Source organism: Clostridium sp. (assembly GCF_036642255.1).
Taxonomy (GTDB): domain Bacteria; phylum Bacillota; class Clostridia; order Clostridiales; family Clostridiaceae; genus Clostridium_J.
In genome coordinates this window covers 1-47,136 of sequence record NZ_JAVWDJ010000030.1, presented here as the reverse complement: position 1 = coordinate 47,136, position 47,136 = coordinate 1, and the positions used below count along the sequence as shown (strand labels likewise).

Sequence of the window (47,136 nt, the reverse complement as noted above, 5' to 3'; positions counted from 1 at the left end):
TCCCATTAGTTGTGGGCATTAATCCATCATTATAAATGTAGAGATTAGTATCGAGCATTAACAGCCATACATCTTCCGAGGGTGTTGCAAGATAACTTAAAGTAGACTTATCTTTGGAAATGGCCTCATCATATCCAAAGTTATTATAGATTTTTTCAAAATCACCTTGATCTATGGTATCAGCTCTATACTGCTTATCACCTTTAAATTTTCTAGCCCAGGGATTTTCAATATCGTGGTTTCCAGGGATAACAAAAACACGTGTCCCTGCTTTCTCTTCGATGCCTTCTAGCTTCTCTGCTAGTTTTAAGTGACTTTCTTTTTCTCCGTTATAAGTTAAATCACCACTTATTATAAGGATATCCGGTTTATTTTTAGTAACATCGTATTCAAAGGCATCTGTAATCTCATCAATATAATTAAGTTGTCGCCCATCACCGGATGCTAATATTTTTTTAAAGGCCTCCCCATTATCATTTAAACTTTTCGCTAGATAGTGTATATCAGTGGCAACAACCATTGAAAGTTCCTTGCCGGACTCAATTTTATTAGGTTCCTTGGAGCTGCAACCAGTAAGAACTGATAAGGTTAGTACCATAGATAAAACTAAAGAACAATTTCTACTTTTAAACATAAACATCCTCGCAAAATACATATTTTCATAAGTTTACCAAATTTCTATAGATTTTTCTATCCAAATCTATAAATACACTAAATATAACACTATTTATTTTCTCACACTACTTACTTAGAGATTGTATTGCGGGTTCAAGGGCAATTTCCGCAGCTCTGTGCTTAGGAAAATGAAATTAATCAATAGATATACATCAAAAGGCTATTGTCTCTCTTCATTTAGAGCCGCATATTCCAAGGATAAAAGGTAAAAGGAACTTAATCACGTTGTTTCTCTTGATTTTTATTAAAAAAAATGTTATCTCTTTTGAGATAACATTAATTCATTATTTTCCTTAATGAGATTTTGCATTGGACAAATTGACCAACGCAAAATTGCACTGGATAGAACATAAGTTGTATTCATAATGTGTGAATTGCTCCAGGGATGATTTTTTTCATTCCAACTGCCATGAGAGCTAAATTTCCTTCTAAAATCGTCAAATAAAATGAGCTTATTCATTATTTAACAAATATCAGTTTATAGATTTGTACTATTATTAATGGCATGAAGGATAATCCATACATAAACGAATATTGATTTAAGTTAAGTGAAGTTACTTCAAAAATACTCATTATTGGCTGGAAGGTTAAAACTGCTTTTAATAATAGGTACCCTATTATTGCAGCAATCCATAAATATTTGTTCGAGAAGACACCTATCTTAAATATGGATTCCTTTGATCTTGAGTTAAAACCATGAAGTAATCTTGATAAACATAGAGTTGCAAATGCCATGGTACTTGCAATAGTAGTATCTCCACTTGATAACCCCACATGGAAGGCAATCATTGTAGCTAAAGCTATTAAAAATCCTTCTAAAATAACTTCTATAGTAAAGGCTTTGCCTAGTATAGGTTCATTTATTCCTCTTGGTTTTTCCTTCATAATATTTTTATTGTGAGGTTCTAGACCAATAGCAATTGCTGGTAGACTATCTGTAACTAAATTTATAAATAATAGATGTACTGGGGCGAAAGGCACAGGCAATGCTAGTATTGAAGCATAAAGCACCGATAAAATCCCTGCAGTGTTCCCTGATAATAAAAACTTTATTGCATTTCTAATGTTAGCATATACGCTTCTACCGTTAGAAATAGACTTTACAATGGTGGAGAAGTTATCGTCAGTAAGCACCATAGAGGCAGCATCCTTTGCAACTTCAGTTCCTGTGATTCCCATGGCGATACCTATATCTGCTTGCTTTAGGGCAGGAGCATCATTTACTCCATCTCCTGTCATGGCAACTACATTTCCTTTATCCTGCCAAGCTCTTACTATCCTTATTTTGTGTTCTGGTGAAACCCTAGCATAAACTGAAATATTCTCTACTGTATTTTTTAACTCTTCATCACTAAGATTGTCTAGTTCATAACCTTCCATGGCTTCTGATTCATTTTTCAAAATTCCTATTTCCTTTGCAATGGCTGAAGCAGTGATTATGTGGTCCCCAGTTATCATTACAGGCTTGATTCCAGCATTAATACAATCCTCCACTGCCTTTGCAGATTCCACTCTTGGCGGGTCAATCATGGCAATAAGTCCTACGAATGTAAGGTAATGTTCATCCGCTAAGGTTAATTCCTTATCCTCATTAACTTCTTTAAAGGCAAATGCCAGAACTCTTAGTCCATTTTGGGAAAAAGACCTATTTGTGTTTTCTATAGTGTTCTTCATTTCTTCAGTAATTGGCGCAATTCCCTGTGAAGTTTCTATACTTACAGTTCTAGGTAAAACCACATCCAAAGCACCTTTAGTAATCATGATTGTTTTTCCTTGAATTTTATGCACTGTACTCATAAGCTTTCTATCAGAATCGAAGGGAAGTTCTTTAAGCCTTCCAATTTCTTTTCTTAGGTGAAGTTCATCTAGATTATAAATTTCTCCCAGGTTTACCAGAGCAATTTCAGTTGGGTCACCAATTTCCCTATCTTCTACGGTTACTGCATCGTTACACAGTAAAGACATAAACACAAGCTGTTTTTCTATTTCTCTATCATGATTTAATTCATCATGATTTACTACTTTTCCATCTACAAACACCTTTTGTACCGTCATTTTATTTTGAGTAAGAGTTCCTGTTTTATCAGAACAAATTACAGATATACTCCCAAGGCTCTCCACTGCATGAAGCTTTCTTACAATGGCATTTTCCTTAGCCATCTTTTGAGTGCCCAGTGCAAGAACTACAGTAACTATGGAACTTAAAGCTTCTGGTATAGCTGCCACTGCAAGAGATACTGCAAACATAAAGGCATCGATAATTGGTTCCCCTCTAAAGATGCTTAAAGCAAAAATCACAGTAGAGATAGCAAGTATTACAATAGCTAGTTTTTTTCCGAAGTTATCGAGTCCTATTTGCAATGGCGTTTTTCTTTCCTTTGCACTTTCCAAAAGGTTTGCTATTTTACCTATTTCCGTACACATTCCAATGGCAGTGACTAAAACGGTACCTCTACCATAGGTTACAAAGCTTCCAGAGGACACCATATTTTTTCTATCCCCAATGGCTACATTTTCTCCCTTAATGATTTCGGTTACCTTATTAACACTTTCTGATTCTCCTGTAAGAGAACTTTCATTAACTTGAAGGCTGTAACTTTCAATTATTTTTCCATCAGCACTAATGTAATCTCCTGCATCTAGATGCATTATATCTCCAACCACTAATTCCCTAGATGGAATTTCAATTTTTTCTCCATTTCTTAAAACCTTTGCATTAGGAGAGGATAGTGCTTTAAGGCTATTTAAGGATTGTTCTGCTTTAATATGCTGCACAGTTCCTAATATGGAATTCACAATAACAACTACTAAGATTACAACGGTACTTTCAAACTTCCCAAGAAAAGCTGAAATTATTGCTGCAGCAATTAGGATTATTACTAGAAAGTCCTTGAACTGCGCAAGAAATACCGCGAGTGCTGTTTTCTTTTTCCCCTCTGTTAGTTCATTATATCCATACTGCCCTCTTCTTTTATCAACTTCTCCCGTACTTAGTCCCTGGGAAGTTACTCCCACAGTACTCATCACCACATCAATGGTTTTATTATAAAAATTATCCATACGTTTATTTCATCCTTTCATAGTTTAATGCAATGTTGAAACTGCATCTACTTTTTTTATATAATTACAGTTGTATTTTTCGCGACTAAAATTCTTAGGGAGCATATGAAGGTTTAGTTATTCCTTCATAAAAGCCTAAGGAAACTAAGGTACCTTCATGTAATAGTTAATTATAAAATAAGTTGCTATAAAAAATATGAATTGTACTTAATAACCACCACCTTTAAATTATGAACAAGTTCATTTTGAGCAACTTCACTTTGAACTGCCATCTTGGAAGGAAATCTAAATCCCATAAACCTTTAATTTTATACAAGGACATCCCTCTAGGAAAATGAGATAATTCTTCTTCAAAATGTTGTTAAATAATGGACTAATTTGTTCCCAACATATTTTTAGAGAAAAACAAAAAGACCCTACAGCTAGGACAATTCTAGCTGCAGAGTCTTACAAAACTATATTAGTTACCAAAGCCGGGATATTCTCCGAAGTGACGACTTTGATTTCTGTTAAGTTAATCAACAAGTTGATTTCCACTAAAATGATTTTCATGAAGTTGGTTTTATACAACTTCCTATTGATAACTAACAGATAGTTACTCCCTCTACAAGGATTTATTAAATTTATTAATTTACAATTTAAATGATCTTGGGTTTCAGCAGTGTTGTAAAATTATAATGTGAAGGTTCTGCACCCTCTTGTGACTATATTATTGTACTTTGCATGCCTTGTCAATGAAGTTAACAAGGACTTAAACTGCTCTTAACATTGTTTAACCATGTTAATCTCCTCAAAGTGATTTTTATGTAAAGGAATTTTGAGAACGGAAATCTCCGTTTTCTAACTGAGCATCATTTATGTCAAATCTTTGCTGCTAAATCCCTTAAGTCTTTCTCTACGTATAACAATATCTTTTGCCTGTTCTAGGCTAATACCCTCAATTGACATGAAATCAATTTCTGTTGCAGTGTTAATATCAATTTTATACTTCACTAGGTGATTTGGGTTCCAAGGCACTGGTGTTATCTTTGAATCAGTTTCTATCCATATATCCTTATATATGGCAAAGTCAAGAGGTATTTCCTTTGATAAAACCTGGGTGATCCAGTGTTCCTTTTTTCTTCTCACTTTTGAAAGATATGCTTTAAACTTTTCCATTTCTCCCTGTCTTCCTATTCTATATAGATTACCAAATATATTGGGAGCCTCATGATTAACTGTAGCAAAATGAGTTGCAGCTAAAAATAATTTTATTAGTTCCTCCCTTTCAGAGGGAAACAGACTACCATACTCCACTATGAAATTAATCATGGGATTTGGAACGTTTAAGTTGATATTTGTTAGGGTATATAGAACCTTTAGGTATAGGTTTGTAACTGGGTGAATATCCTTTGAAGCTTTGAACTTCTCATAAAAAGACTTTTCAACATAGGTTAATTTAAAAACTTCACTTTTATATATTCCATAAAATATTGATGCTATAACTCCCTCAGAACACATCATTTGTGCTCCATTCTTAACCTTTTCAGGAGTGAAAGCTGATGATGTTATATGTGCCATATGAAGATGATTGTAATCTTTAAAATCTTCCTCATAAGGATAAGCAGTGTGATAAATAAACCGATTGTTCTTTATTGCATGAATTCTCATTTTGCTATCTCTTATCAAACCCAGGAGTTTACATCTTAACCATCATCCCATATTTCCTCTGATGGATTTCCTCTGAGTTCACTGGCTACAATTTCTAAGTGTTCTGCAAAGCCTTCGCTAAAGGTCATATAAGGATCTGTAATTGCAGAACATGTGTGAAACTTATTGGATTTGGAACTCCGCATAACAAGTCCTAATCTATGAAGCCAAAGGTGAGAAAACTCATGACCAAAGATTTCTTCTATACCTGAACCTTCAATGTTATCCCAGTTAGTGTAAAAGGCAAGACAACTAAGTTCTGGATAATCTGTAACCCCATTGGAATCCTCTAGCCGAACTCCTATAATCTCTGTGGGGTCTGTCCAATCTGTTATGAAAACTAATGGCGTTTCTATGTCCAAATAACTATTAAGATAAACACCTAAACTTAGAAAATACTTTATTCTAATATCCTGAAATAATTTGTTTATAGTGATAGATTTATGAGAACTTTCTTCTAACACTTTTCCATGTATAAGCTTCCTACCTTCTTCATTCTTTATAACCTGCGGCTTTAATGCTTCCGCAAAAATAATTTTCATATCTCTTCCCCTTTGCCGTTTGGCATTACCCTAGTAAGTCCAATATATTACAATCTATAATTCTTACTGTTTTTGTAGGCCAAATATACCAGGGACTTCAAAGATTTTTCTTCAAGATATATTTAAGGTTAAGGTTAATTTAAATTAATAAGATACCTATAGTTGATACCACTGACTTAATACGACTCAATGGCAATTCATTAGATAACTTATACATAAGTGTACCTAGGTTTCTTCCACCTTCAATCACTCCCAAGTATTATTTTTCTCAATACTTTTCAACTATTTCATTGGAATTTACCATTTAAATTGAAATACTCCTTTCTCAGTGTTATTATTTTATGGGACAAGGATTAGGGGGTTTTATCATGTTAAAGAAAAAATCTAAACTTATGGCTTTAATTACAGCCATTTCAATATCAACAACACTAATCGCTGGATGTGCAAATAACGCAAGTACACAAACTGGCACTTCCTCTGAAGCTAAAAGCTCAACTGAGGCAAAAACTGAAGTTGCTTCAGTTAAAACAATCACAGGTGAGGATCTTGTTAAACAAAATTCAGGAAAAGAGAAAGATAAAGTACTAATTATTGATGTACGTTCACCTGAAGAATATAAAGCAGGTCATATTCCACATGCTATTAATATAAATATAGAAGGTTTTGAAACAAGACTTAATGAACTTGAAGGCTTAAAGGACTTCCCAATTATTCTTTATTGTAATTCTGGAAATAAAAGTGGACAAGTTGCAGAAATTTTAGCGAATAAGGGTTTCACAAATGTTAGTAATGCTGATGGTGTGAAAAAATTCCAATATGACTTAGTTCATTATGAAGATGTAAGAGGTGCTGCATTCCAAAAGCTTATTGATACAAATAAAGACATTGTATTAGTAGATGCTAGAGAAGAAGCTCAAGTTAAAGAAGAAGGAATGATTCAGGGAGCTATAAATGTGCCTTTTAATGCAGTTGAAGCAAATCTAGACAAGCTACCTAAAGATAAGACTATTGCTCTATACTGTAATACTGGAACTAAAAGTGCTGAGGTTGCTAAACAATTAGAAGGCCTTGGTTATGATAAAGTTGTAAATTCTACTGAAGGTGTAAAAGAATTTAGTTTTCCCTTAGTAAAATAATAGAAAACATGGCTGAACAATAATTTGTTCAGCCATGTACTTTTTTGTTAATCCTTCTTGAGGGAAAAATCTATAAGTGCAAACTTTTTAATGTAACTGACAAAAGTTATGTGCTAAAATATTAACAATCTATTTCTCATGGCAAAACAAGTTGTATTCACAATTTTTTATCGCCCCTGTGACGGTTTTTATAGAAATGTTTCACTACCTGCATCTTATGATTTTACAATTAAAACATTTCAGTATTACACCCGGGAGTCTTCTTTGATGTGTCATATCCCAATTCATAATATTGGTTATTATTGAACTCAAAAGTTTTAATTACATCAAGTTCAATTTTTTTAGTATGTGCTTTAAAAGATCTGTTATTAATTTGATTAATAAATGTAATTAAGATAGGATACCTTTTTCTCATTTGAAGCCTTGATAACTCAAATATATTAGAGAGAACATCGGATCCACGATAATCCTTATGAATGCAAACTGGGCCATATTGATAGGAATTTTCCATGGAAAGAGTTTGTCCTAAATATTCAGTATGTGGTAAATCCTTTATCATATGTTGAAATAACGGCCATGCTGACCAATATTGCCAAGATGCTGCCATGGCATATGCCACAACTTTTTCACCATCACAAGCAATAACAAGTCCATTTTCTTTTTCAATTAGTTCCTTAAATTGGTGTTCAGTAAATAAAGTTGTAACAAATCCATCGATTTTATCTTCTTCGCTTATAGTTGATATATGGTATTTTTGTTGTAACTTTAAAATATTAGGGATGTCTTTTAATGTGGCAGTTCTATATTTCACTTTATTACCTCCTATCTCTTTTAACCCTTAATCTTATTTATGTTGTGTATACTTACATATTTTAACATATTATAACATTAAAAAGAAGTGGTACAGTTCATTAGTATTCATTTTTAGCTCATCTATGATTTCCATTAACTGTTCCCTTGTATAATTTCTGGTGACAAAACAAATTGTATTCACAACCTGTTAATCATCCCAAGGATATATTATAAAGGCGCAAAACAACGCTGATTTACATAGCTTGTGAATAAACGATCTTTTAATCTTCGATTATTTAGTTAAATATTCTTCTAGCCTATTTACGCTTTCCTTTTCCCCCCATTTGTTGCTGGGTGATTTCAGTGATCTTTTCTCCATTCACCGTAACATCTCCACCATTTAATTCAGCAGTTCCATCAGAGTCAAAGGCTGACCCTGCTTCTACAGTAATTGTTCCTCCATTAATACAAATATTACCATTTGAATCAAATGCGTCAGTATCACCATCACCCATGGTTACATTAATTGTTCCTCCGTTTACTTCAATGGCAGCATTATTACTGATTTTTGGAGTGGCATTTATTCCATCATTCTTGGCAAACATAGTAATCTCACCACCGTTTATCTCGATATTGGTTGCCTCCATGCCTTCTTCACAGGTGTCTATATTCAAAGTGCCACCATCTATTTGGACAATGCTATTTGCACGGATTGCATCATCAGAGGCTGTGATATTCAATGTACCATTTTTAATATAGATATATCCAAGAGAAGCATCTTCTTCATTTTCGCTATGCAGGGCATCCTTATCAGTAACTATGGTAATAGCTCCATCATACACAAGAATTGCATCCTTTGCCTCTATACCATCTGCAGCGGAATCAATGGTATAAGCCCCTCCAGTAATTTTGAGATCATCCTTTGAAGTAATTCCATTACCTGTTCTAGATACAACTTCTAAAGTTCCGGTTCCGTTAAGGGTCATATCTGCTTTAGAGTAAATAACTGCATCTAAATTAGTATCTCCATCTTTAGCGTATTGTCCTGATACTTCCATATGATTCTTACTGTTAGTGGATGTAACAAATACTTTATCTGCAGTTTTTACATAAATTGCAGGTGAATCTTCATTAGTTATGCTGACGCCATCTAGGACTATCTGTATCTTCGCATCCTCTGCTGCTTCAACCGTAACCGTCACATTTTTTACTTCACCGCTTAACACATACACACCTTCTTTATCCAGTATCACATCTTTCCCACTTTCCAATTCAATCTGGGTTCTAGTTGCAAGGTCTGCAGACTGTTCTAAATCTTGATCACTGAACATTTCAGATGTATTTAGAGAACCTTCAATCTTTGAAGCAACATTAGCTGAACTATTATTAACTGCTGTGTTGTCGCTTGATGCCACTTTAGTATCTGCCGTTTGAGTGGTTACCGCATTTTCATTTCTATTTTGTGCCTTAGTACATCCTACAAAAGAAGCACCAAGTAATAAGGTCATAGTTACTATGCTTATAGTTTGAATCATTTTTCTTTTCATAAATCAACACCCCTTTTATATTCACTGTCATTCATTTACTATTTATCAGAAATTTATTTTTCATCAGATATCATTATTGCTTCATGTGATATTTAAATCATAAAACATGTACCTTAAACCAACCTTAAACATTTATACTTCTTTGTGAATATCCATAGTACTGCGTAAAAGTCCCCCCTAAAGCAAAATTCCCCCAAACTAATCAGTCTGAGGGAATCTAAAACACACTTCAATTTTTACCAGAAATTCTTAAAATCCTTTCATATCTGCCTATTTCTGCTCTACTAGATCTAACATTTCCATTACTTGATGACCCAGCAATTATACTACACATAAATGCAGTAATTTTTATAAGTGAATTACTAGTTAATAATCTTGCGAATCTTTAAATTTCTAAATTAGATGTACTTGTATAAAGATAGTTTATAATTTTTTATAGCTCCTCATTGCAAAGATATAAGCAACAACTATTATTGCTATACACCAAGCAAGTGCAACCCAGATATCATCTACTACTGGCTTATTTGCTAATAGGTTACGAATAGCTTCTACTATAGGAGTCACAGGTTGATTTTCAGCAAACACACGTACTGCTGAAGGCATTGTATCTGTTGGTACAAAGGCAGAACTGATAAATGGTAAGAATATTATTGGGTAAGAGAATGCCCCTGCACCATCCGGTGTTTTAGCAGCAAGTCCTGCAATTACAGCAATCCAAGTCAAAGCAAGTGTAAAGATACCAAGAATTCCAAATACCGTGAGCCATTCTAAGATTCCTGCTGAAGAACGGAAGCCCATTAATAATGCAACAAGTATAATAACTACTACAGAAATTCCATTTGAAATTAATGAAGTTAATACATGTCCCCATAATACTGTGGAACGAGCGATAGGCATAGAGTGAAAACGTTCAAAGATACCACGCTGTTTATCTATAAACAATCGGTAAGCTACATATGCAATGCCACTACCAATAGCCATTAACATTATACCTGGTAATAGATAATTAACATAATTTTCTGTGCCTGTTTCGATTGCACCCCCAAATACATAAACGAATAATAACATCATGGCAATTGGTGTGATACAAACTGTAATAATTGTATCCATACTTCTAAAAATATGACGCATAGAACGTCCAAACATAACACTCATATCTTTGAAAAAATTCTTATTTGTAGATTCCATTTATTTCTCCTCCTTTTTACCAATGATTGTTAGGAATATTTCTTCTAATGTAGGTTGTTTCTCAACATATTCAACTTTTGCAGGTGGAAATAATTTTTTCAATCCATCAAGTGTATCTAGAGCAATAATTTTCCCTCCATGAAGAATTGCAATTTTATCTGCAAGTTGTTCTGCTTCCTCTAAATATTGAGTGGTTAAAAATACCGTAGTTCCTGCAGTTGATAACTCTTTTACAATTTTCCAAACTTCTAAACGTGCTTCTGAATCAAGACCTGTGGTTGGCTCATCTAGGAAAATAATCTTTGGATTTCCCACAAGACTCATTGCTATATCAATTCTTCTTTTCATACCTCCAGAATAAGTACCCACTCTTCTGTCTGCTGCCTCTGACATGCTAAAACGATTAATTAACTCATCTGCTACTGCATTTGGATTCTTAAGATGCCTAAGTTTTGCTATCATTTGAAGATTTTCTCGACCAGTGAAAATCTCATCAATAGCAGCAAATTGACCAGTTAAACTGATAGACCGTCTAATGTCCCCCGGATTTTTTTCAATATCAAAACCATTGATCTGAGCACTTCCAGCATCTGCTTTAAGTAAAGTAGCCATGATTCTAATCATGGTTGTTTTTCCGGCTCCATTGGAACCTAGTAATGCAAAGACGCCTCCCTGCTCTACTTCAAAATCTACTCCCTTGAGCACTACTACATTTTTGTAAGATTTCTTTAGCCCTTTAATTTGTATTATATTTTTTTTCATTTTCTTTTCCTCCTCCTAAATATGGTAACCTTTCTAAAATCTGCATCTAATCCTTTCAATGCAGCTTCAGTAGTTATGATAAAAAAAGAGCCGACAACTGTGATTTCACTCACATGTTATCGGCTCTGCGTCTTAGCGTCTGGCTCTTTAATAACTGATATATTCAGTTGTTTAACATTAATTATGGTTTCCTGTTTACACTTGGGGCAAAATAGTGGGAAGTTTTCAAGCACCGTATCCTCACGTAACTTCAGCCTTGTTTTGTTGCCACACACCGGGCATAATATCCACTCGTAATTACACACTCTACCATCCCCTTACTTCATGTTTTTGTTCACCACTATGATTTTAATCCCTGCAAACATTAAGCTGCTATTCACCGTACTCCATCTTTTCAGGTGGCACAGAGCTTTCAATTCAATTGCTTTTAAGTCTCCATATATCCCTTTTACTTTGTTTTATCCGTAACCTTATTCATTGCATTACTAACTTCTTGGTTAACAGATTCTTGATAGATGTCAGCGTAAGTTTTTGAATCTTTAATTAGATCGTCGCAGAAAGCCGCTACGTCACTGCCTGTGACTTCTAGCACCTCTTTTCCCAAGGCCGCGCCCTGTTCAAAAAGATCGATAATCCCAGACAGTAAACCTATCCCGTCAGTTAGCTCAACAGGGCCCACCTTATAGAGATATTTTTGAATTTCTTTATAAACAATCTGAAAATCATTCGGAAGCGCTTTCACACGCGCCACGTGGGCTCTCCACTCTTTTTTGCCTTCGATTATATCTTGTATTCTCATTTTGTCCTCCTATTTACCTAATTTTTTAGTGATATTATTATTGAGTTGCTTGCGCCACTTGTCGCGAAAAGAATTTGCCCCTTCTTCCCCCACTAGTGCTAAGCAGAAGCCTTTGATATCGTCACCCAAAGCCTCTTGTACACTCTGACCCTCCGCAGCGGTTTCTTCCAGCAGGCCAAGCACACCATCAAGAATTGGCATGAGGTTTCGACCGGTGAAATCTGAGTGCCCCCAAAGATTAGACTTAATTTTTTCCCATGCTACTTGATAATCAGCAGGTAGGTTTTTTGCTCGGGATTCAAAAGTTTTAAATTCTTTAGTTATGTCACTTCCCGTAATTTTTTCCCAAAAATTCATTATTTCTTCTCCTTTAACTCATTAATTTTTGATGATACGAATTCCCATCTTTCCCAGAACTTCCGAAGTTCCTTACCCCCCGGATCAAAGTTGGAGCCATTCAGAACATCTTTTTAGTAGTTTTTTTCAATCCTTTTATGGTTATGGCTAAATCAGTCATTTTGAATCGGTCACCTTCCGAATTTATTCAATATATCGTGGTTTAGTTTCTTGCGCCAGTTTTCTGTATATGTTTTGGCGTTGCGAAGAAGTTCATCACAGAACGCTGCCGCGTCCTCACCAGTGATTTCCAATACATGTTTGCCTTCAGCTGCGCCGGCCTCGAACAAATCTATCAATTCATATTGAATCTTCAACATGTCATAGCCGTTACCTGCCGCAAAATTCCACATATATTCTTGGATTTTTTTATATACGAACTGATAGTCACTAGGCAGCATTTCTACCCGTGCCATCTGTTGCTTATACTCTTTTTTATCCCCTACTATTCTTTTAAAAAGTTCCATCATAATTACTTTTCCTCCTTTAATTGGTTGATTTTCGACGCTACGAACTCCCATTTTTCCCAGAACCTTCGCAGCTCCTCACGGCCCGCATCGTTGAGGGTGAAAAACTTTCGTGGCGGTCCCTTGTCGGATGACTTTTTCGTAATCTCCACCAGTTTATTTTTCTCAAGCCTCACCAAGATGGTATAAACTGTGCCATCTACAACGTCCGAAAACCCCAGGACATTCAGCCTTTTCGTAATCTCGTAACCATATATTTCCTCATGGCTGATGATTTCAAGAACACAGCCTTCCAGTACTCCTTTGAGCATTTCCGTAATATTTTCCAAATGAATCACCTCTTCACTATCTAGTATTACCGATATTCTGTATCACTTACTACTACTATATAGTATCACGTAGTAGTGAAATTGTAAAGGGGTATTTTTAGAAATCTAAAATATCTCCTTAAGTAATATGTGTGGGCATTTCATTTTGTTTATGTGAGGAGTGCTGGGTATTTGCCTTTTATTTGTAATGGACACCATGTAGTGAGCTTGATAGGTAGGTTTTGAGCTATATGCCTTTAATTAAATATCTTTTCAAATGAGCAAATTTGAGCACACCTCTATAGACTGTCTGCAATACCAATTATCTTAAACAACCAAAAAAAGTAGACTTTTTACTAAAATTCCTAATATAAAAGAGTAGAAATTTTTATAATTTCTACTCCTTCACTTTCACATTTTAAACATATCTATCTATTTAAATCTAAGTTTTTCAAAATAAATTATAACTTATGTGTTTATGACTAAAACAATGTAAGGTAAGTTATAAGAAATTCCATTGTACTAGCGCTAAACATTGTATTTTTTTAATTATAATAAATTATCTTTTAGCCTTCTATAAATTTCCTCAGGTATACATACATACAGCTCTCTATTGCCCTCATCTTTTAAAATTCTTTTTGGGTTAGTAATATTAATATTACTAGTTATAAATAACGTCTCAAACAAAGCATCAAAACTGAGTTTTCCAAAGCCCCACTCTGTATTTGGGTATACCTTCCCCTCATCTTTTACTGTTGATGCAATGAGTAAGTTTTTTATACGAGGAGGAAAGAGCCCTTGAAAGTTTCCATCAACTATGCCCCATTGATATATTAGCGCAACAGCTCCAGCAAGTATAGCACCTGCCATTGCACCACCCGTACCTAGTACCAAAGAATTGTTTAATCCTACAGTAAGAATATTTACTCCTCCTATTGTTACCGAGGGCTCTATTTTCCCATTTCTAGGATAACCTTTTCCAGAAGTCTCAATCACTGTATTATCAATTTGATTATAGTAAGAGGTTGAAATAATATCTAATGCTGCACAGGGAGTAAGTAGAGTTGTATTAGAAACAGGATTTAAGAATCCAGTATTTCCTTTTAGAAGTTCAGCTTGTGGCATCCAGGCATCATATAAACCACTAACAATAACTTCTCCCAAAAGGCTCACCTTCCATACACCCTCAGTGGCATTTTTAATTACAATATTGATTCCCACTAAGCCAGTGAGGGTTTGGTTTGCAAAATAATTTATATCAATATTATTCTCTTGAAAGTTGAAATAGTTATTTTTCTCTTCAACTGTAGGTAAAGGAATGTTCTTAATGGTATCTCCACTAGGTGCAGTTATACTTATAGAAATAGCATCAATTCTTCTAACATAGACTCCAATAATTAAAGAGTTTTGTCCTTGTCCTATATTAAAAAGAATATCCTTTGTATCTCCTATTTTCTCAATAATTCCACTTGTATGAGTTCTTCCGGTACCTTGATCTCCTGTATCTGTTACAATAGCGAAATCTCTTCTTTGTGTTATATCCTCAATATACCTTTCTAATATAGTGCTACCTTCATGGCCGCCAAAATTAGTTCCTAGAGGCAAGTAAACTACCATAAGCTTTTTTAGTTTTAACTGCAAGTCAGAAAGATATCTAATAGCTAAGGCTATGCTAGTAGATAGATATAAATTTTTAATATCCTCCTCAAACCCAGCTAATTTTGTAATTTCTGGTATTGCTTCTCGCAGCTTTACAATGGCAAACTCACAGTTTGGAGCTATACTTTTAAGCTTATCCTCTCTCCCAAAATTTCTACCACCAATTATTCCAGCTATGGCGGTTCCATGACCAACCTCATCTTTGTGAGGTACCACTTCATAGGGATCTTTTCCTTCAGCTCTATTATTTATAGCCCTATTTATATCCTCCTCGTTAAATTCTCTACCAAAGGGAATCAAGTCAGATGATGGTCCATTATCTATGCTTTGATCCCATATAGCAACAATTTTAGTTTCTCCTGTATTTTTCATAAATCTAGGATTTAAATAATCTATACCTGTGCCTATAATTCCAACTATAACCCCTTGACCATCAAATGCTATATTGCCCTCATAAGAACCAGAAGCTTCACTTATATCTTCGTTTATTAATAGATTCGATAGACCATAGATAGGGTTGTGTTGAATGTTAGTAATTTCAGGAACATTTTTAATTAGTTCATTTAACATTCCACTTTTTACGAATAATAATCCAAAGAACTTCTCAGCAGTATAAACATCTGCATAATCAAGCTTATCCAAAGCCGAGACAATATCTCCAATGTATTCTATAAAGTATGTTTATATTCTCCACTGGAGTAGTATTCTTTTAACTCGTCAAAAGACAAAGTACTCATAAGAGGAGTATCAAGTTCTCTAAAATCATTCCATAACTGAACTAACTTTTTATTCTTCAAAGGATCTCATCGCCTTATTTATTCCTATACCTTCATTATATTGGCTTTTCAGCTAGTTGTTCTTGGGTTTAATTAAAAAACAAAGTTATTATGCTATGAAGATGAATGGTACAAAGTAGAATGTGTAGTTATGACATTAGGTATAAATATCCCCACGTACTTTAGAAGTTGTAGCATAAAAAGAACAGTTTAGGGTGTCACCACTAAACTGTTCTAGAGTTTTTTGCAATATCTAACTGCTATCAGTGTTCAAGAGATTACTTAATGTATGTTATAAGATCAGGCTTTCTTTCCGGTGCCTCAGTTACTGAAATGTCCTTATATCCAAGTAGTAGTGAAGTATATGGCTTGTATCCTTCAGGTATTTTAAGTTCTTTTCTTAAATCATCTCCCTGTGGAGACTCAAAGGCAAACATTGTGAAATAAATCCAACAAGAACCAAGTCCAATTGATTCTGCTGCAACTAGCATATTTTGTGTAGCAGCTGCACAATCAGCATCCAGCGGGATAAACTCTTCATAAGCAGACACAATGATTAGTGTTGGTGCCCCATACATCCCGTTATACTCTTCATCATTTCCAAGGGCCTTTAAGTCATCAAGTACATGTGACTTTAAGTGTTCCTTTGCAAGGTTATTGATTTTGTCCAATATTTCTTTCTTCTGAATTACTGTAAAATGCCACGCCTCACCCCCAGCATTAGGTGCATATAATCCTGCCTCTAAAACTGCCTGCAACTCTTCATCTCTTATCTGCTCTTTTTTATAACGGCGAATACTCCTGCGCTGCTTAATAATTCTTAACATCTCATTGGTAATCATTAAATCAATCCTTTCTTTTTGGTTATTTCTTTCTCACATTATATATCTGTTTTTTTCTCAATTGTATCACTTTACCTTCTTTTCAACCTGTAATTTATCTCCTAAGTTTCTAATTTTATAGGATAGTACTATATGAAATATCTCAGAACTATTGTGAAAATCAATATTTAGTAGCTCTTTAATTTTATTAATCCTGTAACTGATGGTGTTTTTATGGACATTCATTATAGAACTGCTTTTTGTAACACTTCTATCGTTTTCTAAATATATGGACAAAGTTTTTCCTAGTTCTGTTTTATATAAGTTATCATATTCCTCTAAATGCAATATTGATGGATGACAGTAATCATCATAGTTAACCTTATCATTTAATTGCTTTATAAAATCTATAAATCTAAAATTAGAATAATAATTAATTTTATTATTACACTTTAATAATTCACTAAAAACTATTGCTTTTTCTGCCTGTTGAAAGTATTTTTTCATGGTTATTAAATCTCTAAAAACGTCACTTACCCCTACAGTCTGGTTAGTCTTCAAAAGTAGGTCTATTATCATATCATGAAGCTTTTTCTCTCTTTCATTATCATACTCTTCTAAAATCACCACGTAATCCTCATAATAAATAATTTTAAAGTTCTGATACAGATGAGAAATTCGTTGCTTTATATAATTTATATACTCAAAAGACCCATCCTTATTATCTTTAATTAAAAGGATGCGATTAAAACTTTTTTCCTTCCAATTGCGAGTTTTTAAAAGTCCTTGAAACTCTACTTTGGATTTAATTTTTTCATCTAAAAGCTCTTTAAATACATCACTATAAATGTACCCATCTGCACTGGTTGTGAAAGTGTTATTAAAACTTTTTATGGCAATTATGTGGGCAACGGTGCTTAAAATCTTAAAATCCAATTCTTTAAACTCTCTATTGTATTCAAGGGCTGCCATAAAGCCCAATACAGTTTTTTCATATTTAATTGTATAAATTTTACATCTATTTTTTAAAACAGGAAATTCTATTTCGCCTTTATTAATAAGGGTTTCTAAACACAAATAAAAATGTTCCTTCAATGCACTGTAATCCATATGACCAAGTTCTATATCCTTCTCCCAAGCAGTGTTATCTATAGTTTTGTTTTTTCTAAAGTCTTTCACATTATGCAAATGATCATAATAGGTTATTGGATTTTGCATGTATTTGAAAGCCTTATCCAATAGAGGTTCTAGATATTGTTCAAGTGGCATCACACTATATAAATCAGAGATAATTGTATTTTCTTCGATATTTTGATCTAGCATGGACTTAACTTCATTATAAAGCTTTTCTATGGATACATTTTCACCTATGTATATTAAATTACATTGTTCTTTGGGCTTTATTGTTTCTTTGCTATTTTCAATCACGATGAAATTTGTATTAGAGAGATCTTTTTCCATGGAATTCAATACATCTACTGTTGTAATATACAAAATATTATCCTTTGTGCTTTCATATATATTTGAAATTTTTTCAACACTGACAATTATTTTTTCTTTAACAATATAACCTTTTAATTCACCATATTTATTCCTTAATTCCCCAACAATTTTATTAATTTCCATTTGTGAAAGGTGCCTCCTTAACTAATTCTTCTATTAATTATAACTTATAACACTGACTTTAAAGGTTTTATACTGTTATTATATTACATTTGTGATGACATCACAAATGTTCATTGATAATAATTGAATGTTTAGAATAGTATCACATTGTTAAAGATTTTACAATTTTATATAATTAAGACAACATATTATTTACAATATTTTACTAAAAAGGGGGAGAAGAAACAATGAAAAAAAACATGAAATCAGTTCTAATAGCATCCTTAGTATCCATGGTGGCGTTAACAGGTTGTCAAGGCGCAAAACCTACCTCTTCACAAAATGGAGAAAACGGCAACTCCTTAGACGTTATTACTTGGTTTAAAGAAAACGAAAACACCTGGAGAACTGTAAACAACGGGTCTTGGTCTAAGGATCCAAAAGATGCTCCTACAAATAAAGAATTGGAACAAATTTTGGAAACTGCCTCTAAAACACAGTCTGCAGTTGGTTGGACCCCATATTACTTTGTTGCAATTAGAGATCCTCAAGAACAAAAAGCTATTATTGGTGAGGAACAATGGAAAGGTTCTACTTCTGAAGGAACAGTAACAGTTCTTATATTAGCTGACCAAATTGCTGATCAAGAACATCACAAAGATAAATATGAGGAAATGTATATGCAAACACCTGTAGCTTATTTTGATACTGGTATGGCTTGTGGATTATTAAACATTAGTGCCTACAGCCTTGGATATAGCACTCATTATTTTGCATCTCCTAGTGGTCCTAGCATTACTCCCGTTGATACACATGCCTTTGGTTTTGGCCAATATCCTACACCTAACTACGATCTTAGTAGATTTATTGGTGGTAAAGAATATAATCGTGAATGGGGTTTAGGTAAAAAGAAATACCCTGTAGAAGGCAATGTGGTAATGATTGGTGCAGTTGTAATTGGTAAACCTGACTGTTCTATTGATGCCAAAACTTCTGTTACACAGTATAACCGTCCAAATAACTGGACTATTTGGGAACCAGACAAAAATACCCCACCTTTAAAATAATTCATTAGCTAAAAGCTATTTAATCCATTGCTCAGCATTAAATAAATACTATCCCATCCCTAGGAAGAATATTTATGAACCTCTCATTTCACTTTTACTATAACTGCCATGGGTTAATAGTTTTTATATTTTATAGTAAAGCAGCATGTGCTTACAATTTATTAATGTGCATAACATAGTTTTTAAAAATAAAATGTGCTAACTTATGGCTCAAGTTAGCACATTTTATTTTTATATAATTTTCATTTTTTCCAAAAGCAAATTAACTTAATATGAAACCTTCGTTGAGTTTGTTTATATGTTTTTTCTTTAGTTAGGCAAAATTACAAAAGTAATGAAGGTTCATAGTATATAAATTATCTTTGCTTTCCTTTAAGCTAATAACCTTACTGATAAAACTAAATTTAAGATGCCTAATCTTTTTATTATACCCTCTTTATTAATTCAATTTGGATTTTTCTTTCTTTACTTACTTCTTCTAAATCTCTAGGATACAATAAATTTATTAAAGTTATTGCATATTCTGAAGCTATTAAAGCATGTCTTTTCACATGAGGAATGAGGGAAACTTGCCCCACAATTCTCAAGACTTTGACTTTAACTGGGTCTTTCTCTGTACGTGCTAAGTCTAGTCTCTTGGTATGTGGCATTTCCTTCTTGCCACCTTCTGCTGATTTCAATGCACTCATTAATCACATCACAGGGTTCCACATTGGCGAGGCTTAACACATGCTCTATTAACAGCAGCCCATAACGTGACACGTCCTTTTTGTTTTTGCTTTCAAACACTACAATAAGTTCTTCTTTTAACTCAGGAATATCATCAATTTTTTTTATTATTCCTACATTACCCATATAGCTAGTCTCTTTCTTATTTTTCATAATTGCACCTTTTAAATTTCTATTTTTTTACTTAATAGCTCACCTATATAACCAATCAATTCCATTGTATTACTCTCAACCTCTGACAAGGATGACAATAAGCAATGCTTGGAATTCTTTATTTCTTCATATAAATACAAAGGACTTTCCTTAATTTTATTTTTCAACTTTTTAAGCATTCTGCATATGCACTGGGTACTGTAGTTTTCATGTCTCAAGGCTTTAATCACCCTAAGGAACTTTATTTCATCTTCCCCATAAACCCGATAGCCATTTTTGCTTCTCGGTACTTCAAGAAATCCATATCTTTCCCAGTTTATAATCATATTTATTGATATCCCAAGGAGCTTTGCAGCTTCCTTCCTATTTAATGAAATATTTTTTTCTTCCAGTGAATCACTTTTTAATATTTCTTGAATTACTTTTATAACCTTAAATTCATTATTTTTTTCATTTTGTATATGCGATAAATATTCTTTGCTTTGCTCTAAAGCTTTTCTTAAATCACTCTGAGCTGCACTTCGTATGATATTTTGAACTTCGAACTTCATGTAACATTTAATCAAATCATTTTTTAATGACATTCTCACCAATTTCATCTGATCTAGATGTGTATCGGTGTAAATCCTGTAGCCATTTTCCTTTCTTTCAACGGTGGGTAAATAACCCCATTTCTCATATAACATAACTGTGTTTGGATGTATCCCTATTATCTTGGCAATTTCAGAAGTACTATATGTTCTCATTGAATCCCTCCACATTTGGTTACCTAGAGGCTTCCTTTATGATAGTTTATTCATTCTTAAAAGTCTTAATAGCACCAAGGTAGACCATTGCATAAGTTTGGTCTCGACTTTGGTTCCCTACAAATTACGTTTCTCATTATAGCATACACCTAGAACCCTGGTGCGTCAGTGGAGAGTTTTAATATTTTTACATTTGATTTATTTATTTATTTATTTATGCATAAAAGTATCTCCTCTTTATTAATTTTAGCCTTATTTATATTTTAACTAAATTTTATTTATACTAACTATAAATTTATAATTTTAGTTAATATATGAAAAAAAGAATTTCATTTTCATTGACAAAAATTTATTAATTGTATACAATATAATTGTTCTCAATAAAACCTTGTTGTTAAAAATGTATACGCAACATAACTCTATCAAATAATTTAATTGTAAATGTATATGTAAAACACTTTTATTAAAGATGGATTATAGGTTTCCTTAAATAACCTAAATATATCATACAAGGGGAATTATAAATGAATATTAATTTTTCAATGGAAGAAGCAGTAAAAAAAAGATACAGTGTAAGAAACTATGAAGAACAAGAAATTGAAGGAGATAAAAGAAATGCTATTGAAGCTTTTATCAAATCTTTAGATAATCCATTGGGCAGTAATGTAAACTTTCACTATCTTGATAACAAGGATATAAAAAATAAAGAAAAGCTTGGAACCTATGGCGTTATTAAAGGTGCAAAGCAGTATATAGGAACAACCATTAAATTAGAGCCAATGGCACTTGAAGCATTAGGATATGAAATGGAAGCAGTTATGCTTTATTTAGCTCACCTTGGTATTGGAACTTGTTGGCTAGGTGGAACCTTCGACCGTGAAGGCTTTGCAGACGCTATGAAGATTAAAGAAGGAGAAGTTTTCCCAGTGATAACACCATATGGATATGCCACTGCCAATAAGCATGAAAAAGAAATAGAAATGAGAAAAATGATTCAAGCAGATCACCGTAAAGATTGGAGTGAATTATTTTATAATAATGATTTCCAAACACTTCTTACTAAAGAAGAAGCTAATGATGTTGCGTTTGCATTAGAAATGGTTCGATTAGCACCATCAGCATCCAACAAACAACCTTGGAGAATTGTTCTTAAGGATGGTGTGTTCCATTTTTACGAATATAAAGAACCTGGATATAGCGATTTCTTTCCATATGATATCCAAAGAGTAGATATGGGAATTGCTGCAGCACACTTTGATTTTTCAGTTAAAGAAAAAGGTATGAAAGGACATTTTAATACATCATTTGAACCAACTGTAGAACTTCCACAGCATATGGAGTACGTTTTTTCTTGGATTAGAGAATAAAAAGTGAACTAGAAAAAATCACAATAAAATGGGGAGATGAAAAAATGGCTAGTTTAGATATTAATAAAGAAGCACCAGACTTTGAAATTGAAGACTTCAAGGGAAAGAAATTTAAACTTTCTGACTTCAGAGGAAAGAGTAACGTTCTTATTGTACTTAATAGAGGATTTATTTGACCATTTTGCAAAAAGCATATGATGCAGTTGCATCAAGATTACGTTAAGTTTGCAGAAAAAGATACAGTGATAGTTGCAATCGGACCAGAAAAAGCAAGCAACTTTAAAAAATACTGGGAAGAAAATAATTATAAATTCTACGGTATTCCCGATGAAACACAATCAGTCCTAAAACTATATGGACAGAAGGTAAATCTATTAAAACTAGGAAGAATGCCAGGCCAAATGTTAGTAGATAAAGCAGGAATCCTTAGATATGTGCATTACGGTAACTCCATGAAGGATATTCCTGAAAACTCCGAAATATTTGAACTAATAGATACAATGTAGGCATTGCTAAAATAATATTGAGAAAGACTTAAATTACTATAGGTTTTACATTTGATATTTCCTTAAGTTTAATAATTATTTCACCATTTAAGCTTCTCTATATTGCAGAAATCTCTGGATTTACTCCACTGAAAAAAATAGCCACTCTTTTCTTAATACCAACAATGCTAAAATATTTCTCTAACTAAAGAAATGCGAAAAAGCCCACTAAAGTTCCAAAGAGCTTAGTGGGCTTTTATCAATCTGCTCAAATACCAAAGGTAAATCTAAAACACCCAGTTTCCATTTGTAAATAATTGAACCTCAGTACCATTTTTCTCATAGGCTGTAATATCTAGTTCAGGACCACCTACCATAAAATCCACATGTATCAAACTGAAATTTGCACCTTTTTTATCTAACTCTGATTGAGTCATATTAGAACCATTCTTCATGGCATAACCATAGGCACTACCGAATGCTAAGTGCACAGATGCATTCTCATCAAATAATGTATTGTTAAATAAAATTCCAGTATTAGATATGGGTGAGTCATGTTGAACTAAAGCAATCTCTCCTAAATACCTTGCGCCCTCATCATTAGCAAAAAGTTTATTTAAAACCTCATAGCCCTTGTTAGCCTTGAAGTCTACAACCTTACCATCCTTAAATACAAACTCAAAATCTTCAACAATTTTACCATTTAAACTAAGATGCTTTGTGGCTCTTAAAGTACCATTGACTTTTAATTTATGAGGAGTTGTAAATACCTCTTCTGTGGGAATATTTGCAACATAGGAGTCACCGGCTTGACTATTTTTAGATCCACCCATCCAGAAATGATCCTCCGCCAAATAAACCTCTAAATCTGTACCTGGTCCTTTTAACACTAATTTATCAAATTGTTTTTCATTTAAAAAATCCCTATATATCTTAAGATTTTTATCGTGGATTTTCCATGAGGTTATTGGTTCATCATGATCCACTCTCGTTGCTTCAAATATTTTTTTCCAAAGCATATTTACAGCTGTAGTTTCGTCTAAATCTGGAAATACAGATTTTGCCCACGGCTTTGATGGAACAGCTATTATACTCCATTTAGTTACACCTGTCATACGATATTTAAGCACTTGTGCCATAGCTAGAGATGAGGACTTTTGACTCTTCGCCACGATTTCACTATCTACATCCTTTAATAATTCAGGGTCAGGAGCTGATATAAAAATATGATGATAATTATCCTTATACATGGCCTCAAGCGAGTCTACCTTCCACTTCGGAAAGCTTTCAAGTACGAAATCCTTGGCATTTTCATATCTAATTAAACTCATCTCATCATCATTTAATAAAAACTCTACATGCTTTGCTCCTACACTATAGGCTACCTTCATAATCTTTCTTGCTAAAGGTAATGTATCGGTATTTCCAGAAATAATCAAGCCTTCCTTTTCCTTTAAATTAATTCCAACCTTAACAGCTAGTTCAGCATATTAATCTAAATTTTCCTCTAAATTTAACATATGATTTCCTCCACAAATATGTTTTTAAACATATATTACCATATTATTATGGTATTTCAAAAAACATTTTTGTAAAAAGTGATTTCATCAGATATAATCCCCACCCGAATGTTAGGTTTATAAAAATCAAAATGAGTAACAAAATAAGCCCTTACATCTACTTTTGATAAAGCTTGGATTAGCTCCATAGCTTGATGGCCTTGTACTCTTTATCATACTCTCCATAGCACACCATTACAGGTGTTTTAATTTTGTTCGCTACACTTCAAGGTTATATTTCTCATTATCTTATGCTTTACCCTTTTAAGAAGGTGTTATCTCCCCGTGATTTCATAAAAATAAATACAACCCATTATTCTTATTTAACATACTTAAGGGCAATGAAATTATCTATCCCAATTTTCTCAGCCCTCTTTTGCGGAATAGGCATTCGTTTATATTCCTTAAAACCCAATTTTTTATATAGGTTCATAGCTGGTGTATTCGTATCGGCAACCTCTTCAATTAAGTACTGTACATAGGTGGTATTACTAATAATATAGTTAATAATCTGTGTTGCCACACTCTTACCTCTGAATTCAGAGGCGGTTCCAACAAACTCGATAGAACCTGTTTCTGGAGGAGGATTTTTAAAAGCTCTTTCAAATTCTTTTCTTAAAACAATTGCTGCAATACTACCTTTGATAAACCCTAAGTGCTTTCTAAGTTCATTTTTATTCAATCTCACTGATAGTGTTCTACAGTCTGTACAAGCAACCATTCCTGCTACTTTATTCTCCGTAACTGCTACATAAAATTGATCCAAGACAAACATATGGGCAAATGATTTTGCGATTATATTTTTATCCTTTGAAAAAAACACAAGCCATTGAGTAAATCCCTCTGCAAATATTTCGGATATTTGATCTCGTACATTAAAATCTAATTTATCAGCTCTAATTACAGTAAACTTATAATCTTCAGGTATCATATATTATTCTCCTTCCTTAAATAAAAAAGCGGTAATAACAGATGGTGATGGCATAATAAAGCTATCTTTTAATGTAATTTTCATCATGGCTAATCCTTGTATTGCCGAAAAGAAAAACTCTGCTAATTCATAGGGATTTCCCTGACGGAACTCACCAAGTCCCTGCCCTCTTTCAATAAGTCTTACAGTAGCTTGAAGCATCTTAGTATCTAGCTCTATAATTTCATTTTGCTTATGACTAGCTGCTCCAGACAAAAATGACTGTGCCATGAGAATTAATAGGTTAGCCAGTTCTTCTCCATTTACCATATCGTTATAAACTTCGCAAACAAATTCATTAATTAACTTTTTAGGTGAACTATCCTGTTCGAATAAATCATTAATGTTTTTAAGACCTATAAGTGCATATTCAATTAAATCACTAAATAATTCTTCTTTAGTCCTGTATTGACGATATAAAAGTCCAATGCTAATTCCAGCTAAATCCGCAATCTCTTGAACATTTGTTGAACCAAATCCTTTTTGAACAAATAACTTCATTGCTGCTGATTGAATTTTATCTCTGGTAGCTTTGCGCATTTCTTCAAATTGTTCTTTTGTTCTTGGCATAAATTCCCTCCTTGTAATGAGTGAGTATATACTCATTGTTAAAATAATAAATGTTTTTGTCAATTCAATTCTTCTATTAGAATGAGTTATGCAAAAGTATATCACATTACACAACGCCTGATCCCGAAGGAACAGATAAAAATAGCTAGCGTTACGTTCCAATCCCCAGCATGATAGCATGCTTCCTTTGGCAGTTAGTTACCTCACAATTCACTATAGGAAGACATGGTTTTTCACTAAAAAACTTTCACCCTGACCATGCTTAACAGTGAGTACATATTTCTTATTCACAAAGAAAGAATGGGTACTGAAATCTCCTGCCCTTTTTCATATTTTTTAATATACTCATTAAGGCATTCAACCACAGGCCTTAAATACTCTGCAAATAAAACTATTACCTCACCATTTACTGGTTTCTCTAGGGCATGTATAAGTGCCTCTCCAGCATGACTTTCATAGGTTATTTCATTCTCCTTTTTTCCAGCACTAAGGGCACCCTTAGTCATAAGCTCTGCTACCCTTCCTCTTTGGCTGCCCCTTTTATCTGCTTGCTCCCTAATTATAATATAATCACTTTTAGAGCCAGAAATATATCCAAGCTCTTCAATTTGGGTGTCCTGTCTATCACCAGGAGCAGTTATTATAGAGGTTACTTTAGAGGGCTTCAAACCTTCTACTATGGAGTAAATAGCCTTATAAGCCTCTGCATTATGACCGTAATCAATAAGAACTTTGACTTCGCCAATTTCTAATATATTTTGTCTTCCTGGGTTATGGATAATATCACAGGGTATACTACTAATTAAACGAACTAAATGCTTCATGGGATTTCCAATAGAGCCTAACGCCAAAAGCACAGCCATAACATTACGCACATTACTCAAGGACAATGCTTCATGGGTAAAAGCTATTTTGTCAATTTCTGCAACCTTTGATGCTACTCCATTTTTATGATGAATTAGATGATTTTCCTGAAGATACATTGCTTCTCCCCCTAAAGATACATGCTGTTCTATTAAGGGATTTTTATCTATATCAAAAAGTATTGCTTTGCTTACAAAACTCTCATCTTCAAGGTTTTTCCTTGCCTCATCTAAGATTTCTCTTTGAGCCCTTAATATCCATACTCCATCCCTCTTAACTCCCTTTAAAATTAAGGATTTTACTTTAATTAATTCTTCAAGGTTATTTACCCCTGAAAGCCCCAAATGGTCCTCAGAAAGGGAGGTTATTATAGCTCCATGAATTTCCTCAAACCCAAGCCCGTTGTTTATGATTCCACCTCTGGCAGTTTCAAGCACCGCTGCTTCCACTGTTTTATCTAAAAGAAGTCTTCTTGAGCTTAGGTACCCTGTTGTATCTCCTGTCTCCACACTTTGCTTTCCAATCATAATTGAACCAGTATTTGACATTCCTGCATTATAACCAAGCTTTATAAACATGTGATATAAAAGTCTTGTAGTGGTGGTTTTGCCATTTGTTCCTGTAATGGCAAAGACGGGTATGTTTCTCAGGGACTTACTTTTTATAAGATTTAAAACTTTATCTTTGTTATGATTCTCAATTATGATAGAACCACTGCCATAACCAACCTGATAGGAATCCTTAGAAACTCTCACAAAGGGTACCCCTTGCTGTTTTGCCTCCTTAGAAATAGCCTTAAGTATTTTGTCTGAAATAAACTTTGAAGCACCACTAGCGATAATTTCATAAGAGTATTCCCCTTTTACCATTTCGCTCCAGATAAATTCTGAAACCTCTTCCTGTGAGTAACTGAGCCATAAAGTAATGTCATCTTCATTTTCCTCAATATCTAACACTTTCTCCTCAGTGCCTACAGCCTTACTTACCTGAATATATAAATTAGAGTACTTCTTAGCCTCTACAGCTGAAACTCCAAGGATATCAATTTTAAATGTGGACTTTTCACCAGTTATATTAAAGCCTTCGTAAAATTTCATAGATTTTATCTTCATAGTGATCTTTCCTTTTCCAAAAGTTGTGATAAACTCTAGTCTTCTCCCATTACAACCAATATATACTGAGAGAAAATAGTGATATAATTTGGCTTCTTAGGTGTTTTAAGGAAATGGCTAAGTGAACTTGAGGTGTATTTTACATTAGCGGGCTTAAGCTACCTAGTAACCCCTTTGAATAATGTTTTCCTTCAAGTGGTTATTATGTAAACTCCGCTACTACTTACATGGTTATTATTCATAAAACTGTAAGTACAGTATCTTCTTTGTGCATTTTAAATTTTACATATGCAAAGGCGCATTATTAACATTGTAAACATACTATAGTAATAAAGTTTAAAAAGTGGTGATAGTTATGTACTTATATGAATCAGGCCGTCAATATGATTATGATTATCCTTATGATTCCTCAGACTTTCAAGCGCCTTGGCGCTATGATACCGATGTTATTTGCCCCAATTACAGGCATAATTTTCGAAGAGGTGATATCCCGTCCTCTGGAATAACCAGATTGGAATTTGAGTTATCAAACAAAATTCGTGAACTATGGGAACAGCATACTGTATGGACAAGAGCCACCATTGTGAGCATGGTATTCGACCTTCCAGATGTTAGTTTCGTTACCAACAGGCTTCTTGAGAATCCAGAAGACTTTGGAAATCTCTTTAGGTTGTACTATGGCAACAGGATTGCATCAAGGCTTAGAGATTTAATAAGGGCCCACCTTGTAATTGCCGCACAACTTGTCACCGCCGCTAAAGTTGGAGAAAACAAAATCGCCGCGGACATTGAGAAAAGATGGTATGCCAATGGGGACGAAATTGCGGCTTTCCTTGCACAAATAAATCCATACTGGTCCGAGGAAGATTGGAGAAGGCTGTACCGATCCCACCTTAGTCTTGTTAAATCCGAAGCTGTTAATTTGCTTACCAAAAACTATGATGATGGAACCTCTATCTACGATGAACTTGAAGCTGGGGCTTTGGAAATGGCTGACATGATGGTGCAAGGCATTATTAAGGAGTTTCCCCTAAAATTCAGATAAATTATTAAAAAGGACAAGGGATATTAAATATCCTTTGTCCTTTTGTCAGTTTAAGTTTCAAATTGTAAGCTTATGACACTGATTCCTTGGAATTCTGTAATTTATTTATAGTATCCTCATTTATAGCTTGTTTCAATTCTCTCATGTATTTTGAAAACTCCACTTCTTTTTCTCCATATGTAAGATTTAGTTCATACTCAAGGGGTAGCCAAGTTGATATATCAGCCTCATTGTGTTGAATTAACGTCTCCATCTTATCAAGAGCCTTATAAATTTTGGCTTCCAAAGTTTTTTGTCCATGCATTTCTAAAAACAGCATAGTAAGTTCTTTTTTATATGGTTCTGGCAGAGTGCTAAGCAATTGATGAACTTCTCTATCTTCTATAATGTCATGGTTTTCAGTTTTGTAAAATGCAGGGATATCACCTGTAATTGCTTCACCTAAGTCATGAAAAATACACATTAATATTACTTTATTAATATCAACCTCAGGAAATTCATCCTTCATAAAGTAAGCCATTAAAGATAATCGCCAACTATGCTCTGCTACACTCTCATGACGATTAGAAGAAGTCCATGAATGTCTTGTATTATTCTTTAAATTTTCTGCAATAGCCATAAACTCCATTAATTTTTTTATGTTCATTTTCCTTAAACCTCCCACTACATTACGAAATTATCTTGTTTTAGTATAACACAAGGAAGGAAACTCTTCTAACTTTAATAGGTACTTTTTCATATGTGATTTCAAGCCTAACCAAATGCTCTCCCCTACTTAAGTTAAACAACTACTGTAGTGTAAATAATTATTTAATTGAAACTAAATTATTAATTATCTATAGATAAAAGCACAACCAGTGCATTCTTGCACTGGTTGTGTATTTATATACTGATTTATCTTAGCATCAAACACTCAAGGGGTGATTTTTGTTTTTTACCATAACAATCTAAAGTTTATTTACTTTTTTTTATCATACTTTGGGATAACAACATACCTACAATACAGGATGCTATTATAAAATAAAACACAGCTTGATAACTACCAAAGGTATCCTTAAGCATTCCAGAGGTATACACTCCAATAATTGCACCAATACCGTAAGCAGTAAACATAACCCCATAATTTTGGCTATAATACTTTGTTCCATATAAACCTAAGGTTGAAGCTGGAGCAATAGCTAACCATCCTCCAAGGTTAAACCAAAATATTGAAAAGGCAATAATATATAAACTTATTAACTGGGTTATTATTGTTTTACATCTGTGCACTTTTTATTTTACAATTATTTAAGTGAGCATTTTTATCGCCATAGAAAATCCCCTTTAACTGTATGTTTTCTCTAGATTTAAATCTCACTGGATGTGGCACCCCTTGGCATGAAACCAAGCTACCATAGAAATTGGTTTTGCTACAACTTTCATAAAACCACTGTCCAAATAATTCACTCACCTGGGGTGGTAGCGAAGAGCCGAAGGGGCTAAGCTTCTTTCTCAAAGTCACCATATTCACTTATCGCAAAAGTGCTATCATCGTTTTTTTAAATAGTAAACCACTGACTCCTTTTTTGTTCCCCCTAAAATTGATATTGTTTATTGCCTCTGCTATTCATATATTTCTTTAAACAGAATTATTGGTTCTATATTGTGAGGGTGAAAAACCTGTATGTTTACGAAACATTTTTCCAAAGTGTGTACTGTCATTAAACCCAGTTCTATAAAGAATTTCACTAATAGGAATTGCTGTTTGGCTTAAAAGTATAGAGGCTATTTTAATCCTTAGCTTGATGAGATAATCTATGACAGACATTCCAGTAGCTTTAGCAAATTCTTCAGAAAGAGTTGTTCTATTTATATGAAAGATTTCAGTAAGATGATTTAGTGTGATTTTTTCATCATAGTTAGCATGAAGGTACAAGATAACCTTATCTATCTCCTTTTCGCTATCAAGAACCTTGCAATTATTATCAAGTGCCATTTCTGTATACAAGTATTGAAGGAAAGATAAGATTTCATAAATAATTGATCTGCTTCTGCATCTCCAGAAGTTGTTATCTAAAGTGTCCAGTTCCTTACCTAACCTCTCAAAGAATCCCATTATTCTTTTTTCTTCGGTAAGTCCTATTTGAATTATTTCACTAGTTCTATCAGCTCTACTTATAAAGGGTAATAATAAACAAAAATCTGCATACTCAGTTTGAGATAAATTTTCTGGATTCTCCTTTACCTTTTCTATGGTGAAAATATTATTAACAACTACAGGATTGAAATAAATAGTTTTAGCTTTAGTATTGTGAAGTTGCTCAACTTCAAGAGTATCCTGTTCATTTAAACATAAAACTGTAGGAGCCATAAATAGAATCCTCTTACCATTAATTCTAACTATTCCAGTTCCATGGTATATAAATATAAGCCTAAACATAGAAGAAACTTTAGAGGTAAATTCCTCATTCTTTTCTAAGTGCAAAGGTAGTCCAATATTTCTTTTTTCATCCAAAGTAAAAAACTTCATATAATCCACCCCTTAACCTATTCTCCGTATTATTTTAACATTTATTTCAATTAGTTACAATTATATAGGAAATCAAATGAAATCCTCACCCATCTTATACCCTTACTTCTATAAAATAAATACTTTAGTTTACTGATAGGTTCTACTCAAAAAAGAGCGTGATGCTTTTACTTCACGCTCTTGAGTTTATTTACTTTACTATTTAATTTATTATTTATTATTTATAATCTAATACAAATACTTGTTTAGTCTTCATGGTATTAAGCATTTGTTTTGTAACCGTAAGATTATCCACTTCATTTACTGTCCATCCCTCGCTGTTAATTCTTGAAGTAAAATCACTTACAGGAGCAATATAATCTTCAAATACTGGCCAAGAAGTTTCTGTTACATAGTGCATTGGTATAACTACCTTTGGGTCTAGGCTATTTATTGCACTAATTACGTCCTCTGATTCTATTGTAAAGAAGCCACCCACAGGTATCATTAATACATCAACCTTACCAATGCTATTAATTTGCTCCTTTGAAAGCTGGTGCCCTAAATCTCCAAGATGACATACCTTAATGTTATTTATCTCATAAGTATAAATTGTATTTGTGCCTCTTGAAGCCCCTTGCTCTCCATCATGATAAGTGGAAATCCCCTTAACCTTAATATCATCCACTTTAAAACTTCCAGTGGTTGTATTAATAAGCTCTTCATAGCTTTCAACAGCAGCCACATTATTATGATCAAAATGATCATGACTTACAGTAAGTAAATTAGTTGAAATACTTGGAAATTTATATCCAAGCATTGGATCATACGGATCTGTAACAATTTGCATTCCGTCCTTGTTACTAATTCCGAAGCTTGAGTGACCAAAGTATTCAATAGTTATTCCCTTTTTCTCAACATAGCTTTCCTTCTTCTCTGTACTTGCACTCACAGTTAACCCAGATACTAGCATAATGGAGACACATGCTGCCATAACCTTTGCAAATAATTTACTTTTCAATTTACAACACTCCTCTTATTTAAAGTTTGATAATGTTTTATTTATACTTTTATTTTACAATTATCTAAACTTTAAAATAATAGAGTATCTACACCAAAAGTCTGCATATCATCAGGAGTTGTAATGGTATTAACTCTTATACTCAAAGCACTAGAGATAGAGCTGGTTTTATATGGCGTACCCTTGGGTGATAGCGAAGAGCTGAAGGGCTGTGCTCCTTTATTGGAAATTTCTAAGTTTACCACTATTACCCACATCTGTTATACTATTTATAGGGAACCATAGCTAGAACTTAACTTATACACGAGTCCTACCCTGGTTCCCTTAAGGGTTTATGAAGAGGAATAAGTTAAAATTCCATCATGGCACCCTATATACAGTACAATATAAAATTAGGGGGATTTAATTTTGGGGAACAAAAGTGAAAAAAGAGAAGCTTTAGATTTTTTTTATCTATTTACTGCTTTAACAGGGATTAATGCAGCTGCTCATATTACCTCTTTACTTGGTTACAGCTTCGCGATAATTACATTTGTAGCAAGTACTTCCTTTACTTTCAGGATACTTGCATTAATTATTGCTATTGTTTTATTATTCAGGTTGAAAGCTTATAGCTTTCAGGATATAAAAAGTGGTTCCAAGGAAAACGGAAGTCTAATTTTCATAATTAACTTGTTACTGCTAGTTTATGTCCTTGTAATAACTAGAAAAATGGGAGTATCCATAGCTAGCACTACTGCCATTAACATGTTATTCTTTTCTGTTCCAATGTCAGTAGCCTGGGTATCCAACAAGTTATTAAAAACTGATAGGCAAACAGAGTGGCTAAAAGAAGTCGTTGGCTATGATGAAAATGTAGATAAACGCAACTTTTTTTGGAGGTTCAAACTAGACTTTTCTCATTTAGATAGGAGAATTTCGCGGAAGAATTTACTTGAAGATTATGCAAGCTGGTTTCTTATGAACATGGTGTTTTTCCTTATAGCAATTATTTCTATATCCCAAAGCTTTGAGAACTATAGTAAAATATCACTTATATTTTTAATATTAATTTTTGCAAGGCCTTTATTATTTATATTGGACCTAATATTTAATCTTTCTGCCTCTCTTGAAGGTGAGTGTATAGGCTTTTATGAGCACACAAGTAGAAATAATAGTCGCAGATTGTATTATACTTATATAGTGACAAATTATAAACGAAAAGTAGAAGTGAGATTCGTCACAGATAAACTACAATTCTTTCAGGAGGGGGAGTATGTTAAAATATACTATACTCTGCTTTCAAGAAGGATATTAAAATCCCATGAACTAAGCTATTTTGAGGATAATTAAAAATGAATGTTTATATTAAATAGATGGCAGATACATCAGATACAGATTTTGATGTGGCTGCCTTTTAAAATGCGATTTGCTCTTTACTAGTCTTTGGGTGATAAGTCAAACACCCCTTGGGTGGTAGTGAAGAGCCGAAGGGCTGGGCTTGGTAATATTCCCCTTACTTCCCATAGCTTTTCCATCTTAAGTCTTAAAATGAAACTCTAGATCTTAAATAAAATCCATTTACAGGTACTTAATTCATACTTCAATTGATAGGGTTTTTCCACTCCCTTAATAATGCTCTGACAATTAAAAATCAGCATATGATTTCCAGCTAATTTTTCCTTCTCTTTTGTTATAACTCTACCAATTTTTATAACTACTTCCTCCTGAGATTCCTCCTCAATCCTAAACCTCACAGGATGTGGCACACCTTTAGAGTCAAACCATGCCACCATAGAAATTGGTTTTGCAACAATCTTCATGAACTCACCACCAAAATAATATTTCATTCTTATAATTTCCAAACATTTGTTCGTATATTCCTATTTTATCAAAAATTATAATGATGTCAATAGTAGACATTTTGTTAATTAAAGATAAGCAAAAATGCAGATCAGAGGTATATTAGATTTTTTTTGAAGAAAAATAATCTCGATACATGGAGGTGGAAAATGGCAGCTGGATAATTTAAAATTATTGTATGTAGCTTAGTATGGAAGGTACATTCTAGTTAGTTGTAAATTAGACTCTATATAAGAAAAAATATAATTTATAAAACTTATTTTTAAAGGTTGTACTAGATGAAAAATAATTTTGGTACAACCTTCTTTATGTTTGTTAATTACTAACTTTGTCCTCTTGAGTTTTAGCTATTGCTTTATATCTTTAATTTGCTTTTCTGGTATATTTAATTATTCATGATATTTTTATTTGTAAAAACTCCTTTTATTGAAAAATCACTCTTAAAGAAAATTGTGACCCATAATTATACCTCTTCATTAGAGATAGACATATATTTTTTTAGTTTTTTCTCTTTACCCAAATTCCATTCACTGTCTAAATCGAAATCATAGTCTGCAGAAATTTCAAAAAGTAAATACAACATATCATAAATTTGATGTCTTATTTTATTTGTTTCATTTGCATCTACAGATTCTTTTAATAGTTGAAATTCTTCCTCTAACCATTTGATTTTTGGGTTTACTCCTTGGTCTATGGGATTAATCTTTTCAAGAAAATTCCTTACCTCTGCTTTGTATGAATTAAGGCTCATTATTTGCCCTCCAATATTTTATTACGCAATAAATTACAATTATGTCTTAACTTATAAGAAAAGGGGATCATATTTACCATTTTATTGCATTGATTTCAATATACATTAGATGATTTTTGTTTTTAACCACCGTATTATTCAGTTTTTAAAGAAATTTGTTCGAAGTCTAAATTTTAGAAAGTTACGTCATTTTCTTTTTGAATTACGACGTAAAAAATACCGCATATTCTCGTTGAATAATACGGTATTGTGATTTAATTATTTAATTGTATATTGATTTCGCCATTTAAGAAATATGCGACTTACCTACCTCTTATTTATAATTTATAATCTTAGTATTTACTCATAGTCTGCAAATTTCAGCCAATGCATTAGCAAACAGTTTCGGTTGGTCAAGCATCATAAAGTGACCAGCATCTTCGATAATAAACATTTTTTTGTTTGGTGCATTAATTGAATCGAAATAACGACTTGCTATTGTATTTGGGGCTTGAAAATCTCTGTCTCCAAGAATATAAAAAACAGGTATTTCATAATCATGACTTTCCTCATATAAACTATGCGAAAATAAAAAATCCCAAAGTTTTTTATTATTATTCATCCCTTTAATTAAACTTAAAATATCTGTTAACCTAAAAATAGGACTTTTAAGTAATGTTTTTATTATAGGAATAAAATCCATTCCAACCTTATACTTTCCTTGCAATATTCTAATTCTTTGTATTTTCTTTATCATCGGTTTTTCGTAATTTTTTTCGGGATAAACTCCTATTTTTTCAAAGCTGTCTAAATCCTTTTTATTGCCCGATTTTATTATTAATTCCTTTACCTTTTCGTAACCAATCTTTTCATTCTCCACTATATCTACTACTTGTCCTGCTCCTATGTAGTATAGTACATCTTGAGGATATTTCATCACAAATAACGTTCCCAGAACACTTCCCCAAGAATGACCTAAAATAACAATTTTCTCCTTGTTATATTTCTTTTTCAAATAATTAACTATTTCCAATAAATCATCTATTAATTCATCAACAGAAGGATAATTACTATTTCTTTTGGTTTTGGTTAATGTTTTTCCTGCACCTCTCTGGTCCCAATGAACAATGTTAAATAAACTTGATAATTCTTTTTGAAAAGCATATGCGAATGTTGATTCTGACATTCCTGGACCACCATGTAAAAATAAAAGGACAGGAAGTTCAGTATTGATGGTGTGGTGTAACAAGTATTGTTCTATTCCATTGATTTTGATATATTCTGAAAAATAATCGTTTTGTTTTTTCATGTCTTATATCTCCTCTAATAAAAATAAATGTATTAGTTATTAATAATTATCCTATGATTTTTATATTTCATATATTTTTTCTAATGCTTTTGCATGGTAACCTTACCCTCTCTTTAGTTCGTATTTTCTTACAACTATGACTTAATTCATAAGAAAAGTGTATCATACTTACCATTTTATTGCATTAATTTCCAAAATACTTCCGTTAACTTTTATTTATAATACCGCATTATTCAGTTTTCAAAGAACACTATTTTACTCTAAATTTCATTAGTTACGTCGCTTAATTATCAAATTACGAACCATCAGTTCGTATGTAACCATGATTTAACGTTGCCTAATTATACTAATATCCCATAGAACTTATTAGCCAAGGTGAATTTTTGTCTTTTCTGATTAAAGTATAGCTGTATCTATCCTTCCCACTATCACTGGGTCCAACACCCTCTTTCTTATACTTAACTTCAAAATATACGTCAAAAATTGTTGCATTTTCTAATTCTGATTTTTCTTTTTCCATATCTAGTATTTGCCCTTTTTTCATCTGGCGTAAATACATTTCTTTATTCTCTTGATTAGTATCTTCAATTATATTGATAAGTTTAATATATTCTAAATTATCAAACCCCCAACTTGATTCTGAATAATGATACTTTTCAGTTGTAAATACATTCATACCTTTCAAATCTTTTTGGTTATAACATTTTAAAAATTCTTCTATAACCTCCGTTGGCGTTAATAAAGCTACATCAATCTTTTTATCCTTTGAATTTTTGGATGTGCATCCTGTTAAAATCATTAACAAACATAAAATCGTTAATCCAATTTTCTTATTAATAATAACCGCCCCCTACTAACAATCTATTTATAATTTAATATTAAATAAATTACGCTTGCGACATATCTTTAGAATATTATGAACTAATTACTAATTGTTTTTTGCGTCTCCGTATCATTAGATTTTTTTACTCCAAGATACATAACTATAATTGGCAAAATTCCAAATACAAGCATAATGTAAGGATTAGTAGCGGTTATCGCATCTACTAGGTACAAGCAGTATCCATAATATAAACTATACAATTGCCATAATTGTGAATTTAGTAGAATTTGAGTTCCCCCTGATAAATCAATACAAAATGCGGCCAGCCATAAGGCTATGCCTATTAACCCAACTATGCTAAGTGATATTATGTTTTTAAAGAAAGATGCTTGATTGGTTAAAAACTTCCTACCGAAATAATAATATAAAAATAATGAAACTATAATAACCACAGCAGAAATTTCAAGCATGTAAACATGATGTTTCCTAGCAACTTCCTCGGACACCCACTTCACAGAAGAAGCATGAAAAAGCATATAAATAATAAAAGACAATAAGCTAATTACTATATGAATTAATAGAGACTTCATATTATTTTTAATCATTTTTATTCCCCCTAAAATTAATGAATGAGAAAGAGCACTTATTACGCAATAAATTACTAGTCTGACTTAAATAAGCCACCTATATAATTCTAATAGGTTTATTTTACCATATAATTACTGTGATAATATACCAGTAACTTCAGATTCCTTGGATTTAAAGTAGCAAAACAAATTGTGTTCACTGTAACACCTCTAAAAAAACTCAAGCTCTCTATGTATTCAAATAAGTCATAATCTGAAGCTTATTTATTTTTGACAAAAAAATAAGAGTTTAAAGCTATACTTTAAAACCCTTTATTTTTTATTTAATTAAATTTCTTAGTTTCTCTTCTAAGTCAGCTACTTTATACTCTAAGTCTGAGATGTATTCTTCTTTCCCCCGTATATTTCTTTCAAAGTTAGATAGTTCATACTCATTATCCTTTAATGTTTTTTCTAGAATATAAAGATAAGTATCCTTCTCTTCTAGATCACCATTTAAATTTTCGATTTTCTTTTCTAGGATTTGAATTAAATCAACCTTATATTCATTCTCTTCTCTTAATCTATTCAACTCATCTTGTTTAATAATCTGCATTCTCTTATCTTCATTTATAATATAACCATAGTTGTCCATATAAACAGTTTTAGGTGGTTTTTTACAACTCACACATTCTGCATCCAAATATTCTTTAAAATCATCCTCGATTATTTTAGCTTTAAAGGTATCCCCACCACATTGTTCACATGTTGGTAACAAAGTTTGATACTCGTCATAGGTTACTGTTGCTACCTCACTATTGCAGGCCTTGCAACTGTAAGTGACTTCCCCGATACCCGATTCTATTTTTAACAAAACCTCTCCACACTTTTTGCATTGAGCAGTTCTTTTAAATGCCATACTAAACTCACCTCCAAAAAATATACTTCTATAGGAAATATATTCTGATAAAGTGAAATTTATAATTTGAAAATTAACTAAAGCTCCTAAGTTTTAGAGGATACCTCGTAATATTAAATTCATGTGACCTTCACTATTTATATGGTGCTTTAGTTAGCTCATGAAAATGCAGAGACTAATCTAACCACTTTGGAAGAAAGTTTTTGTCCTCTGAAATTTAGAACTGCCCCTTGATTACATAACAGGGGGCAGTTCTAATCCCACTAGTTGTATAATAGTAGCACTGTCCCTATTTAGAAATTTTGTTAATCATCACTGGAGTGATTCTTATTTATTTCATTGATTTAAAAATAAAAAATAACCACCCTCAGTTATGTAGGTGTTTACTTTTTATTGTCCTTTTCTTTAACCAGCTCTTGTATCTCTTGCCTTGATATAGTGGACAAGGTATCACCAAGATAATTCCGATTAACCTTCTGGAGCTTTTCATACTCCTCTCTAATTCTCTCATTAGTTTTTTCAATTTCAAGCTTTAACTCTCTAGCAGATAACAATAAGCATCCCTGGCCTAGAACGATAAGTTGCTGCAAACCATCTGAGGTTGCCACCACTATGTTATATTTTTTGTTGTTGTCATGAGCAAACTTCTCAATATATTGGTCTGCACTTTGTGCCTCTCTTGTATATACCATATGGATATTGTTATGGTCTATAATTTCTTCCCTATGGCCCTGAACAGCATAGGCATCAAAAACCACAATAATCTTGCACTTTCGAACCCCTTGATAATTACTTAGGGTATCAAGCAATTGCATTCTAGCAGCTTCCATATTGAGGTCCTTAAGCTCTTGTAGCTCTGGCCATGCATGAATAATATTATAGCCATCCACAAGAAGATACTCTTCTTTCATTGTATACTCCCTAATAGAATTATCTGTATTAGCAGGTTTATAATAGCTTTCAACTGCTGTTTTTCGTCTTTTCCACACAGATTTCTTTCCTTGATTGGTATAGAAAGTTTTATTTAAAATTTGGTCTATTTCCTCATTACTAATAAAGGTTTCTTCTATGTATGCTGATCCATATTGTGGAGCTACTTCTAACAATTTTTTACTTTCTTCAAGGTAACTTTCTAAATGCATATGATCCTTTACTTTATCCCATTTAACAATAAACCCTGAACCTTGTGCACAGAATACAGAATTAGTGGGATTACTAAAATCCCTTTCTGGATCATATCCTATACGCTTTATAATTTCTTCCTCATTATGGCAGGGTGCATATCCTTTCAGGGTGCAAAACAACCTCCCATTACCCTTGGTATAGGCAATCACTTCTTTCTGATAATTCCTCATGGTACTAACAGGGGCACTCCCCACAAGCACTGACATTTCACCATCAGAATATGATATTTCACTAGTTCCATTCATTTTATCTATATCAGTCATGGCTCTACCCACCATTTTCTCTGGTAGTTCTAGCTGGAAGGAATAATATGGCTCTAAAACAATAGATTGTGCCTCCATCAACCCTTGCCTCACTGCACGCCAGGTTGCCTCTCTAAAGTCGCCACCTTCAGTATGTTTATTGTGTGCTTTACCAGAAACTAAAGTAATTTTCATATCGGTAATTTCTGAACCTGTTAAAACCCCTTTATGAAACTTTTCTTCAAGATGCTGCAGAACAAGTCTTTGCCAGCTCCTACCAAGAACATCTTCACTGCATTTTGTTTCGAACACCAAGCCACTTCCCCTGTGACCTGGCTCTAAAAGAAGGTGAACCTCAGCATAATGTCTTAGTGGCTCAAAGTGCCCTACTCCCTCAACAATATTGGTAATGGTTTCTTTATATATGATTCCTCCAGCATCGAAGGTCACCAGAACCCCAAAACGTTTTTGTATCATGTTCTGCAGTAGTTCAGTTTGTACTTCTCCCATGATTCGCACCTGAATTTCTTGAAGCCTTTCATCCCAAACAATATGAAGTTCTGGCTCTTCCTCTTCGATTTCACGAAACTTTGGAAGCATAACTCTAGGGTCGCAGCCCTCTGGAAGTATCATCTCATAGGAAAGTACTGGCTCAAGAATGGAAGCCACTGAGGCTTTTTCTATCCCCATCACTTCTCCTGGAATAGCCTTACTTAATCCTGTGACAGCACACACAGAACCTGGATCTACCTCACTTACAGCTTCAAACTTCTGTGCCGAATAGATGCGAATTTGATTCACTTTGTCTTCCCAGCAATGATTGGAAAGAACATCCTTTACCTTCAGTTTTCCACCAGTCACCTTTAAATGTGTAAGACGATTTCCTTGTTCATCTCTTGTAACCTTGAAAATTTTTGCACCAAATTCTTCAGCATAGGAAGGCATGGTGACATATTCTCCAATACACTTCATGATTTCCTCAATGCCTTGGAGTTTTAAAGCGGAGCCGAAAATGCAGGGAAAAACCTTTCTCTCCTTAACAACCTTTTTTATCTGAAGAGTTTCAATATTCCCTGTTTGCAAAAATCCTTCCAGCATACTTTCCTCACACATAGCCAGTTCATCGTAGAAATCTTCTGTTTCCCCATTTCCAAAATCAATGCATCCATCACTGAGTTGCTTTTTAAGCATTTTCATTAAATTTTCCTTATCTGTTCCCTGTTGGTCCATTTTGTTCGCAAAAATAAAAACAGGAATGTTATATGATTCTAAGAGCCGCCATAAAGTCTTTGTATGTCCTTGGACTCCATCCGCACCACTCACCACCAAGATAGCATAGTCCAACACCTGAAGGGTCCTCTCCATTTCAGCGGAAAAATCTACATGCCCAGGCGTATCCAGTAAAGTAAACTGAATTCCACCAGTTTCGAATATGGCTTGCTTAGAGAAAATAGTTATGCCTCTTTCCTTCTCCAGCTCATAAGTATCTAAATACGCATCTTTATTATCAACTCTTCCTATTTTCCCTATTTTACCGCTGATGTAAAGCAGGCTTTCTGATAAAGTAGTCTTACCTGCATCTACATGTGCTAATATACCAATCACTAATTTTTTCATCTTTATATCAAACCCTTTATTTTTCTTTAGTTTATAACTGAATATTAAATAATGAACAAGTTCATTTTAGTGAGCGGCTTTGGAAGGAGATTTAACTTAAACAAAGGTACTTTGTTATACCAAAGTTTAGCTTTTAGCCGAAGACTCCCACCTGAAGAGGATGGGAGAATTACCCTTTCAAAATGTGGTTAAAAATTATAATTTCATTAAGTCTATTATAGGAAATTATACCACATGCCATAATTTCTTACATACAAATAGTAGTCATTATTTTATACTTTATGTAACTTTATTTTAATAAACTATTTGCTCATATACTAACAAAGTGTTTTTCATGGAAGTAACTGAGCTTATTAATCTTATTAGCACTATGGTATTTCTCATTGACTATACTATTCTTATGGGTATTTTAGCTAGAATTTAACAACACTTTCCATAAACTATTTGTTAATCACCCTAAGAGTATAGACGTACTCTAAATCAACATATATAAAGCAGTCCAAATAATATGAGATATATTTATCAGGGTGTATACTTCATTTAGATTCCAATTGGGAACGTGACCTAAAATTCCATCCTATGCTAGTTTTTTAGATCTTCCTAGAAGCTAAGAATGAATTTCTTCTCTAGTTTTAAAGGATAATAAGACATTTTAGATTTTCTAAGTCCATCAATGCCCAAGTCTTGTTCCCTATTTATTATTTCTGCGTCATTAAAACATTTATCTATCAATGTTTTTGCGATAAAACTATATATACCATTTATATTTTTATCAGCTTTTTCAATATGAATCACAGCAAGTTTTCCATTTAAACTTTCACCAATACTAAATGCCCCTACTTTTCCATCAACATATACTGCTACCCCATTAAGGTTTAATAAACTCATATTATTAACTATATTCTTTATTGCCAGGAGTTCATAATACAGTTTACTATCTTTTTCATCCGTTTCCTCATACCACTTTTCAGCTGCAAGGATAACATCTTGAATTACTTTTTCATCGCTTATTTCAACTACCTCATAGTTGTAGTTCTTGGTGAAAGCGTTGTAGTGATTCTTTTTGGAATGAAGCTTTTTACCTGATAAAGTCATAAGCTTTTTTGCTTCATATAAATAATCAAAGTTATCTCTATCTTCTTTTATACAAAACCCGTTTTTTCCACTAAGCAAAACATTTAATTCTTCTATAAAGCTCTCCTCTAAATCTTTAAATAAATATTTCATATGATTTTTTTCTCTATATGCTTTTAATTCCTCTATAATCTCTCCTAGGTCTTCTCTTTTATACTCTAAAGGTTGCATGAAATGATAGTTTCCATCAAAGTCCTTCTTTTTTAGTATAAGAGCCTGCTTATATATGGCATACTGAACATCACAGGCATCTTTCCAAATATATAAACTTGTAAAGGAATATTCACAACTGAAAAATTTATATGGATAAATATATTTGTCTATAATCTCTTTGTCTTCTAAACATAATTTTTTAAATATCATAAATCTACCATCCTTTTATACCCCTATAACTTCTTTAACTCCTATAACTTCCTCTTTTAGAGTTTGTTCTATAAGCATTTTTATGGTCATCATTGCTGAAGGGCAATTTCCACAAGCACCTTTCATTCTTACGCTTACAATTCCATCTTTATTAACATCTACAAGTTCTACATCCCCACCATCTCTTTGAAGTATTGGGCGAATTCTATCTAAGGATTTCATTACTAATTCTTTCATATTTTTAATTTCTCCTTCTATATATAGCGTACAAGGTACTAAGCCCCTTTGTCATGGCTATGTTTATTTACGACATTTAAAATAACAAGTCACAAATGCCTTATCTATACTTGGAAAGATACCTCATCAGATACCTTTTGATTGAACATACGCTCTATTCTAGGTAAGGAAATCCCTAAAGTTTCTTTAAGCACATCTTCTATAGTCTCTACAGGTATAATTGTAAGTTGCGTCTTCACTTCTTCAGGCACGTCCTTAAGATCAATTACATTGTCCTTTGGAATTAATAATGTTGTTATACCAGCTCTTTGAGCTCCTAATAATTTTTCCTTTAAACCACCTATTGGCAATACGGCACCTCTTAAAGTTATTTCTCCTGTCATTGCAATTTTGGAATCCACCTTAATACCTGTGACTAAGGAAGCAAGAGCAGTAAATAATGTAATACCCGCAGATGGACCATCCTTAGGAACCGACCCTGATGGAACATGAATGTGTAAATCCCTTTCCTTAAAGTTAATTGAATTCATTGGTAATCTTGACTTTAATAAGCTTAAAGAAATTCTAGCTGATTCTTTCATCACGTCGCCTAGTTTACCTGTTAGAATAACTTGTCCATTTCCTGACATGTCAGTTGCTTCTATAAAGAGTATTTCTCCTCCAACAGGAGTCCATGCAAGTCCTGTGACAACCCCTGGTGGATTATCAAGCTCCGCCTTATCATGTCTTGAAACTTGTCTCCCTAATAATTCCTCTAATTGTCCCACTTTAATTTTGTAAGGTAGCTCTACTTTATTAGATACTATTTTTTCGGAAGTTACTCTTGCAAGTGCAGCCAATTGTTTTTTTAGTCCTCTAACCCCAGCTTCTAATGTGTAATCACTAATTATTTTTTGTAACACATCATCTTCAACAACTAATTGTTCCTCTGATAATCCATGCTCTTCAAGAATTGAAGGAACTAAATGATTTTTTCCAATATGGAACTTCTCATTTATTGTATAGCTGGAGATTTGAATAACTTCCATTCTATCCAATAATGGGCCTGGAATACTTTCAAGAGAATTAGCTGTAGCAATAAAGAAAACCTCTGATAAATCATAAGGTAGATTTAAATAATGATCTGTAAAGCTGTTGTTCTGTTCTGGATCAAGTACCTCAAGTAATGCACTGGAAGGATCTCCATTATAACCGTTCATTAGCTTATCTACTTCATCCAAAACCATAACAGGATTGCTTTCTCCTGCCTTTTTGATGCTTTGAATAATTCTTCCTGGCATAGCTCCAACGTAAGTTTTACGATGTCCTCTAATTTCTGCTTCATCTCTAATTCCACCTAAACTCAAACGAATATACTTTCTATCAAGAGCTTCTGCAATACTCTTACCTAGACTTGTCTTTCCTGTTCCAGGAGGTCCTACAAGTAATAGAATAGAACCCTTTTTGTCTTTTTTAAGCTGCATTACGGCTAGATGCTGTATTATTCGATCCTTAACTTTGTTCAAGCCATAGTGTCGTTCATCTAAAATTCGTCTTGCTTCCCCTAAATTAATAGGTTTTGCCTCACTCTTTTTCCAAGGCATCTGCACTAATAAATCCAAGTAATTACGTATAACATTATAATCTGAACTATTAGGACTTTGAGATTGCAATTTATCTAATTCCTCAAGAGCAGTATTCTTTATATCAAGAGGCATCTGAGCCTCTTCAATTTTACTTGAATAATCTTTATCCTTATTAGTGCCTTTTTCCTTCCCTTCATTCAATTCCTCTTGAATGACTTTTAATTGTTCCCTGAGTAATGATTCTCTATAATATTTATTTGATTTCTCAGAAAACTTCTCTGCCATCTGAATTTGTAATTCAACGGTTTCTTTTTGTTTAATAAGATGATCCATAAACTTTAAACTTCTCTCCTTTAAGGATTGTGTTTCAAGCAAGTCATACTTTTCACCATTTGATATTGGCAGGAATTGAGACAGATGAACCATGAGTGAATTTAAATCCATTATCTCATCAATTACCTTCACATATTGCTCCGACCCTTGGAATTTATTGGCCATTTCATGAGTAACTTTTTTCACATACCCTAACATTTCTTCCTGGCTCTTTTCATTAAGGTCTATATTATCAGGTGAAATATCAAATTCAGCATGTATATAATCATTTTGAATACTAATGGCATTTATCTCAACACGATCTAAAACTTTAATCTTAAGCTGGTAGCCATTTTCTATTTTCTCTACTTGATCCACCTTAAAGGTAACACCTACTCTATAAAAATCTTCTTCTTTCAAGTGCTTTTTATTAAAATTTTGCTTTAGGGATACTGCAATATTTTCAATATTTCTCTCTTCTAAATTTCGAAGTTCCTCCTCGCTAAAACCAGTTACTCTAAGCATAGAACTTACACCCGGCAATAAAACAATATCAGATATAGGAATAACCATTCCTTCTTTATTATTTTCATTTAAATTTATCATAGTATTTTTCCTTTCTTCATGAGCTTTCATAAGTGAACGCTCATTTAATTATTTGTTAAGTTATAGCGAGATTCCTTTGTGCTAATAGTTTTCACAAAATTATCTCGCTTTAAATTTCTTTATGTTAGCAAAGCATCCTGTATAATTTCAATCATTTCTTTGAGCAACTCTGCCCTCTCTGCTTCACTTTTGTTGCTGTCCACTGCAATTGCTTTTACTGGATAAAACATAATTGCTAGTAAATTATCAATATTATAATCCTTGATAATATGTTTATTTTTCATCTCTGCTATCAAATTATCAATATTGTAAATGCCTTTTCTTTCTGAACAACCACAAGCTAATGAGGGACAATTTGAAAACTGATCTACGAAGTGAAAAATTTCTTCATGTTCTTGAATATAAGTATAATAACTTTTCACAAGTGTTTCTATAAGTTGTTGTCCTCCCATTTCTTGATGTACTCTATTTAAAAGATAACTGAAAATTTCTTCTGAGTATTCACGATAAATATCCTGTAGCATGGTTTCTTTATTTTCATAATATACATATACCGTTGCTGGAGAAACCCCTGCCGTTTTAGCAATTTTTGAAATAGAAGTACCCTGAAACCCTTGTTCAAGTATTAACTTTATTACTGCTTCTTTTATACTTTTTTCTTTTTCATCATCTTTTTTTCTCATCTGACCACCTCTATCTATATCTGTATAATAAACGACCATTCATTTATTGTCAATAATAATAGATAACATTATTTTTACTCGTCAATTTCTTTATACTCTTTTTCATCATTTTTTTCAATGCCCACAAAGCCATAGCAAGCAGAATTTGTTCACCAGTATGGAGACTTAAACTATATTATTCTCCATAAACAAATACGCAAAACCCAACCCTTAACGCAAATATTCTTAGTTCTGCGCAAAAGTTAGAACCCCTAAAGCAAAAATCCACCAAGCCAACAGCCTGAGGGAACATTTGCACACTTCAATATTTACTTAAAAAAATTCAAAGCCTTTAACACCAGCCTATTTTCCCATATCCTGCTTTGGAACTTCCAATTTATTATTATTTGTACTACTATCCTGAATCATATTGCGTACATATTCCTTAAAGAAGTTCTCATCAGATTCCACCCATAAGTTATATCCTTCAGAGTTTATAACTTGATCTCTAATAGCACCTGTGGTTCCTCCAAAATAGTTGATATTTAATAAACTCATTGTTTCAGCCATGAGCTTTAATTCCTCTTTAGTATAACTATTTAACAAAAACAGTTCCTCATAGGCTT

General features: G+C 33.1%; 46 protein-coding genes and 2 pseudogenes. 6 read left to right on the top strand and 42 right to left on the bottom strand.

Features of this window, described 5'->3' with window-relative positions; translation table 11 throughout:
* The 4 genes from RR409_RS14905 to RR409_RS14890 form a co-directional block, all read right to left on the bottom strand.
* The coding region (locus RR409_RS14905) for a metallophosphoesterase (protein WP_332558560.1) at window positions 1–634 on the bottom strand (634 nt) is incomplete at its 3' end.
* Between the two features lie 500 nt (window positions 635–1,134).
* Window positions 1,135–3,735 (bottom strand): cation-translocating P-type ATPase, encoded by a 2,601-nt coding sequence (locus RR409_RS14900; RefSeq protein WP_332558559.1) that lies wholly within the window; start codon window positions 3,733–3,735, stop codon window positions 1,135–1,137.
* An 855-nt stretch (window positions 3,736–4,590) separates the two neighbouring features.
* Entirely contained in the window at window positions 4,591–5,385 is a 795-nt protein-coding gene (locus RR409_RS14895) for a hypothetical protein (RefSeq protein WP_332558558.1), read from the bottom strand.
* A gap of 35 nt (window positions 5,386–5,420) precedes the next feature.
* The gene (locus tag RR409_RS14890; protein WP_332558557.1) at window positions 5,421–5,966 is read right to left on the bottom strand and encodes a hypothetical protein; all 546 of its coding nucleotides are present in this window, start codon (window positions 5,964–5,966) and stop codon (window positions 5,421–5,423) included.
* A 368-nt stretch (window positions 5,967–6,334) separates the two neighbouring features.
* Here RR409_RS14890 and RR409_RS14885 point away from each other — a divergent pair, with 368 nt between their 5' ends.
* Window positions 6,335–7,102, top strand: a complete 768-nt coding sequence (locus RR409_RS14885; protein ID WP_332558556.1) for a rhodanese-like domain-containing protein — start codon at window positions 6,335–6,337, stop codon at window positions 7,100–7,102.
* Window positions 7,103–7,331: 229 nt separating this feature from the next.
* Here RR409_RS14885 and RR409_RS14880 read toward each other — a convergent pair whose 3' ends face one another.
* From RR409_RS14880 to RR409_RS14815, 14 genes and pseudogenes are all read right to left on the bottom strand, one after another.
* The gene (locus RR409_RS14880) at window positions 7,332–7,913 is read right to left on the bottom strand and encodes a GNAT family acetyltransferase (RefSeq protein WP_332558555.1); all 582 of its coding nucleotides are present in this window, start codon (window positions 7,911–7,913) and stop codon (window positions 7,332–7,334) included.
* 298 nt (window positions 7,914–8,211) lie between these two features.
* A complete protein-coding gene (locus RR409_RS14875; RefSeq protein ID WP_332558554.1) occupies window positions 8,212–9,441 on the bottom strand; it encodes a carbohydrate-binding domain-containing protein in 1,230 nt (409 codons plus the stop codon).
* 423 nt (window positions 9,442–9,864) lie between these two features.
* Window positions 9,865–10,629, bottom strand: coding sequence for an ABC transporter permease (locus RR409_RS14870; RefSeq protein WP_332558553.1), 765 nt, complete (start codon window positions 10,627–10,629; stop codon window positions 9,865–9,867).
* A complete protein-coding gene (locus RR409_RS14865; protein ID WP_332558552.1) occupies window positions 10,630–11,391 on the bottom strand; it encodes an ATP-binding cassette domain-containing protein in 762 nt (253 codons plus the stop codon).
* Window positions 11,392–11,507: 116 nt separating this feature from the next.
* Complete coding sequence (locus RR409_RS14860; protein WP_332558551.1) at window positions 11,508–11,696, bottom strand: cysteine-rich KTR domain-containing protein; 189 nt, start codon at window positions 11,694–11,696, stop codon at window positions 11,508–11,510.
* A 143-nt stretch (window positions 11,697–11,839) separates the two neighbouring features.
* Entirely contained in the window at window positions 11,840–12,190 is a 351-nt protein-coding gene (locus RR409_RS14855) for a DUF1048 domain-containing protein (RefSeq protein ID WP_332558550.1), read from the bottom strand.
* A gap of 9 nt (window positions 12,191–12,199) precedes the next feature.
* Window positions 12,200–12,547, bottom strand: coding sequence for a DUF1048 domain-containing protein (locus RR409_RS14850; RefSeq protein ID WP_332558549.1), 348 nt, complete (start codon window positions 12,545–12,547; stop codon window positions 12,200–12,202).
* Window positions 12,547–12,633: pseudogene (locus tag RR409_RS14845) on the bottom strand (PadR family transcriptional regulator); the annotation flags it as partial. The gene RR409_RS14850 and the pseudogene RR409_RS14845, both read right to left, overlap by 1 nt.
* Window positions 12,634–12,717: 84 nt before the next feature.
* The gene (locus RR409_RS14840; protein ID WP_332558548.1) at window positions 12,718–13,056 is read right to left on the bottom strand and encodes a DUF1048 domain-containing protein; all 339 of its coding nucleotides are present in this window, start codon (window positions 13,054–13,056) and stop codon (window positions 12,718–12,720) included.
* Window positions 13,057–13,058: 2 nt separating this feature from the next.
* The gene (locus RR409_RS14835) at window positions 13,059–13,382 is read right to left on the bottom strand and encodes a PadR family transcriptional regulator (protein ID WP_332558547.1); all 324 of its coding nucleotides are present in this window, start codon (window positions 13,380–13,382) and stop codon (window positions 13,059–13,061) included.
* A 528-nt stretch (window positions 13,383–13,910) separates the two neighbouring features.
* Window positions 13,911–15,662: a S8 family peptidase gene (locus RR409_RS14830; RefSeq protein ID WP_332558546.1), complete on the bottom strand. Its 1,752-nt coding sequence runs from the start codon at window positions 15,660–15,662 to the stop codon at window positions 13,911–13,913.
* A 26-nt stretch (window positions 15,663–15,688) separates the two neighbouring features.
* Window positions 15,689–15,817: a hypothetical protein gene (locus RR409_RS14825; protein ID WP_332558545.1), complete on the bottom strand. Its 129-nt coding sequence runs from the start codon at window positions 15,815–15,817 to the stop codon at window positions 15,689–15,691.
* A gap of 257 nt (window positions 15,818–16,074) precedes the next feature.
* The gene (locus tag RR409_RS14820) at window positions 16,075–16,638 is read right to left on the bottom strand and encodes a nitroreductase family protein (RefSeq protein ID WP_332558544.1); all 564 of its coding nucleotides are present in this window, start codon (window positions 16,636–16,638) and stop codon (window positions 16,075–16,077) included.
* A 66-nt stretch (window positions 16,639–16,704) separates the two neighbouring features.
* Window positions 16,705–18,243: a helix-turn-helix domain-containing protein gene (locus tag RR409_RS14815; RefSeq protein WP_332558543.1), complete on the bottom strand. Its 1,539-nt coding sequence runs from the start codon at window positions 18,241–18,243 to the stop codon at window positions 16,705–16,707.
* Window positions 18,244–18,470: 227 nt separating this feature from the next.
* On the opposite strand from RR409_RS14815, the gene RR409_RS14810 reads away from it, so the two are divergent.
* Complete coding sequence (locus RR409_RS14810) at window positions 18,471–19,289, top strand: hypothetical protein (RefSeq protein ID WP_332558542.1); 819 nt, start codon at window positions 18,471–18,473, stop codon at window positions 19,287–19,289.
* Between the two features lie 597 nt (window positions 19,290–19,886).
* On the opposite strand, the gene RR409_RS14805 is transcribed toward RR409_RS14810, so the two are convergent.
* Together RR409_RS14805 and RR409_RS14800 are read right to left on the bottom strand one after the other, a co-directional pair.
* Complete coding sequence (locus RR409_RS14805) at window positions 19,887–20,171, bottom strand: hypothetical protein (protein WP_332558541.1); 285 nt, start codon at window positions 20,169–20,171, stop codon at window positions 19,887–19,889.
* Window positions 20,172–20,182: 11 nt separating this feature from the next.
* The gene (locus RR409_RS14800) at window positions 20,183–20,917 is read right to left on the bottom strand and encodes a MerR family transcriptional regulator (RefSeq protein WP_332558540.1); all 735 of its coding nucleotides are present in this window, start codon (window positions 20,915–20,917) and stop codon (window positions 20,183–20,185) included.
* A gap of 524 nt (window positions 20,918–21,441) precedes the next feature.
* Here RR409_RS14800 and RR409_RS14795 point away from each other — a divergent pair.
* Together RR409_RS14795 and RR409_RS14790 are read left to right on the top strand one after the other, a co-directional pair.
* Window positions 21,442–22,284, top strand: a complete 843-nt coding sequence (locus RR409_RS14795) for a nitroreductase family protein (RefSeq protein ID WP_332558539.1) — start codon at window positions 21,442–21,444, stop codon at window positions 22,282–22,284.
* A 44-nt stretch (window positions 22,285–22,328) separates the two neighbouring features.
* Window positions 22,329–22,790 carry a redoxin domain-containing protein gene (locus RR409_RS14790; RefSeq protein ID WP_332558538.1) on the top strand — a complete coding sequence of 154 codons (462 nt, stop codon included), beginning with the start codon at window positions 22,329–22,331 and terminating at the stop codon, window positions 22,788–22,790.
* Between the two features lie 266 nt (window positions 22,791–23,056).
* On the opposite strand, the pseudogene RR409_RS14785 reads toward RR409_RS14790, so the two are convergent.
* The 4 genes and pseudogenes from RR409_RS14785 to RR409_RS14770 form a co-directional block, all read right to left on the bottom strand.
* Window positions 23,057–24,247 (bottom strand): annotated as a pseudogene (locus RR409_RS14785) (aminopeptidase); the annotation flags it as partial.
* Between the two features lie 400 nt (window positions 24,248–24,647).
* The gene (locus RR409_RS14780) at window positions 24,648–25,259 is read right to left on the bottom strand and encodes a GNAT family N-acetyltransferase (RefSeq protein WP_332558537.1); all 612 of its coding nucleotides are present in this window, start codon (window positions 25,257–25,259) and stop codon (window positions 24,648–24,650) included.
* Window positions 25,260–25,262: 3 nt separating this feature from the next.
* Window positions 25,263–25,868, bottom strand: coding sequence for a TetR/AcrR family transcriptional regulator (locus RR409_RS14775; RefSeq protein ID WP_332558536.1), 606 nt, complete (start codon window positions 25,866–25,868; stop codon window positions 25,263–25,265).
* Between the two features lie 287 nt (window positions 25,869–26,155).
* Window positions 26,156–27,844 carry a Mur ligase family protein gene (locus RR409_RS14770; RefSeq protein ID WP_332558535.1) on the bottom strand — a complete coding sequence of 563 codons (1,689 nt, stop codon included), beginning with the start codon at window positions 27,842–27,844 and terminating at the stop codon, window positions 26,156–26,158.
* A 355-nt stretch (window positions 27,845–28,199) separates the two neighbouring features.
* Between RR409_RS14770 and RR409_RS14765 the strand changes: the two genes are divergently transcribed.
* Entirely contained in the window at window positions 28,200–28,889 is a 690-nt protein-coding gene (locus RR409_RS14765; RefSeq protein WP_332558534.1) for a hypothetical protein, read from the top strand.
* Between the two features lie 70 nt (window positions 28,890–28,959).
* Here RR409_RS14765 and RR409_RS14760 read toward each other — a convergent pair whose 3' ends face one another.
* From RR409_RS14760 to RR409_RS14735, 6 genes are all read right to left on the bottom strand, one after another.
* Complete coding sequence (locus tag RR409_RS14760) at window positions 28,960–29,535, bottom strand: HD domain-containing protein (protein WP_332558533.1); 576 nt, start codon at window positions 29,533–29,535, stop codon at window positions 28,960–28,962.
* Window positions 29,536–29,843: 308 nt separating this feature from the next.
* The gene (locus RR409_RS14755; protein WP_332558532.1) at window positions 29,844–30,158 is read right to left on the bottom strand and encodes a hypothetical protein; all 315 of its coding nucleotides are present in this window, start codon (window positions 30,156–30,158) and stop codon (window positions 29,844–29,846) included.
* Window positions 30,145–30,393, bottom strand: coding sequence for a hypothetical protein (locus RR409_RS14750; protein WP_332558531.1), 249 nt, complete (start codon window positions 30,391–30,393; stop codon window positions 30,145–30,147). Before RR409_RS14750 ends, RR409_RS14755 begins: the two co-directional genes overlap by 14 nt.
* Window positions 30,394–30,507: 114 nt before the next feature.
* A complete protein-coding gene (locus tag RR409_RS14745) occupies window positions 30,508–31,398 on the bottom strand; it encodes an AraC family transcriptional regulator (protein WP_332558530.1) in 891 nt (296 codons plus the stop codon).
* Between the two features lie 217 nt (window positions 31,399–31,615).
* On the bottom strand, window positions 31,616–32,398 hold the full coding sequence (locus RR409_RS14740; RefSeq protein ID WP_332558529.1) for an MBL fold metallo-hydrolase: 783 nt from the start codon (window positions 32,396–32,398) through the stop codon (window positions 31,616–31,618).
* Window positions 32,399–32,469: 71 nt separating this feature from the next.
* A complete protein-coding gene (locus RR409_RS14735; RefSeq protein ID WP_332558528.1) occupies window positions 32,470–32,643 on the bottom strand; it encodes a hypothetical protein in 174 nt (57 codons plus the stop codon).
* Between the two features lie 163 nt (window positions 32,644–32,806).
* Here RR409_RS14735 and RR409_RS14730 point away from each other — a divergent pair, with 163 nt between their 5' ends.
* On the top strand, window positions 32,807–33,730 hold the full coding sequence (locus RR409_RS14730; RefSeq protein ID WP_332558527.1) for a hypothetical protein: 924 nt from the start codon (window positions 32,807–32,809) through the stop codon (window positions 33,728–33,730).
* A 206-nt stretch (window positions 33,731–33,936) separates the two neighbouring features.
* Here RR409_RS14730 and RR409_RS14725 read toward each other — a convergent pair whose 3' ends face one another.
* The 12 genes from RR409_RS14725 to RR409_RS14670 form a co-directional block, all read right to left on the bottom strand.
* Window positions 33,937–34,200 (bottom strand): hypothetical protein, encoded by a 264-nt coding sequence (locus RR409_RS14725; RefSeq protein WP_332558526.1) that lies wholly within the window; start codon window positions 34,198–34,200, stop codon window positions 33,937–33,939.
* Between the two features lie 503 nt (window positions 34,201–34,703).
* A complete protein-coding gene (locus tag RR409_RS14720; protein WP_332558525.1) occupies window positions 34,704–34,991 on the bottom strand; it encodes a hypothetical protein in 288 nt (95 codons plus the stop codon).
* A 343-nt stretch (window positions 34,992–35,334) separates the two neighbouring features.
* The gene (locus RR409_RS14715) at window positions 35,335–36,279 is read right to left on the bottom strand and encodes an alpha/beta hydrolase (RefSeq protein WP_332558524.1); all 945 of its coding nucleotides are present in this window, start codon (window positions 36,277–36,279) and stop codon (window positions 35,335–35,337) included.
* A 346-nt stretch (window positions 36,280–36,625) separates the two neighbouring features.
* Window positions 36,626–37,078: a DUF4829 domain-containing protein gene (locus RR409_RS14710; RefSeq protein WP_332558562.1), complete on the bottom strand. Its 453-nt coding sequence runs from the start codon at window positions 37,076–37,078 to the stop codon at window positions 36,626–36,628.
* Between the two features lie 122 nt (window positions 37,079–37,200).
* Complete coding sequence (locus RR409_RS14705) at window positions 37,201–37,707, bottom strand: hypothetical protein (RefSeq protein WP_332558523.1); 507 nt, start codon at window positions 37,705–37,707, stop codon at window positions 37,201–37,203.
* Between the two features lie 301 nt (window positions 37,708–38,008).
* Entirely contained in the window at window positions 38,009–38,587 is a 579-nt protein-coding gene (locus tag RR409_RS14700) for a hypothetical protein (protein ID WP_332558522.1), read from the bottom strand.
* A gap of 383 nt (window positions 38,588–38,970) precedes the next feature.
* On the bottom strand, window positions 38,971–41,631 hold the full coding sequence (locus tag RR409_RS14695; RefSeq protein WP_332558521.1) for a translation factor GTPase family protein: 2,661 nt from the start codon (window positions 41,629–41,631) through the stop codon (window positions 38,971–38,973).
* Window positions 41,632–42,231: 600 nt separating this feature from the next.
* A complete protein-coding gene (locus tag RR409_RS14690; RefSeq protein ID WP_332558520.1) occupies window positions 42,232–43,128 on the bottom strand; it encodes a DUF2156 domain-containing protein in 897 nt (298 codons plus the stop codon).
* 15 nt (window positions 43,129–43,143) lie between these two features.
* Entirely contained in the window at window positions 43,144–43,365 is a 222-nt protein-coding gene (locus RR409_RS14685) for a NifU family protein (protein WP_332558519.1), read from the bottom strand.
* A gap of 104 nt (window positions 43,366–43,469) precedes the next feature.
* A complete protein-coding gene (gene lon / locus RR409_RS14680) occupies window positions 43,470–45,848 on the bottom strand; it encodes an endopeptidase La (RefSeq protein WP_332558561.1) in 2,379 nt (792 codons plus the stop codon).
* 119 nt (window positions 45,849–45,967) lie between these two features.
* Window positions 45,968–46,531, bottom strand: coding sequence for a TetR/AcrR family transcriptional regulator (locus RR409_RS14675; RefSeq protein WP_332558518.1), 564 nt, complete (start codon window positions 46,529–46,531; stop codon window positions 45,968–45,970).
* Between the two features lie 342 nt (window positions 46,532–46,873).
* The coding region (locus RR409_RS14670) for a hypothetical protein (RefSeq protein WP_332558517.1) at window positions 46,874–47,136 on the bottom strand (263 nt) is incomplete at its 5' end.

What these genes read in the sequence shown, in the direction of transcription:
- RR409_RS14775 (WP_332558536.1), bottom strand. Translation starts at nt 25,868, where the DNA reads ATGCCAAGAACAAAAGAACAATTTGAAGAAATGCGCAAAGCTACCAGA.
- RR409_RS14820 (WP_332558544.1), bottom strand. Translation starts at nt 16,638, where the DNA reads ATGATTACCAATGAGATGTTAAGAATTATTAAGCAGCGCAGGAGTATT.
- RR409_RS14725 (WP_332558526.1), bottom strand. Translation starts at nt 34,200, where the DNA reads ATGAAGATTGTTGCAAAACCAATTTCTATGGTGGCATGGTTTGACTCT.
- RR409_RS14675 (WP_332558518.1), bottom strand. Translation starts at nt 46,531, where the DNA reads ATGAGAAAAAAAGATGATGAAAAAGAAAAAAGTATAAAAGAAGCAGTA.
- RR409_RS14795 (WP_332558539.1), top strand. Translation starts at nt 21,442, where the DNA reads ATGAATATTAATTTTTCAATGGAAGAAGCAGTAAAAAAAAGATACAGT.
- RR409_RS14720 (WP_332558525.1), bottom strand. Translation starts at nt 34,991, where the DNA reads ATGAGCCTTAATTCATACAAAGCAGAGGTAAGGAATTTTCTTGAAAAG.
- RR409_RS14875 (WP_332558554.1), bottom strand. Translation starts at nt 9,441, where the DNA reads ATGAAAAGAAAAATGATTCAAACTATAAGCATAGTAACTATGACCTTA.
- RR409_RS14710 (WP_332558562.1), bottom strand. Translation starts at nt 37,078, where the DNA reads ATGATTTTAACAGGATGCACATCCAAAAATTCAAAGGATAAAAAGATT.
- RR409_RS14885 (WP_332558556.1), top strand. Translation starts at nt 6,335, where the DNA reads ATGTTAAAGAAAAAATCTAAACTTATGGCTTTAATTACAGCCATTTCA.
- RR409_RS14815 (WP_332558543.1), bottom strand. Translation starts at nt 18,243, where the DNA reads ATGGAAATTAATAAAATTGTTGGGGAATTAAGGAATAAATATGGTGAA.
- RR409_RS14745 (WP_332558530.1), bottom strand. Translation starts at nt 31,398, where the DNA reads ATGAAGTTTTTTACTTTGGATGAAAAAAGAAATATTGGACTACCTTTG.
- RR409_RS14690 (WP_332558520.1), bottom strand. Translation starts at nt 43,128, where the DNA reads ATGATATTTAAAAAATTATGTTTAGAAGACAAAGAGATTATAGACAAA.
- lon (WP_332558561.1), bottom strand. Translation starts at nt 45,848, where the DNA reads ATGATAAATTTAAATGAAAATAATAAAGAAGGAATGGTTATTCCTATA.
- RR409_RS14770 (WP_332558535.1), bottom strand. Translation starts at nt 27,844, where the DNA reads ATGAAGATAAAATCTATGAAATTTTACGAAGGCTTTAATATAACTGGT.
- RR409_RS14685 (WP_332558519.1), bottom strand. Translation starts at nt 43,365, where the DNA reads ATGAAAGAATTAGTAATGAAATCCTTAGATAGAATTCGCCCAATACTT.
- RR409_RS14895 (WP_332558558.1), bottom strand. Translation starts at nt 5,385, where the DNA reads ATGAGAATTCATGCAATAAAGAACAATCGGTTTATTTATCACACTGCT.
- RR409_RS14850 (WP_332558549.1), bottom strand. Translation starts at nt 12,547, where the DNA reads ATGAATTTTTGGGAAAAAATTACGGGAAGTGACATAACTAAAGAATTT.
- RR409_RS14705 (WP_332558523.1), bottom strand. Translation starts at nt 37,707, where the DNA reads ATGATTAAAAATAATATGAAGTCTCTATTAATTCATATAGTAATTAGC.
- RR409_RS14700 (WP_332558522.1), bottom strand. Translation starts at nt 38,587, where the DNA reads ATGGCATTTAAAAGAACTGCTCAATGCAAAAAGTGTGGAGAGGTTTTG.
- RR409_RS14865 (WP_332558552.1), bottom strand. Translation starts at nt 11,391, where the DNA reads ATGAAAAAAAATATAATACAAATTAAAGGGCTAAAGAAATCTTACAAA.
- RR409_RS14890 (WP_332558557.1), bottom strand. Translation starts at nt 5,966, where the DNA reads ATGAAAATTATTTTTGCGGAAGCATTAAAGCCGCAGGTTATAAAGAAT.
- RR409_RS14810 (WP_332558542.1), top strand. Translation starts at nt 18,471, where the DNA reads ATGAAAAAAAACATGAAATCAGTTCTAATAGCATCCTTAGTATCCATG.
- RR409_RS14695 (WP_332558521.1), bottom strand. Translation starts at nt 41,631, where the DNA reads ATGAAAAAATTAGTGATTGGTATATTAGCACATGTAGATGCAGGTAAG.
- RR409_RS14800 (WP_332558540.1), bottom strand. Translation starts at nt 20,917, where the DNA reads ATGAGAACATATAGTACTTCTGAAATTGCCAAGATAATAGGGATACAT.
- RR409_RS14870 (WP_332558553.1), bottom strand. Translation starts at nt 10,629, where the DNA reads ATGGAATCTACAAATAAGAATTTTTTCAAAGATATGAGTGTTATGTTT.
- RR409_RS14780 (WP_332558537.1), bottom strand. Translation starts at nt 25,259, where the DNA reads ATGATACCTGAAGATTATAAGTTTACTGTAATTAGAGCTGATAAATTA.
- RR409_RS14760 (WP_332558533.1), bottom strand. Translation starts at nt 29,535, where the DNA reads ATGAACATAAAAAAATTAATGGAGTTTATGGCTATTGCAGAAAATTTA.
- RR409_RS14900 (WP_332558559.1), bottom strand. Translation starts at nt 3,735, where the DNA reads ATGGATAATTTTTATAATAAAACCATTGATGTGGTGATGAGTACTGTG.
- RR409_RS14855 (WP_332558550.1), bottom strand. Translation starts at nt 12,190, where the DNA reads ATGAGAATACAAGATATAATCGAAGGCAAAAAAGAGTGGAGAGCCCAC.
- RR409_RS14715 (WP_332558524.1), bottom strand. Translation starts at nt 36,279, where the DNA reads ATGAAAAAACAAAACGATTATTTTTCAGAATATATCAAAATCAATGGA.
- RR409_RS14805 (WP_332558541.1), bottom strand. Translation starts at nt 20,171, where the DNA reads ATGAAAAATAAGAAAGAGACTAGCTATATGGGTAATGTAGGAATAATA.
- RR409_RS14765 (WP_332558534.1), top strand. Translation starts at nt 28,200, where the DNA reads ATGTACTTATATGAATCAGGCCGTCAATATGATTATGATTATCCTTAT.
- RR409_RS14840 (WP_332558548.1), bottom strand. Translation starts at nt 13,056, where the DNA reads ATGATGGAACTTTTTAAAAGAATAGTAGGGGATAAAAAAGAGTATAAG.
- RR409_RS14750 (WP_332558531.1), bottom strand. Translation starts at nt 30,393, where the DNA reads ATGGTGACTTTGAGAAAGAAGCTTAGCCCCTTCGGCTCTTCGCTACCA.